General features: G+C 44.3%; 52 protein-coding genes, 1 other RNA gene and 2 pseudogenes. 12 read left to right on the top strand and 43 right to left on the bottom strand.

Translation table 11 applies throughout. From position 1 onward, the window contains the following. Nucleotides 1-315: 315 nt before the first annotated feature. The 13 genes from AACX68_RS03290 to trmJ form a co-directional block, all read right to left on the bottom strand. The gene (locus AACX68_RS03290) at nucleotides 316-5,376 is read right to left on the bottom strand and encodes an alpha-2-macroglobulin family protein (protein WP_228858376.1); all 5,061 of its coding nucleotides are present in this window, start codon (nucleotides 5,374-5,376) and stop codon (nucleotides 316-318) included. A gap of 191 nt (nucleotides 5,377-5,567) precedes the next feature. After that, a complete protein-coding gene (locus tag AACX68_RS03285) occupies nucleotides 5,568-5,996 on the bottom strand; it encodes an enhanced serine sensitivity protein SseB C-terminal domain-containing protein (protein ID WP_099121867.1) in 429 nt (142 codons plus the stop codon). A 253-nt stretch (nucleotides 5,997-6,249) separates the two neighbouring features. Then, nucleotides 6,250-6,690, bottom strand: a complete 441-nt coding sequence (locus AACX68_RS03280; RefSeq protein WP_228858375.1) for a GNAT family N-acetyltransferase — start codon at nucleotides 6,688-6,690, stop codon at nucleotides 6,250-6,252. A 21-nt stretch (nucleotides 6,691-6,711) separates the two neighbouring features. After that, a complete protein-coding gene (gene pepB, locus AACX68_RS03275; RefSeq protein WP_228858374.1) occupies nucleotides 6,712-8,037 on the bottom strand; it encodes an aminopeptidase PepB in 1,326 nt (441 codons plus the stop codon). 186 nt (nucleotides 8,038-8,223) lie between these two features. Then, nucleotides 8,224-8,418, bottom strand: coding sequence for a Fe-S cluster assembly protein IscX (iscX, locus tag AACX68_RS03270; RefSeq protein ID WP_099125477.1), 195 nt, complete (start codon nucleotides 8,416-8,418; stop codon nucleotides 8,224-8,226). Nucleotides 8,419-8,572: 154 nt separating this feature from the next. Then, nucleotides 8,573-8,908 carry an ISC system 2Fe-2S type ferredoxin gene (gene fdx, locus AACX68_RS03265; protein ID WP_099110592.1) on the bottom strand — a complete coding sequence of 112 codons (336 nt, stop codon included), beginning with the start codon at nucleotides 8,906-8,908 and terminating at the stop codon, nucleotides 8,573-8,575. 2 nt (nucleotides 8,909-8,910) lie between these two features. After that, nucleotides 8,911-10,758 carry a Fe-S protein assembly chaperone HscA gene (gene hscA, locus AACX68_RS03260; protein ID WP_228858373.1) on the bottom strand — a complete coding sequence of 616 codons (1,848 nt, stop codon included), beginning with the start codon at nucleotides 10,756-10,758 and terminating at the stop codon, nucleotides 8,911-8,913. A gap of 127 nt (nucleotides 10,759-10,885) precedes the next feature. After that, entirely contained in the window at nucleotides 10,886-11,407 is a 522-nt protein-coding gene (gene hscB, locus AACX68_RS03255) for a co-chaperone HscB (RefSeq protein ID WP_228858372.1), read from the bottom strand. Nucleotides 11,408-11,438: 31 nt separating this feature from the next. Then, a complete protein-coding gene (iscA, locus tag AACX68_RS03250) occupies nucleotides 11,439-11,762 on the bottom strand; it encodes an iron-sulfur cluster assembly protein IscA (RefSeq protein WP_099110596.1) in 324 nt (107 codons plus the stop codon). A 260-nt stretch (nucleotides 11,763-12,022) separates the two neighbouring features. Next, on the bottom strand, nucleotides 12,023-12,409 hold the full coding sequence (iscU, locus tag AACX68_RS03245) for a Fe-S cluster assembly scaffold IscU (protein ID WP_099110598.1): 387 nt from the start codon (nucleotides 12,407-12,409) through the stop codon (nucleotides 12,023-12,025). A 24-nt stretch (nucleotides 12,410-12,433) separates the two neighbouring features. Further along, nucleotides 12,434-13,648 (bottom strand): IscS subfamily cysteine desulfurase, encoded by a 1,215-nt coding sequence (locus AACX68_RS03240; protein ID WP_099110599.1) that lies wholly within the window; start codon nucleotides 13,646-13,648, stop codon nucleotides 12,434-12,436. 60 nt (nucleotides 13,649-13,708) lie between these two features. Continuing rightward, nucleotides 13,709-14,203 carry a Fe-S cluster assembly transcriptional regulator IscR gene (gene iscR / locus AACX68_RS03235; protein WP_099121872.1) on the bottom strand — a complete coding sequence of 165 codons (495 nt, stop codon included), beginning with the start codon at nucleotides 14,201-14,203 and terminating at the stop codon, nucleotides 13,709-13,711. 139 nt (nucleotides 14,204-14,342) lie between these two features. After that, nucleotides 14,343-15,104, bottom strand: a complete 762-nt coding sequence (gene trmJ, locus AACX68_RS03230) for a tRNA (cytosine(32)/uridine(32)-2'-O)-methyltransferase TrmJ (RefSeq protein ID WP_228858371.1) — start codon at nucleotides 15,102-15,104, stop codon at nucleotides 14,343-14,345. Between the two features lie 125 nt (nucleotides 15,105-15,229). On the opposite strand from trmJ, the gene suhB reads away from it, so the two are divergent. After that, complete coding sequence (suhB, locus tag AACX68_RS03225) at nucleotides 15,230-16,033, top strand: inositol-1-monophosphatase (RefSeq protein WP_228858370.1); 804 nt, start codon at nucleotides 15,230-15,232, stop codon at nucleotides 16,031-16,033. Nucleotides 16,034-16,139: 106 nt separating this feature from the next. Here the strand turns inward: suhB and AACX68_RS03220 are convergent, their stop codons facing one another. Then, nucleotides 16,140-17,366 (bottom strand): 3-phenylpropionate MFS transporter, encoded by a 1,227-nt coding sequence (locus AACX68_RS03220; protein WP_228858369.1) that lies wholly within the window; start codon nucleotides 17,364-17,366, stop codon nucleotides 16,140-16,142. A gap of 112 nt (nucleotides 17,367-17,478) precedes the next feature. Beyond that, on the bottom strand, nucleotides 17,479-18,732 hold the full coding sequence (glyA, locus tag AACX68_RS03215) for a serine hydroxymethyltransferase (protein WP_099121875.1): 1,254 nt from the start codon (nucleotides 18,730-18,732) through the stop codon (nucleotides 17,479-17,481). Nucleotides 18,733-19,019: 287 nt separating this feature from the next. On the opposite strand from glyA, the gene hmpA reads away from it, so the two are divergent. Further along, nucleotides 19,020-20,267, top strand: a complete 1,248-nt coding sequence (hmpA, locus tag AACX68_RS03210) for an NO-inducible flavohemoprotein (protein WP_255705249.1) — start codon at nucleotides 19,020-19,022, stop codon at nucleotides 20,265-20,267. Nucleotides 20,268-20,322: 55 nt separating this feature from the next. Here the strand turns inward: hmpA and glnB are convergent, their stop codons facing one another. From glnB to purL, 7 genes are all read right to left on the bottom strand, one after another. Next, nucleotides 20,323-20,661, bottom strand: a complete 339-nt coding sequence (gene glnB, locus AACX68_RS03205) for a nitrogen regulatory protein P-II (RefSeq protein WP_086956068.1) — start codon at nucleotides 20,659-20,661, stop codon at nucleotides 20,323-20,325. A 15-nt stretch (nucleotides 20,662-20,676) separates the two neighbouring features. Then, a complete protein-coding gene (locus tag AACX68_RS03200; protein WP_228858367.1) occupies nucleotides 20,677-22,299 on the bottom strand; it encodes an NAD+ synthase in 1,623 nt (540 codons plus the stop codon). A gap of 107 nt (nucleotides 22,300-22,406) precedes the next feature. After that, a complete protein-coding gene (gene glrR, locus AACX68_RS03195; RefSeq protein ID WP_099110611.1) occupies nucleotides 22,407-23,744 on the bottom strand; it encodes a two-component system response regulator GlrR in 1,338 nt (445 codons plus the stop codon). Then, a complete protein-coding gene (qseG, locus tag AACX68_RS03190; RefSeq protein WP_339389270.1) occupies nucleotides 23,741-24,604 on the bottom strand; it encodes a two-component system QseEF-associated lipoprotein QseG in 864 nt (287 codons plus the stop codon). Before qseG ends, glrR begins: the two co-directional genes overlap by 4 nt. Before the next feature lie 32 nt (nucleotides 24,605-24,636). Then, entirely contained in the window at nucleotides 24,637-26,076 is a 1,440-nt protein-coding gene (locus AACX68_RS03185; protein ID WP_228858365.1) for a sensor histidine kinase, read from the bottom strand. Nucleotides 26,077-26,825: 749 nt separating this feature from the next. Next, the gene (locus AACX68_RS03180; protein ID WP_228858364.1) at nucleotides 26,826-27,230 is read right to left on the bottom strand and encodes a RidA family protein; all 405 of its coding nucleotides are present in this window, start codon (nucleotides 27,228-27,230) and stop codon (nucleotides 26,826-26,828) included. A 170-nt stretch (nucleotides 27,231-27,400) separates the two neighbouring features. Then, a complete protein-coding gene (purL, locus tag AACX68_RS03175) occupies nucleotides 27,401-31,288 on the bottom strand; it encodes a phosphoribosylformylglycinamidine synthase (protein ID WP_228858379.1) in 3,888 nt (1,295 codons plus the stop codon). Between the two features lie 265 nt (nucleotides 31,289-31,553). On the opposite strand from purL, the gene mltF reads away from it, so the two are divergent. Further along, nucleotides 31,554-33,032, top strand: coding sequence for a membrane-bound lytic murein transglycosylase MltF (gene mltF / locus AACX68_RS03170; protein WP_228858363.1), 1,479 nt, complete (start codon nucleotides 31,554-31,556; stop codon nucleotides 33,030-33,032). 7 nt (nucleotides 33,033-33,039) lie between these two features. Here the strand turns inward: mltF and tadA are convergent, their stop codons facing one another. Both tadA and AACX68_RS03160 read right to left on the bottom strand, forming a co-directional pair. Then, nucleotides 33,040-33,546 (bottom strand): tRNA adenosine(34) deaminase TadA, encoded by a 507-nt coding sequence (tadA, locus tag AACX68_RS03165; protein WP_339389269.1) that lies wholly within the window; start codon nucleotides 33,544-33,546, stop codon nucleotides 33,040-33,042. A 47-nt stretch (nucleotides 33,547-33,593) separates the two neighbouring features. Continuing rightward, nucleotides 33,594-34,238 carry an HD domain-containing protein gene (locus AACX68_RS03160; protein WP_228858362.1) on the bottom strand — a complete coding sequence of 215 codons (645 nt, stop codon included), beginning with the start codon at nucleotides 34,236-34,238 and terminating at the stop codon, nucleotides 33,594-33,596. Nucleotides 34,239-34,440: 202 nt separating this feature from the next. Between AACX68_RS03160 and fos the strand changes: the two genes are divergently transcribed. After that, complete coding sequence (gene fos / locus AACX68_RS03155; protein WP_228858361.1) at nucleotides 34,441-34,839, top strand: fosfomycin resistance glutathione transferase; 399 nt, start codon at nucleotides 34,441-34,443, stop codon at nucleotides 34,837-34,839. 11 nt (nucleotides 34,840-34,850) lie between these two features. Here the strand turns inward: fos and AACX68_RS03150 are convergent, their stop codons facing one another. Together AACX68_RS03150 and cspE are read right to left on the bottom strand one after the other, a co-directional pair. Beyond that, nucleotides 34,851-35,753 (bottom strand): DNA-3-methyladenine glycosylase family protein, encoded by a 903-nt coding sequence (locus AACX68_RS03150; protein WP_228858360.1) that lies wholly within the window; start codon nucleotides 35,751-35,753, stop codon nucleotides 34,851-34,853. Between the two features lie 411 nt (nucleotides 35,754-36,164). Then, nucleotides 36,165-36,377 (bottom strand): transcription antiterminator/RNA stability regulator CspE, encoded by a 213-nt coding sequence (gene cspE, locus AACX68_RS03145; protein WP_099110625.1) that lies wholly within the window; start codon nucleotides 36,375-36,377, stop codon nucleotides 36,165-36,167. Nucleotides 36,378-36,652: 275 nt separating this feature from the next. Between cspE and AACX68_RS03140 the strand changes: the two genes are divergently transcribed. Next, the gene (locus AACX68_RS03140) at nucleotides 36,653-36,913 is read left to right on the top strand and encodes a YfhL family 4Fe-4S dicluster ferredoxin (protein ID WP_099121886.1); all 261 of its coding nucleotides are present in this window, start codon (nucleotides 36,653-36,655) and stop codon (nucleotides 36,911-36,913) included. A 77-nt stretch (nucleotides 36,914-36,990) separates the two neighbouring features. On the opposite strand, the pseudogene AACX68_RS03135 reads toward AACX68_RS03140, so the two are convergent. The 12 genes and pseudogenes from AACX68_RS03135 to trmN all read right to left on the bottom strand — a co-directional run bounded on the left by AACX68_RS03135 (nucleotide 36,991) and on the right by trmN (nucleotide 47,569). Further along, nucleotides 36,991-37,181 (bottom strand): annotated as a pseudogene (locus AACX68_RS03135) (hypothetical protein). 14 nt (nucleotides 37,182-37,195) lie between these two features. Next, nucleotides 37,196-37,927, bottom strand: a complete 732-nt coding sequence (gene pdxJ / locus AACX68_RS03130; RefSeq protein WP_228858359.1) for a pyridoxine 5'-phosphate synthase — start codon at nucleotides 37,925-37,927, stop codon at nucleotides 37,196-37,198. A gap of 70 nt (nucleotides 37,928-37,997) precedes the next feature. Next, a complete protein-coding gene (gene recO / locus AACX68_RS03125) occupies nucleotides 37,998-38,729 on the bottom strand; it encodes a DNA repair protein RecO (RefSeq protein WP_099110630.1) in 732 nt (243 codons plus the stop codon). 8 nt (nucleotides 38,730-38,737) lie between these two features. After that, complete coding sequence (gene era, locus AACX68_RS03120; RefSeq protein WP_099110632.1) at nucleotides 38,738-39,643, bottom strand: GTPase Era; 906 nt, start codon at nucleotides 39,641-39,643, stop codon at nucleotides 38,738-38,740. After that, nucleotides 39,640-40,320 carry a ribonuclease III gene (rnc, locus tag AACX68_RS03115; RefSeq protein WP_099110634.1) on the bottom strand — a complete coding sequence of 227 codons (681 nt, stop codon included), beginning with the start codon at nucleotides 40,318-40,320 and terminating at the stop codon, nucleotides 39,640-39,642. Before rnc ends, era begins: the two co-directional genes overlap by 4 nt. Nucleotides 40,321-40,655: 335 nt before the next feature. Further along, the gene (gene lepB / locus AACX68_RS03110) at nucleotides 40,656-41,630 is read right to left on the bottom strand and encodes a signal peptidase I (protein WP_228858358.1); all 975 of its coding nucleotides are present in this window, start codon (nucleotides 41,628-41,630) and stop codon (nucleotides 40,656-40,658) included. A gap of 24 nt (nucleotides 41,631-41,654) precedes the next feature. Then, the gene (lepA, locus tag AACX68_RS03105; protein ID WP_228858357.1) at nucleotides 41,655-43,448 is read right to left on the bottom strand and encodes a translation elongation factor 4; all 1,794 of its coding nucleotides are present in this window, start codon (nucleotides 43,446-43,448) and stop codon (nucleotides 41,655-41,657) included. A gap of 358 nt (nucleotides 43,449-43,806) precedes the next feature. Beyond that, entirely contained in the window at nucleotides 43,807-44,271 is a 465-nt protein-coding gene (rseC, locus tag AACX68_RS03100) for a SoxR-reducing system protein RseC (RefSeq protein WP_228858356.1), read from the bottom strand. After that, nucleotides 44,271-45,230, bottom strand: a complete 960-nt coding sequence (rseB, locus tag AACX68_RS03095) for a sigma-E factor regulatory protein RseB (protein WP_228858355.1) — start codon at nucleotides 45,228-45,230, stop codon at nucleotides 44,271-44,273. The genes rseC and rseB overlap by 1 nt, the downstream gene beginning before the upstream one ends. Before the next feature lie 5 nt (nucleotides 45,231-45,235). Then, nucleotides 45,236-45,892 carry an anti-sigma-E factor RseA gene (gene rseA / locus AACX68_RS03090; RefSeq protein WP_228858354.1) on the bottom strand — a complete coding sequence of 219 codons (657 nt, stop codon included), beginning with the start codon at nucleotides 45,890-45,892 and terminating at the stop codon, nucleotides 45,236-45,238. 70 nt (nucleotides 45,893-45,962) lie between these two features. Next, entirely contained in the window at nucleotides 45,963-46,538 is a 576-nt protein-coding gene (gene rpoE, locus AACX68_RS03085; RefSeq protein ID WP_099110645.1) for an RNA polymerase sigma factor RpoE, read from the bottom strand. Between the two features lie 290 nt (nucleotides 46,539-46,828). Continuing rightward, entirely contained in the window at nucleotides 46,829-47,569 is a 741-nt protein-coding gene (gene trmN, locus AACX68_RS03080) for a tRNA(1)(Val) (adenine(37)-N(6))-methyltransferase TrmN (protein WP_228858353.1), read from the bottom strand. 160 nt (nucleotides 47,570-47,729) lie between these two features. Between trmN and srmB the strand changes: the two genes are divergently transcribed. Continuing rightward, a complete protein-coding gene (gene srmB / locus AACX68_RS03075; protein WP_228858352.1) occupies nucleotides 47,730-49,070 on the top strand; it encodes an ATP-dependent RNA helicase SrmB in 1,341 nt (446 codons plus the stop codon). Nucleotides 49,071-49,154: 84 nt separating this feature from the next. Here the strand turns inward: srmB and AACX68_RS03070 are convergent, their stop codons facing one another. Continuing rightward, on the bottom strand, nucleotides 49,155-50,339 hold the full coding sequence (locus tag AACX68_RS03070; RefSeq protein ID WP_228858351.1) for an alpha/beta hydrolase: 1,185 nt from the start codon (nucleotides 50,337-50,339) through the stop codon (nucleotides 49,155-49,157). 351 nt (nucleotides 50,340-50,690) lie between these two features. Here AACX68_RS03070 and ung point away from each other — a divergent pair, with 351 nt between their 5' ends. Further along, complete coding sequence (ung, locus tag AACX68_RS03065; protein WP_228858350.1) at nucleotides 50,691-51,371, top strand: uracil-DNA glycosylase; 681 nt, start codon at nucleotides 50,691-50,693, stop codon at nucleotides 51,369-51,371. Nucleotides 51,372-51,434: 63 nt separating this feature from the next. On the opposite strand, the gene grpE is transcribed toward ung, so the two are convergent. Then, nucleotides 51,435-52,016: a nucleotide exchange factor GrpE gene (gene grpE / locus AACX68_RS03060; protein WP_228858349.1), complete on the bottom strand. Its 582-nt coding sequence runs from the start codon at nucleotides 52,014-52,016 to the stop codon at nucleotides 51,435-51,437. 124 nt (nucleotides 52,017-52,140) lie between these two features. On the opposite strand from grpE, the gene nadK reads away from it, so the two are divergent. From nadK to bamE, 3 genes are all read left to right on the top strand, one after another. Next, nucleotides 52,141-53,019, top strand: coding sequence for an NAD(+) kinase (nadK, locus tag AACX68_RS03055; protein ID WP_228858348.1), 879 nt, complete (start codon nucleotides 52,141-52,143; stop codon nucleotides 53,017-53,019). Nucleotides 53,020-53,158: 139 nt separating this feature from the next. Then, complete coding sequence (gene recN, locus AACX68_RS03050; RefSeq protein WP_228858347.1) at nucleotides 53,159-54,832, top strand: DNA repair protein RecN; 1,674 nt, start codon at nucleotides 53,159-53,161, stop codon at nucleotides 54,830-54,832. Nucleotides 54,833-54,975: 143 nt separating this feature from the next. Beyond that, complete coding sequence (bamE, locus tag AACX68_RS03045; protein WP_099111872.1) at nucleotides 54,976-55,320, top strand: outer membrane protein assembly factor BamE; 345 nt, start codon at nucleotides 54,976-54,978, stop codon at nucleotides 55,318-55,320. A gap of 63 nt (nucleotides 55,321-55,383) precedes the next feature. Here bamE and AACX68_RS03040 read toward each other — a convergent pair whose 3' ends face one another. Both AACX68_RS03040 and AACX68_RS03035 read right to left on the bottom strand, forming a co-directional pair. Further along, complete coding sequence (locus tag AACX68_RS03040; RefSeq protein ID WP_099111871.1) at nucleotides 55,384-55,677, bottom strand: RnfH family protein; 294 nt, start codon at nucleotides 55,675-55,677, stop codon at nucleotides 55,384-55,386. Next, nucleotides 55,670-56,104, bottom strand: a complete 435-nt coding sequence (locus AACX68_RS03035) for a type II toxin-antitoxin system RatA family toxin (RefSeq protein WP_228858346.1) — start codon at nucleotides 56,102-56,104, stop codon at nucleotides 55,670-55,672. The genes AACX68_RS03040 and AACX68_RS03035 overlap by 8 nt, the downstream gene beginning before the upstream one ends. A 157-nt stretch (nucleotides 56,105-56,261) precedes the next feature. On the opposite strand from AACX68_RS03035, the gene smpB reads away from it, so the two are divergent. Next, a complete protein-coding gene (gene smpB / locus AACX68_RS03030) occupies nucleotides 56,262-56,744 on the top strand; it encodes an SsrA-binding protein SmpB (protein WP_099111869.1) in 483 nt (160 codons plus the stop codon). A 50-nt stretch (nucleotides 56,745-56,794) separates the two neighbouring features. Next, nucleotides 56,795-57,158, top strand: a transfer-messenger RNA (tmRNA) gene (gene ssrA, locus AACX68_RS03025). A gap of 234 nt (nucleotides 57,159-57,392) precedes the next feature. Here the strand turns inward: ssrA and AACX68_RS03020 are convergent. Then, a pseudogene (locus AACX68_RS03020) lies at nucleotides 57,393-57,566 on the bottom strand (IS982 family transposase); the annotation flags it as partial. Nucleotides 57,567-57,671: the final 105 nt, after the last annotated feature.

Below are 57,671 nucleotides of genomic sequence, written 5' to 3'. Positions count from 1 at the left end.
ATCATTATTAAGCTTCGATAAAGCCCATCTAAGCTGTTATGTGGAGCACAAAGTAATAAATTGCTGTTCGCTATGGCTGATAGCTAAAGAACAATGTGAAAGGTCAGATATTTCACGGATTTTTAATCAATGCTGTTCTAGTGAACTATGTTTTATAAGGAATAGTTACGGGAAGGATTAAAGTAACAATAATTTTATAATAATAATCGTCAAAGCTTCATCCATGATTTTGGTCTGTAGTTACCAAACTATAGATGAAGCTTTTTCTAACTAAAATGGGCCGCTATTACCAAATATCCTATGTATTAACCACAGTTAACGGACAACTTCCAGTTTTTCGCCTGTTACACCGACGGCACGCCAGTAAGGTACGTACATGGATTCAACCTGTGGAACCGGGATTTGATAAACCCCCGGTGCAACAGCACGGGCTAAATATAACAGGGTTACTGGCTGGTAAGGCTCTACAGAAACAGCTGCAACAAAACGATCATCCCGGTATTCCATATGACGAATATTCGCTCTTTGCATTCTGTAAACCATATCCTGTAAATCTGTTGCGCTTTCACTCAGGCTGGCACTACTGTATGCCAGATTTTGGTTTTCAAGCTCCAATCCTGCGGGCAGGAGATCGACAACCAGAGCATCTGAAACAGGCTGGGTCGCACTGATTTCCAGTTTTACAATCAGCAGCTCGCCGCTGTTCAGGCGATCCGGTGTGTAAGTTTTACCCGTCAAATCAAGATAGGTACGCTTAATATTCAGTATGTTTGAATAAGGCTCTGGTTTTTTCAGAGGGTAACCCACCACATTCAGCCGTGAATACAGGGAGTTATCCCCCCGATTACTTATCTCAATGCCATTCAGAATCTGTTTTGCAGACAAGGCGTTATTCAGCGCAGTATTGCGGTTAATCGGTGGTATTTGTCGATTAATGACGGCGTTCCAGGGCTGTTCACTGGCATCAATAAAATAACGTCCGGCCAGATAAAGCGCATTACTTTCCTGTGTTGAAAAGTACTTTCGGGACGAGAGTTCATTGGATAACGCAAGCAGCTTTTCATCCCGCTCTTTCTGCAACATGTTATTTTCAGTCAACAAAGAGACAATCAATGCGTCGTCACGTATGGTGCTGCCATAATCATTCAGCCCATAACCCTGTTTACGGGATTTAGATACACCGGAGTGAATAGCTTCATTGCCACGGTTATCATCTCCCATCATTCTTAATGCTATGCCTAATTGCACCAGAGATAATCCACTATCAGCCTGATCCCGCTGCTCGTAGAGTTGTCTCAAGCTACTTAATGGCGCCTTCTGCTGGCTGGCTAACACCAGACCGGCGTAAGCCCGCACAGAAAACTGTGTTGCACTGTGCGAACCGCTATAGCGATCGTTGATGATGTTTTTATCCTGCAAGTAACGCAGTAGCCGGTTATTGGCATTTTTCAGGGCATCAACCGGAATACTGTAACCTTGCTGATTGGCACGGAACAGGAAATCTGCCGCATATGCGGTGAGCCAGAATTCTTCTTCACCATTACGATCCCAAAGAGAAAAACTGCCATCATGACGTTGCATACTCAGAAGATGCGTAACACCGGCTTCAATGGCTACACGGCGTTTTTCATCACTTTGTGTCTTAATACCCAGTTTTTTCAGTTCAGCTTCATTGGAGTAGAGCGACGGATAAAGCCCGCTGATTGTCTGTTCCAGACAGCCATATGGATAAGCATATAATTCGCGGATATAACGGGCGATTTGGAGTGGTGGCCTACTGGTCAGCAAAAGTTGGCCTTCCAGTGTTTCCGGTGCTAGACCTGTGATCGCATCCGGCGGTAACAGCCATTCTTCATCTTGACGGATAACATCCGCAAACTGTCTGGTGATAGCAGGGAATGCCGGACGAACACCAATTTTCCAACTGTTTTTGTATTGCTGTACCTCGTTGGATACCTTCAGGCCATCAACGGTCAGGAAAATTTCGCCTTGTCCAAATCCATAGTCAGCTTTAACCGGAATTTGAATCGTTACCCTTTTTCCTGTTTCCAGCGTGATGCTGTTATTCGCAGATTCCTGTAATTGTATCAGCCCGGTTGCAGCAAAATTCAGTGCCAGTTTTTGTGGTTGCTCAGTGAGATTAGTGAGATCTAATGCCAGTTGAGATTGATCACCACCAGCCATAAAGCGCGGTAATGACATCTGCGCAACCACTGGCGCGGCTACAGTAACTTTGCGTTCACTGTTTCCGAATTCGTCATCGCTCCATGCCTGCGCCATTAGCCTGAGTTCACCATTAAAGTCAGGGATCGGTAACGTAATCTCCCCTTCTCCATCAGCATTCAGGCTAATAGGCTTAGCCTGTTCCGCCAGAATATTGACTACTGTCAGCGGTTTTTTACCGCCTCTTTCCGGCTCACCCTCACCAACATCACCACCAAAGCGTAAGTTTGCCTTGCGCCCTTCACTTTCAATCAGATGTCCGTAAACATCATACTGGTCAACGCTATAACGCTTGCGCCCGAAAAATGCCTCATAGGGATCCGGTGTTTTAAAGTCAGTAATACTGAGGACACCAGAATCAACAGCAGAAAGCAGTACATAAACCTGTTTTGGCAACTCTTTGCCTTTTTGAGGTGTTACCTTAATTTTGACCGAAAGATCCTGATTCGGGCGTACTTTGTCCGGCGCGCTGAGCGTCAGATCCAGCTTACGCCCTTCATCCATCAGTGGTAAGTGTAAGACGCCGATTGCCCGTTTTGATGTTGCCTGACGGCTTTTATCTCCCGGTCGTACAACAACTGCGGTTAGATACAGATCATGACGCGCCCATAACTGATTAATCGGTACATCAATATCCAGACCTTGTGCTGGCACGTTAATTTCCTGCCACCATAACGGGCCATCACTGGATTCCAGTAATAAATATCCTTTACCTGCCTGTGGCGCAGCTATATGTAGTTTGACTTTATCTCCCGGTTTATACGCAGGTTTATCCAGTGATAATTTGACCTGATCCGGCCGGACAGCTCCTGTTCCCTCGGTATTATCCTGCCATGAATAGCCGGCCCAAAAGTTCAGACTGGTGATAAGTTGATTTTTCTGATTCACAACTTCAATACGATAAGAACCCCATTTAACCGGAAAGCTGATTTTTGCTGTACCATCTTCCACAATTTGAACAGGCTCATCTGCCATCATCAGATCTTTCTGGTCATACCCCGAATCCCAGCCACCACTGTCAGACCAGCGCCAGTAATAATCACGGCGTTCGTATATCAAGCGAGCTCTCAGGTCATTCGTGGCGTATTTTTTACCATTGGCATCCGCATAAACAACTTCAAACTCCGCCAGCGAGTTTTCATTAACGTTATAACGGGATTCATAGCGATCCGCATAATAGTCATAATTCGATTTTTTATTGAATAGCGGGCGTATACCAACCAGTTTTTCAGCAGGCCAGACTGCCTGTTCAGCATGGCGTGTTACCGGGCGTCCTCCTGCTTCAAGCAGACTGGCCTGTACAGCGATTCTTACCGGAGAAGAGACATATCTCCAGTTATCCTCACCGACAGTAATGTTAGTTTTGCCTTCACTATTCAGGACTAAATCAAACTCATCCAGCGTTCTGCTTAACTCTTCTTCTTTTGACGAACCAAATTCATACCCTGATAGCTTCGCCACTGCATCACGGGCCGGACGCATGAATAACTGGCCCTGTAGCCGATTTTCAGCTGCCGGAGCACCGTACAAATAACGACCCGTAATAGAAAAATTAACACTTTCATTTTTCTGTATTGGTTGGCTATCTGTATTTCCTTTAATTTCTAAGGCCATGCGCTCGGGCATAAAGTCTTCAACGCTGAATTTGTAATAACGAGGGGTGTTGTCTCCCAAATCCAAACGCAGTGACCACATCCCGGTTTCAGCAGACTGTGGGATTGAATAACGATATTGGTACAACCCATTTTCAGGCTGCCAGACAAAACTGCGCGCAACCTGATTATCGGCTTTTAATATATCCACTTTTACCGGCTGGGGTTTCAGTAAACGACCATCCGCATCACGCAGTAAGCCATTAACAATCAATGTTTCGCCCGGACGATAAAGATCCCGGGGGCCGAATACAAAAAACTGCCTGCTATACCCTTGCTCACCACCGATATCAAACTCAGACAGATCCAGTGCGGGGGATGACAAATCAATCATACTGACTTGCTCGCCCTGCGTTGCCAGCAACAAGGCCGCTTTGGGGCTTTTTTCCAGCGTGGCGTGGCCATTACTGTCTGTCGTGTTTTTTGCCAGAAGTTGCCCATTGATATCCAGTACACGAACCTCAACACCTTTCAGGCCGGAACCCTGCTCCAGTGATTGGGTAAAAACATCTATCTGATTCAGATAGCTATGCATTGAGACGCCAATATCACTCCGCGTAAACAGAATTGCTGGGTTAGTGTAAGCATATTTTCCGGCCTGCTGCATAACGGCCAGATAGGCACCACTCTTTTGCAACTCTTTAATATCCTGTAATGGCAATAACAGTTTTTCACGGGTATTCGGTGTCGGGTTCAAGTCAAAACGACCGGTATAGACCAAATCTGCATTTTCCAGTAATCGCTCAGAATCCCAGGAAGTTATACCTCTGAGGTATCGCCCGTGAGCGATAAACATGGGTAATGAAGCTTCTTTGATACGGAAAAAATTAACATCGACCCGATCAACATTCAGTGCCAGAACAGGTAAGCCTTCTGCTAGCTTACTGGGTAAAAGCACGCCTTTACTGGCAAAACCGACAGCAGGTTGAATTGAGGCAGTCTGGAATTTTTTTTCATAGACATTGAACAGACTGCGCCCGTTGATACCCTGTAAACCGTCATCAACAGTTAATATTAATTGGCGCTTTGGCGGCAAATGGCGGAGTCTTAGCTCCATTTGGTTATCTGATAACTCCCATGCACCATCTAATTTGCCGGATTTCACATCAACCAAATGAACTCGCTGAGCAAAATTTTGATTAGGGTTCAGAGGAACAGAGAATGTCACGACCATTGCACTGGCCCCATCCAGCTGTACTTCTGAAGCATCTAAAATAGTGACATCTTTACCCGCATATTGCTCTTCCAGTGATTGGCGTGGCAGGGATTGGGCTGCTGGAGATTGTGTTGCTGGGGTGTGAGAACTGCGACTGGCGGTATCGGTTATTTCTGAAGGGGCCGGAATTGCTGATGTTTCCGGTTTTATATTCTTTTCATTATCCTGCGATTGATCGCATCCAGATAAAATACCTAGCGCAAAGAATGCAAACAAAGTAACAACCATTGACGTGATTGTGCGTTTTTTCCTTGTTGCCCATTGCCTCAGTTGATGTTGACACATAACCATAATCCTTATTATTCATCGGCTGGCACTCATTCATTACACTATACACAATGGATTTCAAGATGCGTCGCGGCGGCAAGGGAACTCATCCCCGGGAGCATAGATAACTATGTGACTGGGGTGAGTGAGCGTAGCCAACAAAGAGGCAACTTGAAAGACGAAGTGTATATCCCTGTATTAAGTAATATTTATTGATTGAGTACAGGAATAGTCTCCCTCAGCCAACTGCCCAGTTTCCGCTGGTAGAAAGGCTGAGTATGTTGAATCAGGTAGTGGCTTATCCCGCCATCTTTTTCATCAAGCAGGCAAAAATCCACTGATTCATCTTCATTCAGGTGCTCACAAGCTACCTCTCCAGCAGTCTGGATCAGTATATTAATGTCACTGTCTGCCTGTATCCCACTCAGCTCCAGACCAATTAACAGATTAGGGTTTTCGTCCTGCTCTTTATCGTGTGCCATCACCAGAAAAGCACGGCGTACGGGTTTATGCTGCTTAAATAAATTAATCAGGGCTTCAATAAGCTGGACTGGTTGTTCTTCTAGTTGGCTGAGAGTAATACGACTTCCACTCGGAACCTCAATTTCAGTGGCAACGGCTTCGTTTGACAAGCTCATGAAAATCTCCGAACAGTATATATGTTGATACAGATGTTAAAAGCAGAGTTATACACTTCATCTTTCAAGTTGCCTCTTTGTTGGCTACGCTCACTCACCCCAGTCACATAGTTATCTATGCTCCCGGGGATGAGTTCCCTTGCCGCCGCGACGCATCTTGAAATCTATTGTGTATATACCTAATTAAAAGCGCTAAATCATAGCCTCCCCATATGAGGAGGCCAGAAAACAGGAAATCAGAAGTATTCAGATATCACAACAGCTTATACATAAATATTCTGGCGTTTCCTGCCGGTTTACAGGCAACTTCACCGAAAACCGTGTATCCGTGTTTGAGGTAAAACTCAGGTGCCTGAATGGACATCGTGTACAACGTCACAGCATGACAACCACGCTGGCGGGCTTTTTCCTCAGCTTTTCTGAGTAACACACTGCCCAGTCTCTGACTTCTGAGTTCATCAGGGAGGTAAAGATAGTTGATGAAAAGCATGCCAAGTGACGTTCGTCCGACTAAACCGCCAATCACTTCACCATCGCTATCCCGGATATAAATATCCAGAGGCTGGTTACCCTGCTCGCCCGTCTGCCTGATATTCCATTGATCGAGTAATTCACTGACCCGTTCACGCGCATGTGGATCATCTTCGTCAGAATCCGTGATGTCAAAGTCGGGTAGCACAATGTCCTGATTCATTACATTTTCCTTCCCATGTACTTATTTTGCTTTTGTCAGCAGTAAGTTGGCGATGGTACGAACACCACAACCTGTTGCACCTGCCGACCATTGTTCAACCGCAGATGAGCGATAAGTTGCTGAACAATCGATATGTACCCAGCCTTTTTTGTAATTTTCAACAAAATGAGACAGGAAAGCAGCGGCAGTACTTGCGCCAGCTGTGTGAGAAGGTGCAGCAATGTTATTCAAATCAGCAAAGTTGGATGGCAGCTGATTGCGGTGGAATTCAGCCAATGGCAGACGCCAGAATTGTTCATGCTCTGTATCCGCTGCAACCAATAAATCCGCCGCTAGTTGATCATCAAAACTGAAAACAGAGTGGTAATCGTTACCCACTGCCATTTTTGCAGCCCCAGTCAATGTCGCTGCATCAATAATCAAAGAAGCATTTTCTGCACTGGCATCAATCAAACCGTCAGCCAGTACCAGACGGCCTTCTGCATCAGTATTCATGACTTCAACGGTTTTACCGTTACGGTAACGAATAATATCACCCAGTTTGAATGCATTTCCGCTGACCATATTATCAGCAATGCACAGGAACAGTTTTACACGCTGTTTCAGGCCACGGCTGATTGCCAGTGCCAGCGCACCTGACAGAGTTGCTGAACCACCCATATCAGATTTCATGGCGCTCATCGAATTAGATGGTTTCAGGCTATATCCGCCTGAATCGAAAGTAATACCTTTTCCGACTAAGCAGGCAAATACGGGTTCATTTTTGTTTGTTGTTGGATTGAAATCCAGCTCCAGAAAAACAGGAACACGGGAAGAACCACGACCGACAGTGTGGACACCAACATAGCCCTGCTCATACAACGCATCACCTTTTATGATGCGATAACTGATAGCGTCTGGCGCTACATTGTTAATTAAATCGATAACACGCTGAGCAAGCTGCTCTGGCCCTAATTCTTCGGCAGGCAGGTTGACGGTATCACGCACCCAGTCAATGAATTTAATTCGATGTTCCAGTTCCTGCTTTTCTTCGGCATTCAGTTGCGGCCATTCAATAGTGCGCAGCCCTTTTGGTGCCCGGAAACCGAGCCAGAATGCCCAGCTTTTTTCCAGATCCCAGCCTTCACCGGCCAAAGCAACATTATAGATACCTTGCCCATTAATTTTACGTCCGGCACGCTGAATCAACGCCAGTTTACTGTTTATGTCAGAGTTCTCGCCTGACATATGGATCATCATTCCCTGATCATTTGAGCTAATTAGCGCTTTTTCACCCCAGCATGCTTTAGCTGGCTCATAAGACAGAGTTATCGGCATGATTTGCGCAGGTATAGCGTTTTTAGTCATTATCTTTCTCTCTTCTTATTTTTACTGTATTAGGATCATTATTAGAGTAATAAATGTAAAAAAACTGGCGGATGCCAGTTTTTCATTAAATACAGACTATGCCAAGTCATTGGACAAAAATTGGTGAGTTAGTACTGTTTTTCGCATTATTTGTTTGCGTAACATGACTTCTAAGATTGAGCGCTGTTATTCAAACTCATCCAACCAAACCAATAAAATGGCTTCTAATACTTTTTCGTTGGATTTTTCCGGATTATCATCAAAACCATCCAGTTCGCAAATCCATTGATGCATGTCGGTGAAACGCACTGTCTTAGGATCTAAATCCGGGAACTTATCATAAAGTGCTTCGCCAATTTCACGGCTGTCAGACCATTTCATTTTTTGTTCTCCTTATACACTTCGTCTTTCAAGTTGCCTCTTTGTTGGCTGCGCTCGCTCACCCCAGTCACATAGTTATCTATGCTCCTGGGGATTTACTCCCTTGCCGCCGCGATGCATCTTGAAATCCATTGTGTATAACTTTATTTTAAACTCAGTGCTCACGCGCGTGGTTGATCGTGTATTTAGGAATTTCAACAACCAAATCCTCATCAGCAACTTTAGCCTGACAGCTCAGGCGACTTTCCGGCTCCAGTCCCCACGCTTTATCCAGCATGTCATCTTCCAGTTCCTCACTTTCTTCCAATGAGTCAAACCCTTCTCTGACGATACAGTGACAAGTAGTACATGCGCAGGATTTTTCACAGGCATGCTCAATTTCAATACCGTTTCGCAGTGCAACATCCAGAATTGATTCGCCTTCTTTAGCGTCCAATACTGCACCTTCAGGGCAAAGTTCGTTATGAGGTAAAAATACAATTTTAGGCATAATTAAATTTCATCCACAGAATGGCCCGCCAAAGCCCGACGGATTGATGTGTCCATGCGACGCGCAGCAAATTCCTGCGTTTGCTTGTCCAATTGTTTAATTGCACTTTCAATCGCTTCAGGAGACGTTCCCTGAGCACTTTCAATTAATACTTGTACGGCAGCATCAATTGCAGCATGTTCTTCCTGACTGAGTAAATCAGCGTCTTTTTCCAGCGCACCGGTTAAGCTTTCCAGCACGCGGGCTGCTTCTACTTTTTGCTCAGCCAATTTACGCGCCTGAATATCTTCCTGCGCATTACTCATTGAATCTTTGATCATTCGGGCGATTTCTTCATCAGACAGTCCGTAAGAAGGTTTCACCTGAATAGAAGCTTCAACACCCGTCGATTTCTCCAGTGCACTGACACTCAGTAAGCCATCAGCATCAACCTGGAAAGTCACGCGGATATGCGCACCACCTGCCGGCAACGGAGGAATTCCCCGCAGCGTGAAACGAGCCAGAGAACGACAATCTGCCACCAGTTCGCGTTCACCCTGAACAACGTGGATGCTCATTGCACCCTGCCCGTCTTTGAAGGTCGTAAATTCCTGAGCTCTTGCGACAGGAATAGTGGTATTGCGCGGAATAACCTTTTCAACCAGCCCGCCCATCGTTTCAAGACCCAGTGACAGCGGAATAACATCCAGCAACAACATTTCACTGTCTGGCTTGTTACCTGCCAGAATATCCGCCTGTATTGCCGCACCAACCGCAACAACTTTGTCCGGATCGATAGAGGTCAGCGGTTCACGATCAAAAAATTCGCCTACCATGCTGCGCACCAGCGGAACTCTTGTTGAGCCTCCCACCATCACGACCTGCAAGACTTCGTCAGCAGTTACTTCAGCATCTTTCAGGGCCCGGCGACAAGACAATAAAGTACGTTTAACCAGTGTCGTAATTAATTCATTGAATTCGATGCGGGTAATATTGCCCTGCCAGTCAGCAAAATTAATTGAGACTGAATCTGCATCACTCAACGCAATTTTAGTTTGTGTCGCAACATCCAGTAACTGACGCTGTAACCCGTGGTCAGTATCGGTAATCCCGGCCTGCTCACGGATCCAGTCTGCCAGCAGATGGTCAAAGTCATCACCACCCAGTGCAGTATCACCGCCCGTTGCCAATACTTCAAAAACACCACGGCTCAAGCGAAGGATAGAAACATCAAATGTTCCGCCGCCCAGATCATAAACAGCAATCACACCTTCCTGACCCGAATCAAGCCCGTAGGCAATTGCAGCCGCAGTGGGTTCATTCAGGAGGCGAAGGACATGCAAATCCGCTAAACGAGCCGCATCTTTCGTGCCCTGACGCTGAGCGTCATCAAAATAAGCGGGAACGGTGATAACAACACCATCAAGTTTACCATCCAGTGTTTCTTCTGCCCGTTGAGCCAACGATTTCAATATGTCAGAAGAAACCTGAATAGGATCAACCAAACCTGCCGCTGTATTAATTAACGGCAACCCATTTTCACTGGCCTGAAATTGATAAGGAAGATTCGGGTAACGCTGCTGAATATCAGCCAGAGAGCGCCCCATCATACGTTTGACAGAGCTTATCGTATTAACAGGATCAAAAGCCGCCTGTTGACGGGCCTGCCAGCCGATCTGAATTTCATCTTTGCAGTATTGTACAACTGAAGGAAGCAAGTGACGGTTTTCACTATCTGCTAAGGTCTCAGCCTGACCACTACGGACTGTCGCAACCAGGGAGTGTGTTGTACCAAGATCAATCCCCGCAGCCAGACGACGCTGGTGTGGTGCGGCAGATAAACCAGGTTCACTGATTTGTAATAAAGCCATGTGTGCCCCTATAAAAACCAATTATACCCGTCTTTCAAGCTGCCTCTTTGTTATTGGCCTCGATATAACTTGAAATTTCTCGGGTATACTAAATCAGCCCCGCATTGTTCACTAAAACGCGATTCAGCTAAAAATCATCCAACAGCCGTTCTTCCAGCTGTTCGACCTGCTGTTGCAATTTATCCAGAAAGCGTAACTTACGGACAGTATCGGCTGCAATTGACCACTGTTCTGCATCCAGCTGCTGTTCCATCTGCTCACTACGAGTTTTAATCATTTTATTCAGGCGAGATGAAAAACCAGCCAATGCGGCATCCGGCTCGGCACTATGCTCAATAGTATCAAGCTCTTCACGCAACTCTAACTGTTGCATCAGGAAAGCCGTATCCTGCATCGTGTGCTGTTCACTGGATAAGTTAAACCCTTGCTGAGATAGCATATATTCTGCACGTTTCAGGGGGTGTTTCAGAGTCTGGTAACCATCATTAATGGTTGCAGCCTGTTGAAGTGCCAGCGTTTTTTCACGCTCTGGCTGGTTGGCAAAACGATCAGGATGAAACTGACGCTGTAACTCCTGATAGCGGGTCGCCAATTGTTGGCGATCGATTGCATAACGCGCAGGCAACCCGAATAAAGTAAAGTAGTCCATAAGTTACTCTTGGTTTCGCAAAATACGGGGGTTAAACGTTAAAACTTTCCCCACAGCCGCATTCGCCGGAAACATTGGGGTTGTTGAATTTAAAGCCTTCATTCAGGCCTTCTTTGACAAAATCCAACTCAGTTCCATCAAGGTAAACAATGCTTTTACCGTCAACGATAACTTTCACACCCTTATCTTCAAAAATCTGATCTTCATCATTAACTGTATCAGCAAATTCAAGTACATATGCCATACCAGAACAGCCGGAAGTTCTCACTCCCAGACGCAGACCAACACCTTTTCCACGATTATCAAGGAAAGCCAAAACACGCTGGGCTGCACTTTCTGTCAGGGAAATTGACATACAACACCTCACTTTTAAAACTATTAATTTTGAATACTATTATCTTTGAAGCTATCACCTTCAAAGCTGCCATCTTCAAAATCAGTAAAGGTGGATATCAAAACAATATCCACCAGAATTATATTTACCCGTCGTATTTCAAGTTGTCTCTTTGTTGGCTACGCTCATTCACCCCAGTCACATAGTTATCTATGCTCCTAGGGATTCATTCTCTTGCCGCCTCGATACAACTCGAAATCCATAGGGTATATTTAGAAGAATTATTTGGCCTGACGCTTGCTCTTATAATCTGCAATCGCAGCTTTAATTGCATCTTCTGCCAGAATAGAACAGTGAATTTTCACTGGTGGCAGCTCCAGTTCATCGGCAATCTCAGTGTTTTTGATTGCTTCTGCCTGATCCAGTGATTTTCCTTTCATCCACTCTGTTACCAGAGAACTGGATGCAATCGCGGAGCCGCAGCCATAAGTTTTAAAACGTGCGTCTTCGATAATACCGTCATCGCTGACTTTAATTTGCAGTCTCATGACGTCACCACAAGCCGGCGCACCTACCATTCCACTACCCACTGAAGGATCTTCACTATCAAATGACCCTACATTGCGTGGATTCTCGTAGTGATCAATTACTTTTTCGCTGTAAGCCATGTCGTTACTCCTGAAACTGTCTGATTAATGATGAGACCATTCGATGGTGCTGAGATCCACTCCCTGCTTGAACATTTCCCACAATGGAGAAAGATCACGCAGATGACCAATCGCGTTATGAATCAACTTGATTGCATAGTCTATTTCTTCTTCTGTGGTAAAACGCCCCAAAGAGAAACGAATAGAACTGTGTGCCAGCTCATCATTCATGCCCAGTGCGCGCAGAACATAGGAAGGCTCCAGGCTCGCAGAAGTACATGCTGAACCGGAAGAAACCGCTAAGTCTTTCAGTGACATCATCAATGATTCACCTTCAACATAATTGAAGCTGACATTCAGAATGTGTGGTGCACCCAGTTCCAAATCACCGTTCAGGTAAACTTCTTCAATATCTTTGATACCGTTCCATAAACGCAGACGTAAACCACGCAGACGTTCTGACTCGGCTTGCAGTTCTTCTTTTGCAATGCGGTAGGCTTCGCCCATGCCGACGATCTGGTGAACAGGCAGTGTACCGGAACGCATACCACGTTCATGACCACCGCCGTGCTGCTGTGCTTCAATACGGATACGAGGTTTGCGACGAACATACAGACCGCCGATACCCATCGGGCCATAAATTTTATGCGCCGAGAAAGACATCAGATCAACCTTCAGTTTGCTAAGGTCAATAGGCAGTTTTCCGACACTCTGAGTCGCATCAACGTGGAAAATGATGCCACGACTGCGGCACATATCACCGATAGTCACGATGTCCTGAACAATACCAATTTCGTTGTTGACGTGCATGATAGAAACCAGAATCGTATCGTCACGCATTGTGGCTTCCAGCTCTTTCAGGTCAATCATGCCGTTGCTCATTGGTGAAAGGTAAGTCACTTCAAAACCTTCACGCTCCAACTGACGACAAGTATCCAAAACAGCTTTATGTTCAGTTTTACTGGTAATAATGTGCTTGCCTTTTTTCTGATAGAATTTCGCTGCACCTTTAATACCGAGGTTATCTGACTCTGTTGCACCTGAAGTAAAGACGATTTCACGCGGGTCGGCACCGATAAGATCAGCAATCTGGTTACGCGCAATATCAACCGCTTCTTCAGCCTGCCAGCCAAAACGGTGTGACCGGGAAGCAGGGTTACCGAAAACCCCGTCCATAGTCAGATAATTCATCATCTTTTCAGCAACACGAGGGTCAACCGGCGTTGTTGCTGAATAGTCCAAATAAATGGGTAATTTCATTGCTCACATGCTCCGTAAGACACTTTTAATACATTTGTTTGCCGCTTATTTACTACTAATTTAAGCACGCAGGTTAACGTTAATCATTTCTTGAACCCGGCCATTAGCTGTACGGCGCTTATCGCTGTCTTGACGATCAGCAACGTCTAAAACTTCTTGGTTGTTCACTAATTCTTCTAAACTGATGCTGTTCAGGAAGCTCGTAATGCGCTCGCTAAGATCACGCCATAATGTATGGGTCAGACAGCGATCACCGCCCTGACAGCCTTCCCTGCCCTGACAGCGAGTTGCATCTACGGATTCATCAACAGCAGAAATTACTTCGGCAACGAAAATCTTACCGGCATCTCTGCCCAGCAGATAACCGCCACCAGGACCACGGACGCTAGAAACCAGACCATTCTTACGTAGGCGAGAAAACAACTGCTCAAGATAGGAAAGGGAAATTCCCTGACGTTCAGATATGTCAGCTAGTGGCACCGGCCCTTCTTGTGAATGCAATGCCACATCTAACATGGCAGTTACCGCATAACGTCCTTTTGATGTCAGTCTCATAACAAAAACTCCATGGTGAAATATGGGTCAAATTGTGGCATTCCTGAGCGTTTTAGTCAACTATTTAACCTAGTAATTTACTCAACTATTATTTAGTTGTCTTTCATCCTGTTACCGCTCACAAGCCGCATTTCTGATCCTATTCCCGACCAGATTCAGACGATTTATTAGCCCATTTTTCCATAGAAGTCAGAATACCACGCAGGATATTCAATTCCTGAGTTTCCGGACGGGCACGGGTATAAAGACGCCTTAATCTGTTCATTATCTGCCCAGGGTGCGCTTTGCGAATAAAGCCGGAATGACTTAATACCTGCTCAAGGTGCTGGTAAAAACGCTCCATATCTTCAACAGGCGGGTATTCCGCTTCATGCTCTGTCGCATCCGCTTTTTCCTGTTTTTCCTGAGCAGTAAGAGCAAGGTGTGCCATTCGGATTTCATAACTGACCAACTGAACAGCCATAGCCAGATTCAGCGAACCATATTCAGGATTAGTCGGAATATAAAGATGGTAGTGACACTTCTGGAGTTCTTCGTTAGTCAGCCCCACACGTTCACGACCGAACACGATAGCTACCGGTGAGTTCTGAACAGCTCTGACACAGCGTTCACCACACTCCCTCGGTTCAACCATTGGCCAGGAAAGTGTACGGGAACGGGCACTGGTCCCGATAACCAATTCACACCCGGACAGTGCTTCATCCAGCGAATCCACAATCGTTGCATTACCAATGACATCACTGGCGCCTGCGGAAAGTGCGATTGCATGAGAATCAGGCAAAACAAGCGGATTGACCAGATACAAATTGGTTAACCCCATGGTTTTCATAGCTCTGGCAGTTGAACCCATGTTGCCCGTGTGGGAAGTTTCTACCAGGATAATGCGGATGTTCTCTAACATGACGGCTTTTAATTTCAGTATAAGAGCCGAATATCTTAACACAGCATTAGTCATTTTGACGAACTACTGCTATACTGCGCGCCGATTTGTTTCCCGTTCTTTAAAATTCTGGTGGAAGATACCCCATGCATCCGATGCTAAATATCGCTATACGCGCTGCTCGTAAGGCCGGCAACCACATTGCCAAAAGCTATGAAACTCCTGATGCTGTTGAAGCAAGCCAAAAAGGCAGTAATGATTTTGTCACTAATGTTGATCGTGAAGCAGAAAGCATGATCATTGACATTATCCGCAAGTCTTACCCTAAGCACACTATTATCACTGAAGAAACCGGTGAACACTTAGGTGAAGATAGCGATATCCAATGGGTAATCGATCCACTGGATGGCACGACCAACTTTATCAAACGTCTCCCTCACTTCGCTGTTTCTATTGCTGTGCGCATCAAAGGCCGCACCGAAGTTGCTGTGGTTTACGATCCAATGCGTAATGAATTGTTCACTGCTACCCGCGGTCAGGGTGCACAGCTGAATGGCTATCGTCTGCGTGGTGCTAACGCCCGTGATCTGGATGGCACTATCATTGCTACCGGTTTCCCATTCAAAGCTAAACAACACGCTATCCCTTACATGAACGTACTGGGTAAATTATTTGAACGCTGTGCAGATTTTCGTCGCACCGGTTCCGCAGCACTGGATATGGCTTATGTTGCAGCCGGCCGTGTTGATGGTTATTTCGAAATCGGCCTGAAACCATGGGATTTCATGGGTGGTGAACTGCTGGTACGTGAATCCGGCTGTATCGTGACTGACTTCGTTGGTGGTCACAACTACATCAGTTCCGGTAATATCGTTGCAGGCAGCCCACGTATTGTTAAAGATATGCTGTCTGAAATGCGTGAAGAATTGACTGAAGCACTGAAACGTTAATTTAAAAATAATTATCTGAGCAATGTTATTTACAGGGCACCAAAACGATAGGTGCCCTTTTTACTGAGTTCTTATTAATTTATTGTTTCTTATTTATAATTTAATTTCACACCGAATGAATTTGACCTTCAGCTTTAGGCCGTAAGAAAATCGCAGGTAATGCGACCAGCGCCATTACCCAGTAAATTCCGCCTCCCATATGTTCATACAGGAAACCGCCTACTGCACTCATGACAGCGATACCGCCACCCATTGCTAACGCAGAGTAGACTGACTGTAGGCGAATAACTTCATTTTCTTTTCTGGCACCGATAAAACGCATAGCCGCTAAATGGCAAACAGTGAAAGTCCCACAATGCAGGATTTGAATAATAATCAGCACAGGTAGTTCCGTGAATGCTCCCATTAATCCCCAGCGGATCACCCCACAAATAGCGGAAAGTAGCAGAAGGCTGCGAGCACTCCAGCGACGGAATAACTGTTTGCTGAAGGTGAAAATCACAACTTCTGCTACTACACCCAGTGACCAGAGATAGCCGATAGTGGATGAAGAATAACCGGCTTTTTCCCAATAAATGGAACCAAAGCTGTAATAACCAGCATGAGCTGCCTGTAATAGCGTGACACATAATAAAAACTGCCACACTGATTTTTCGGATAATAACTTTCTGAATGATACTGTATTGGCATTTTCTACCTTGATTTTACCCGCCGGCATAATAGACGGTTTCAGCATCATCCCTGACAGCATAATGGCAACACTGATAATCAGAGAAGCAAGGATAATCTGGTGATGACCGAATAAATTGCCACCAATCCAGTCATTGAGTTTATCAAAGGAAATACTGACACTTGATCCAAACTCAATACCGGAGGAAGAGAGTAATATCCCGGTTAAAGAAGAACTGATAATAAAGGCAATCGACCCCCACACACGCACTTTGCCATAATCAAAAGTAAACTGCTTTTGCCATGTACCCGCTAAAGCATCTGATAAAGGTACTAACGGCGAAAAAAACAGGTTAAAACCTATCATTACAAGGCAAATCCATGCCCAGTGGCTGCCAAAAGAAAAACTGACCGCAAAGATCAAAGCCAGGAAAGATAATAATCTTAACGCTGTAATTAATTTGGCAGGATCTTTAACGGTAGGAGAAATAATGAGACTGCCAACAAAGCGGGAAACCAAACCAATGCCTAATATTATGCCGATCATGGAAGGAGTAATGCCTTCTCCCTGCAACCAGACTGACCAGAATGGTAAAAAGATCCCAAAAGAAAAGAAATAGGTGAAGTAGCCTAATCCCAGCCAAAATGTTGATGGAACAACCATCCTTTGCCCCCGTGTTTAATGCAAAAGTTTAATGCAAAAAAACCCGCTCAAAACTAATGAGACGGGCTTATTAACTATTTATTCAGTATTTATACTCAATAATTATTCTAAGTTATGCGTAGACCGGATATTTTGCGCAGATTGCCAATACTTTCTGTTTAACGCTTTCAATCACCGTTTCATCATTGATGTTATCCAGCACATCACATATCCAGCCAGCCAGTTCACTGGTTTCTGCTTCTTTGAAACCACGACGGGTAATTGCCGGGGTGCCAATACGAATACCAGAAGTGACAAATGGGCTGCGAGGATCATTAGGTACGCTGTTTTTATTAACGGTAATGTTGGCACGACCTAATGCTGCATCAGCTTCTTTACCCGTAATATCTTTATCCACCAGATCCAGCAGGAACAAATGGTTTTCAGTACTGCCGGAAACAATTTTGTAACCACGCTGCAAGAACACATCTACCATGACTTTCGCATTCTTAGCAACTTGTTGCTGATACGTTTTGAATTCTGGTTCCATGGCTTCTTTCAGCGCAACCGCTTTACCTGCAATAACATGCATCAACGGGCCACCCTGACCACCAGGGAAAACAGCAGAGTTCAGTTTTTTATACAGCTCTTCATCCCCACCTTTTGCCAGAATCAGACCACCGCGTGGGCCTGCCAGTGTTTTGTGGGTTGTCGTTGTCACAACGTGAGCATGAGGAACCGGGTTTGGATAAACACCCGCGGCAATCAGGCCAGCAACGTGAGCCATATCAACAAAAAGGTATGCACCGATTTCATCAGCAATTTCACGCATTTTTGCCCAGTCAACCACACCAGAGTAGGCAGAGAAGCCACCGATGATCATTTTAGGCTGATGTTTCAGTGCCTGATTACGGATATCGTCGTAATCAATTTTCCCATTTTCATCAATGCCATAGGGAACAACATTATAAAGTTTCCCAGAGAAGTTGACCGGAGAACCGTGAGTCAGGTGCCCACCGTGTGCCAGATTCATCCCTAAAACAGTGTCACCGGGTTGCAACAGCGTCATATATACCGCCATATTCGCCTGAGAACCTGAATGCGGCTGGACATTAGCATAATCTGCGCCAAACAGCTCTTTTGCTCTGTCAATTGCCAGTTGTTCAACTATATCAACGTACTCACAGCCACCATAGTAGCGTTTACCCGGATAACCTTCCGCATACTTGTTAGTCAGCTGAGAGCCTTGAGCCTGCATAACTCTTGGACTGGTGTAGTTTTCAGAAGCAATCAGTTCAATGTGTTCTTCCTGACGACGAACCTCCTGCTCCATCGCCTGCCACAGTTCGGGATCATAATTTGCAATATTCATTTCACGCTTTAGCATTTGGTTCTCCTGACTCAGCTACATCTTTAAAAAATACCCCTGAGGGCCAGAATGTGACACAGTGTAAACTCTTTTTATCAAATGAGATAGTCTTGACAGGACATTTTACGCAAACGATTGCTTCAAGACCTACCGCCCTGTAGCCCATCATGTTTTTTATCCGTCCCGGATTTATCATTGATCTTTGTGATTCCTGTCAAATATTGCTGTTTCACAAATCCTGCGATTTTGATTTAAGTCAAAATAATTTCTGCTTTTTACTTTAAGCTCTTTTCCAGAATAATAAGTTGCATTTAAAATACAACTTATTAATTGAGCATGATTTAAAAATTCAGGAGATCATGATGTTAGACAGTCAAACTATCGCAACTATAAAATCCACTATTCCGCTGATTGTTTCTACCGGGCCAAAATTAACGGCTCATTTTTATGAACGCATGTTCAGTCATAACCCTGAATTACAGAATATCTTTAACATGAGCCACCAGAGTAACGGTGATCAGCGTCAGGCTCTTTTCAATGCCCTGTGTGCTTATGCAGCTAATATCGATAACTTATCTGCTCTGTTACCGGCGGTAGAAAAGATCGCTCACAAACATGCAAGCCTGAATATTCAGCCGGAACATTACCAGATTGTGGGGACTCATCTGTTGGCAACAATTGATGAGATGTTTCATCCGACAGAAGAAGTGCTGGATGCATGGGGAAAAGCCTACGATGTATTAGCCGGTGTTTTTATCAATCGTGAAGAAGAAATTTATCAGAGTGGTGAACTTTCGACAGGAGGATGGCGTGGTCTGCGTCAGTTCCATGTCAGCCGGAAACAGCCGCAAAGCGATATTATTACCAGTTTTGAATTTGTGCCTGTCGATGGTGGTAAAGTCTCAGATTATAAACCGGGGCAATACTTGAGTATTTATCTGGAAGATCCTGCTTTTGAGCATCGTGAAATTCGTCAGTATTCATTAACTGCCGCACCGAATGGAACTCACTATCAAATCGCCATTAAGCGGGAATCTCATGGCAAGGTATCCGGCTATATGCACGATAAAGTACAGGAAGGAGATACCGTATTACTGTCCGCACCGCGAGGCGATTTCTTCCTTGATATCCAGCCTGATACCCCTGTTACGCTTATCTCTGCCGGTGTCGGCCTGACTCCGATGATGAGTATGCTGCAATATCTGCATAAACAACAGCATACTGGTAGCGTTAATTGGTTTCACGCAGCAGAACATGGTGGTTTTCATGCCTTCTCAGACAAAGTAAAAGCGATTGCCGAATCCATGCCTAATATGAATTATCAGGTCTGGTATCGCGAACCCAGAAATGAAGATAATTACGGCACAGATTACCAACAGACAGGGCTGATGGAGCTGACTTCGGTAAGAGATGAAATAAATGTAGAAGGGATGCAGTTTTATCTCTGTGGACCGGTCGCTTTCATGCAATATATCGCCGCTCAGCTTCTGAAAATGGGCATCCATGAACAACATATCCATTACGAATGTTTTGGCCCGCATAAAGTCATTTAACTCGGCACGTCATCTAGAACCCCGCCATCATGGCGGGGAATGAGACTATTAGAGATTAAATTGCTTCTTCGTCCTGTTCACCAGTACGAATACGTACAACACGAGCAACATCGAACACAAAAATCTTGCCATCACCAATCTTACCGGTTTGGGCAGTCTGCATAATAGTATCGACACAGGTATCAACAATATCATCCGGTACGATAATCTCTATTTTGACTTTGGGCAGAAAATCCACCATATATTCTGCACCACGATACAGTTCGGTATGTCCTTTCTGGCGGCCAAATCCCTTCACCTCTGTCACCGTCATACCTGTGATACCGACTTCAGCCAGAGCTTCACGCACATCATCGAGCTTGAAAGGTTTGATAATTGCATCAATCTTTTTCATGAAGTATTCCTGTTATTACCAGTTCTTACGCCCGAAACCAGACGTAATCGGATAGCGCCTGTCTTTACCAAAATCACGCTGTGTAATACGCGGGCCAATCGGAGCCTGACGACGTTTATACTCATTGATGTCCACCAACCGGATCACCTTACGGACAATCGCTTCGTCAAAACCTTCTGCTACTAAATCAGCCACAGATTTATCTTTTTCTACATATCCCTCGAGGATAGCATCCAGCATGTCATACGGTGGCAGGCTGTCCTGATCGAGCTGATCGGGAGCCAGTTCCGCAGATGGCGGACGATCGATAACACGCTGAGGAATAGCAGGAGATAATGTATTACGATATGTGGATAATGCAAATACCATTGTTTTTGGCACATCTTTCAAAGCATTGAAGCCACCAGCCATATCGCCATATAAAGTGGAATAGCCTACTGCTGATTCACTTTTGTTACTGGTCGTCAGTACCAGACGACGGCGCTTGTTTGACATTGCCATCAGAATGACAGCCCGGCAGCGAGCCTGTAAGTTTTCTTCTGTCGTGTCTTTTTCTGTACCGGCAAACATCGGCTCCAACTGAGCCATAAATGCGTCAAACATCGGTTCGATAGAGACAATATCAAATTCAACACCGAGCAATTCAGCCTGTTCTCTGGCATCATGAATACTCATTTCAGAGGTATAGCGGAATGGCATCATCACCGCCTGTACATGCTCTTTACCCAAAGCATCCACCGCAATCGCCAGTGTCAGGCCGGAATCAATTCCTCCGGATAACCCAAGCAACGCGCCTTTAAAACCATTTTTCTGCACATAATCCCGCACAGAAAGAACTAAGGCTTTATAAATTTGCCCCAGTGGCGGCAATGGAGGGATCGGGTTTGCCATCGGCTCAATTGTCATATCGCTCAAACGACACTGCTCGACCTGCTCTTCAAAAGCTGCCATGCGGTGTGTGATTTCACCATTCATATCAAAGACTTTTGAACAACCATCAAAAATCAGCTGATCCTGTCCGCCAACCTGATTCAGATAGATGATTGGCAAATGGATACGCTGGCAGTGTGATTTGATAAGCGCACTGCGGATATTTGGTTTTTCGTGATTATAAGGAGAAGCATTCATTGATAGGATAATATCGGCTCCAGCCTGTTTCAAAGCATCAACCGGAGCATCAAACCATAAGTCTTCACAAATCAACAAACCCAAGTTATAACCTTTAAAGGGTATAACACAATTTCGCTCGCCCGCATCGAAATAGCGTTCTTCATCAAAAACACCATAATTAGGCAGTTGTTGCTTGAAGTAACGCGCAACGGTTTCACCTTTCCAGAACAGCGAAAGTGCGTTGTATATTTTTCCGTCCTGTTGCCACGGATGACCAACTAAAATACCAACCTGAGAGCTTGCCTCTTGTAAGCGTACTAACTGTTCGCGGCAACGCTGATGGAAATCAGAACGGAACAGGAGATCCTCTGGGAAATAACCCGACAGTGATAACTCAGAGAACATGACGAGATCAGCGCCTTTTTCCTGCTGTTCCTGTACTGTATGCAACATACGCTCGCTGTTGCCTTCGATATCCCCTACCAGCCAGTTTAATTGGGCAAGGGCAATATTAAGAGTACGACTCATAGAATGCGGCTCTCCTGGGCCATTATTCACTTCTCTGTCTGGTTCAGACAGTTCAATACGGCTTTAAAAACGTTTCGATTATTTATGGGATTTAAATTACAGGAAGGTTATTCCTTAAAATCATTGGCATCCAGTTCATGGCGAGCCAATAATTTATAAAATTCTGTTCGGTTACGCCCTGCTACACGGGCGGCGTGAGTGACATTACCTTTAGTCATTTGTAGTAATTTACGTAAGTAATTCAGTTCAAACTGGCTACGCGCCTCGACAAATGTCGGTAATGCCGTGTTTTCACCTTCCAAGGCCTGCATGACTAAGGCATCACTGATCACCGGGGCGGTTGTCAGCGCCACGCATTGTTCAATAACATTGACCAACTGGCGAACATTCCCCGGCCAGCTTGCTGCCATCAGGCATTTCATCGCATTGGTGGAGAAACTGCGCACAAAAGGCTTATGACGTTTGGCTGATTCCCGCAGCAAATGGTTTGCCAGTAAAGGAATATCTTCGGCCCGTTCATTCAGGGTCGGGATTTTCAGGTTGACGACATTCAATCGGTAATAAAGATCTTCGCGGAATTCATTGCGTTGCATCGCCTTCGGCAAATCCCGGTGAGTTGCCGAAATAATCCTGACATCAATATCTAAATCACGATTACTTCCCAGAGGGCGGATCTTACGCTCCTGTAATACCCTCAAGAGCTTAACCTGAAGCGCTAATGGCATATCGCCGATTTCATCAAGAAACAGCGTTCCTCCCTGAGCCGCCAGAAAAAGCCCTTCCCGGCTACTGACTGCTCCGGTAAATGCGCCTTTCGCATGACCGAACAGTTCAGATTCCAGCAGTTGTTCAGGTAAGGCACCACAGTTAATGGCAATAAAGGGTTTCTTTGCCCGGGGACTTGCACGATGAATAGCCTGAGCCAGCACTTCTTTACCGGTTCCGCTGTGCCCGTTAATCAAAACGCTGACATCAGACTGCGCCACCATTTTTGCCTGTTCCAGCAAACGCAGCATCAGAGGGCTGCGGGTGACAATTTGTTCACTCCATTTACCATCTATAGCAGGTGTTGATAATTCCAGAGCATCATCAATGGCTTTATAAAGTGCATCACGATCAACAGGTTTAGTCAGAAAACTAAATACACCCTGCTGTGTTGCGGCAACAGCATCGGGAATAGAACCATGAGCAGTGAGAATAATCACCGGCATACCCGGATGCTGTTTTTGAATTTCAGCAAATAAGGCCATGCCATCCATCTCATCCATGCGTAAGTCACTGATGACTAAATCTACTTTTTCTTTTAATAGGATGCGTAGTGCTTCATGCCCGCTTTCCACTGTCGTGACACGAAATCCTTCACTGATCAGACGCATTCCCAATAATTTCAGTAAGCTAGGATCATCATCAACCAGAAGGAGATGAGCAGGATTGCGTGCGGTCATTGTACTTCAGCTCCTTTTTCTTCTGAAAAATTATCTTCTGTCTTTGTTTCTGATTTTCTTTCCGGCAGTCGTTTCGAATGGCTTTCCGGGTGGGACTCGTTGATTTTATTACCGCTTTCATCAACAGGGTATTCTGTTTCAACTGACGCCGAAGAGACATTCTGGCTTTGCTTGCGGGATGAAAGCTGGCGTTCAATATCGGTCAGGTTTTCTAACTTACGGGATATTGAATGTAATTCATATTCCAGCCGGGTTCGTGCCTCTTTCAGTCGATCAATTTTGTTCTCACTATCTGATTGTAATCGCTGATATTTTGTCTTTTGCTCTGCCAGACTAATTTTTAAATATTGTTGGTCACGCCATAGTTGTAATAATGGCTGCAACGAAGGCGGGAATTGTGTGCTATATCGATTCAGGTTTTCTATGATACTGCGCCGTTCAGCAACTGAAGGTATTGAATGGTTGATAAGAATACTCTGTTTGAAAACCTGTGACCAATCATCTGCCATGAACTGCTTGACCTTGTCACGGGCTTCCGTTGGAGACAGTTTCTCCGTGCAGTCGATCAGTCTTAGCCAATAAAGGCTATTTTCCATTGCAGCTGTTTTTGTGATATTCCATATCACATCACACCCTTTAGGGTGATAATCGATGACACGCTGCTCCGGCATAATGGCTTCAGAAATTTTTGCCAGCTCACCAGAAGCGGAATTTGAAACACACCCTGCCAGTAAATAGGGAACAAACAGTAACATCATAGTACGGAAACACCGGGACACAGCCCGTTCAGATAAATGCGGCATTACCGCTTTTTTTTTCACTGTCCGAGTCACAATATTCTGCTGCTCCGTCTTCATCATAAAGTGGTGAGTAAACCTGTTGTGCATATTATTTAATCATTCTCTGCGGTTAGCGGCAGTTCAATCCGGAAACATACATCAGCAAAGTCGGATTCTATCAGATGAAGTTCTCCCCCCATCCGTTTAATACAATCCTGCGCAATACTCAAACCAAGACCACTTCCTTTGACCGCACCTTTGCGCTGAAGTTTTCCTTGATAAAATGGTTCGAAAATCATGCTCTTCTCTAACTCAGGGATAGGTGTTCCCGTATTGGCAATATCGATCTGAATATTTTTATCCACTTGCCGACCGGAAATCCAAATGTTACCGGATTCAGCGCCATAGTGCACTGCATTGGAGTAGAGATTATCAATAACTCTCATTAATAATTTAGGTTCAGCCCAACAATCATCAGCATCCAACTGAATTTCTGTATGAATATTTTTTGTCCGCGCAGGTAATTGATGTGACAAGACAACACTGTCAATTATCTCTTTTAACGACACAACCTGTTGTTCGGCAGGGACATCAACAATTTTACGATTATATTCGAGTAATTGTTCAATAAGTTGCTGTAAATGTTTACTGCTGCTGTCCAGAATGGTGACCACTTCTTTTTGATCTGTCGTTAATGGCCCGGCAATTTCATCCGCTAATAATTCCGTCCCTTCACGCATACTGGCAAGAGGCGTTTTCAGTTCGTGGGAGATATGCCGTAAAAACTCATGGCGCTGGGATTCAAGCCAGGACAGGCGTTCACTTAGCCAAATAATCCGCAATGCCAGTGAGCGTAACTCTCTGGGGCCCTTGAAGGACTCAATCTTGTTTTCAAGTGCCTGCCCTGCACCTAACCGATTAATCATACGCTCAATGCCTTTGACCGGCCCAATAATCATTCGTGTAAACAGGGCAATTAAAAACGCACTTAACAGAAATAAGATTAAACTTTGCCAGCCAAAAAATTGCCCTTTATCCGCAATTTCTTTTTGTAATTGCTCACCGCGGATAAAGATAATATTGCGTGTTTCCTGTACTAACTGATTATTAGCGTTTGAGAATTGTTCAAGCAATTTAGCAGCCGCAGCCTCTGGTACACTGTTGCGACAAGTAATCTTATTCAGCCCAGACAGGAGCTGATTAAACTTATCCTTATACTCTTTATTGGCCAGCATCGCCATCTGATTATTCAGCATCGTTGTGTACTGCTGATATTGGCGTTGATAGAGTTTTTCCAGCCGGACATCTCCCAAAACACAATACTGGCGATAACTGCGTTCCATCTCGAGGGCGACACCAATCATAGCTTCACTGCGCCGGGCGTCAGATAAGGTTGTACGGTTAATTTCTGCCGCCTGAGTACTCAGTTGGTCTAGGCTTTGATATGCCTGATATGCCAGAACTAATAGCGGTAATAACACCAGCCAGAAAGCCATTACAACTAATTGACGCAATGATCGGGGAAATAAACGCCTTTTTTTCAGAGAAATCATCTTAAAACCTGCAATTACGTTGATGCTAACCGATATAAGGTGGTAGAAAGCCAGCCAGATGATGGATTTTATCGCCGTTTTTCAGAAAAAATAGTCTCAAATAATGGGTTATAACAAATGGGCTGGCAAGAACAAGAATAATGCAGGCGGATATATCAACACGATGGGCAAAATGAATCTGCAGTAATGACGGCGGGATAGTATTTTTTCTACTATCCCGCCAGCGAGGAACCTATAAGAATATAGGTGGTGCCTCACTCCACGTGTCGCCCGTTGCTTGATAAGGCCCGAAAGCGAATATCATAAATTGGACGGTAGGCACCTTACTTTGGCGTCATTCCGGGCTTATGTGGCATTTTTCCACCCTATTCTGTGGGCCGACATAAAAAATTGAATGAGCAACTGCCCTTCATTAAGCACATTGCGTGCCAACTTTTAAAGTTTTTATTAATTAATTGATTTTATTATATAAAAATAAAAAACACTTTAATATTTATACTTTGTTATATGTATTTTTGATGCAGGGTATGTATTTCTGTCGCTAATTTATGACACTTCATGATTTAAATTAATTTAATTAATTAAATCATAATATTAAGTGTCTCTGTTTTGAGACAGCCAAAATGGCTATTGTCTCTTTTTAGAGACACTATTTTAAAAATATTAATTTAATTAACTCATAAAACAACGTAAGTTAACCAAATAAAAACATTTACACAACATTTCGTGTGTTATGGAAAATCTTTGCATTAATCTAAAATGGCTTCAGCTTCAATTTCTATTAGCCATTCAGGTAAAGATAACCCTGTTACAATGACCCAAGAAGAAGCGGGAGGCTCTGAAGGGAAATACTGCTGTAATAAAGATGATATGACCAACTGATTTTCATGCGATTCAGCTCCCTGCTTGATATAGATACGCAACATTGTAATATCGCTTAACTCACCACCAGCTTCTCGGATCACTGAGTGCAAATTTTCTAACGCAAGTTTAGTTTGAGCAGGCAACCCTCCCGGAATCGTTTCCTCATCTTTATTAATTCCTACCTGACCAGATAAAAACAGATGTCGGATTCCTGTTTTAATCACTGCCTGACTGAAACCATATTGAACAGAATTAAATACAGTTTCAGGATTTATCGTTTTTTTAGTCATAGAGATATGCCTTGACAGTCAGAGTAAAAAATCGCAAATAAAACGATAAATCAAAAAGATAAAAACCACATGCAGAAAAAACATTATCTGTGATAACGAAATGAAAAATAAAGGCTCTGATACATATTCAGAGCCTTATGATGAAAAGTGAAAATTGGATAATTAAGTTATTAACCTAACTGCTTGCGGGCATTACGGAAGATACGCATCCACGGGCCATCTTCTCCCCACTCCTCAGGGTGCCAGGAGTTACTCACTGTACGGAATACCCTTTCAGGGTGCGGCATCATTGCAGTAACTCGTCCATTGAGGCTGGTGACAGAAGTAATCCCACCAACAGAGCCATTAGGGTTAGCAGGGTAATTTTCTGTCGGCTGACCATAGTTATCTACAAATCGCAGGGCTATTTGCTGATGTTTTTCCAGTTCAGCCAGACTTTGACTACTTCTGAATTCCACCTGACCTTCACCATGAGCCACAGCAATTGGCAGGCGAGAACCCGCCATTCCCTGTAGAAACAACGATGGACTTTCTGTCACTTCAACCAGACTAAAACGGGCTTCATAACGTTCAGAGTAATTGCGGACAAAACGAGGCCAGTATTCTGTGCCCGGGATTAATTCGTGTAGATTCGAGATCATCTGGCAGCCATTACATACCCCAAGGGATAGGGTATCCGGTCGGGAAAAGAAGTGGGCAAAATCATCACGTACCCGTGAATTAAACAGAATGGATTTAGCCCAGCCTTCACCAGCACCAAGAACATCACCATATGAGAAGCCACCACAGGCAACCAGTGTCTGGAACTGCTCCAAGGTCACTCGTCCACTCAGCAAATCGCTCATATGGACATCCACGGCTTCAAAACCAGCACGATGGAATGCTGCCGCCATTTCGACGTGGGAATTCACTCCCTGTTCACGCAACACAGCAACACGTGGGCGTACCTGTTTGGATATGTAACAGGCGGCAATGTCTTCTGCCGGATCAAAGGTTAATTTCACATTCAGGCCCGGATCACTCAAATCCTGTTTTGATTGGTGTTCCTGATCTGCACATTCGGGGTTATCACGAAGACGCTGCATCTGCCAGGTTGTTTCTGCCCACCATAAACGCAGAGTGCTCCGGTTCTGGCGATAAACTTCCATATTATTACTGGAGATGACAAAATCATCTCCCGCTTTGGCTTGACCCAAATAATGTACGCAATCGCTTAATCCATGGTCAGCCAGTAGATTTTCAACCTGTTCCCTGTCAGTTTCACGAACCTGAATCACCGCGCCTAATTCTTCACTGAATAAAGCAGCCAGAATATCTTCGTCAAAAGCACTGATATTGGCGTGCAGGCCACAGTGCCCCGCAAATGCCATTTCTGCCAGTGTTACCAGCAGGCCACCGTCAGAGCGGTCGTGATAAGCCAGCAATTTACGTTCTGCAATCAGTTGCTGAATAGCTTTAAAGAAACCTGCGAGTTGTTCAGTATTGCGAATATCCGCAGTCTTATCGCCAAGCTGGCGATAAACCTGAGCCAGTGCCGTTCCTCCTAATGCATTTTGTCCCAATCCCAGATCGATCAGAATTAATGCGTTATCATCATCCGTTGATAATTCAGGTGTCACGGTATAACGCACATCTTCTACCCGTGCAAATGCAGTGATGACTAATGAAAGCGGAGACGTCATCTCACGCTCTTCACCATCTTGTGTCCAACGGGTTTTCATCGACATAGAATCTTTGCCGACAGGGATCGTCAGGCCCAATGCCGGGCATAATTCTTCGCCAACCGCTTTCACTGCTTCATATAATCCGGCATCTTCCCCTGCGTGACCTGAAGCTGACATCCAGTTAGCAGACAGCTTCACTCGCTTCAAATCCTGTACATAAGCTGAGGCGATATTTGTCAGTGCTTCTCCGACAGCCATGCGGGCCGAAGCAACAAAGTCCAGCAGGGCAACCGGAGCACGTTCCCCCATCGACATCGCTTCACCATAATAGCTATCCAGACTCGCTGTCGTCACCGCACAATCCGCAACCGGGATCTGCCAGGGGCCGACCATCTGGTCTCTTGCTACCATACCGGTTATTGAGCGGTCACCAATGGTGATCAGGAAAGTTTTCTCTGCTACTGCGGGTAAATGCAGAACACGTTTGACTGCCTCTGCCAAATCAATTCCCTGACGCTCCAGCCCTTTTCCTTGTGCTTTCAGTGAATTTACATTTTTCAGCATCTTTGGTGTCTTACCAAGAAGCACATCCAATGGCATATCAATTGGCTGATTATCGAAATGGCGGTCATTCAACAACAGATGACGCTCTTCTGTCGCTTCACCAATCACAGCATACGGTGCTCGTTCCCGCTGGCAAATATCCTCGAACAGAGCAAGCTGTTCCGGCGCTACAGCTAAGACATAACGTTCCTGAGATTCATTGCACCATACCTGTAATGGACTCATGCCCGGTTCATCGTTGAGGATATTACGCAGTTCAAAACGGCCTCCTCGCCCGCCGTCGCTGACTAATTCCGGCATTGCATTTGACAGCCCACCAGCACCAACATCGTGGATGAACAGAATCGGGTTGTCATTGCCAAGCTGCCAGCAGCGATCAATCACCTCCTGACAACGGCGTTCCATTTCTGCGTTATCACGCTGCACGGAGGCAAAATCCAGTTCTGCATCAGACTGACCAGATGTCATTGAAGAAGCCGCTCCGCCACCAAGGCCGATATTCATGCTTGGGCCACCCAGCACAATCAGCCTGGCACCAACAGAGATCTCCCCTTTCTGGATGTGCTCTTCACGAATATTGCCGATTCCTCCGGCCAGCATAATCGGCTTATGATAACCACGCAATTCAGTACCATTATGGGATGTCACCTCTTCTTCATACGTTCTGAAATACCCTAATAACGCAGGACGGCCAAATTCATTATTAAATGCAGCGCCTCCCAAAGGGCCTTCCAGCATGATATCCAGTGCACTGACAATTCGCTCAGGTTTACCAAACTCTTCTTCCCACGGTTGTTCAAATCCGGGAATTTTCAGGTTAGAAACAGAAAAACCAACCAGCCCGGCTTTAGGTTTAGCTCCCCGGCCTGTAGCACCTTCATCACGGATTTCTCCACCCGAACCTGTCGCCGCTCCCGGCCACGGAGAAATGGCAGTTGGGTGGTTATGTGTTTCAACTTTCATCAATATATGAGCGGGTTCCTGATGATAGTCGTATACCCCATTTTCAGGATTAGGGAAAAAACGCCCTGCCTGAGAACCTTCCATAACAGCAGCGTTATCTTTATAAGCAGAAAAAACATGATCCGGCGTCTGTTCAAATGTATTTTTAATCATCTTAAACAGAGATTTTTCCTGTTCCTGACCATCAATCACCCAATCCGCATTGAAAATTTTATGGCGGCAATGTTCAGAATTTGCCTGTGCGAACATGTAGAGTTCAACATCAGTCGGGTTACGCTCTAATTTCTGGAAAGCACGCAGCAAATAGTCAATCTCATCCGCCGCCAATGCCAGCCCCAATTCAATATTGGCAGATTCCAATGCTGCACGTCCTGATTGCAGAATATCAACCTGTTTCAATGGTGCTGGCTGTTGGTGAGAAAACAGCACTTCCGCCTGCTCAAACTGAGTAAACACGCGTTCCATCATACGATCGTGCAGTAACGCCGACAGTGCCTGCCACTGCATATCATTCATTTCACCGCACTGGATATAATAGGCAATCCCTCTTTCCAGACGGGCAATCTGTTTCAGCCCACAGTTATGAACTATCTCTGTCGCTTTTGAAGACCACGGTGATATCGTACCTGGCCGGGGAGTGACTAAAAATAGTTGACCTTTGGGTTCATGTTCAGCTAAAGAAGGACCATATTTTAATAGTCTGTTTAATTTTTCCTGTTCTTCTGCCGTAAGAGGTGAATTTATTTCCGCGAAATGGACATATTCCGCATAAATTTCTGTCACGGGAAGCTGTTGAGCCTGGCACTGGGAATGGAGCTTAGTAATACGAAACGCTGATAAAGCGGGCGAGCCACGCAGAATTTCCATAGTAATAGGTTCTCTCATCTTAGAAGCAAAGCCTGACTGATGCCTTAGGGGAAACGCCGACATTATAGAGGAATGTTTTCCTCGACGAAACCGTTTGCGTGAGCGTTAATTCATCTATCAACACATACAATGGACTTTTAAAACGGCTCCAATAAAGTTGCAGGCTTCAATTTTGTTGCGCAAAATTCCTAAGTACTGGAAATTTAACCATGCTATTATCTGACATTTCATACTGAGCCTAACCGTACTGACGAGAGATAACTGTTTGAGCAATATCAAGATAAATTATTTTGTCATCGTCATTATCGCACTCCTGTCTGCCACAATTATTGGCCTCAACATCAGTTGGCCTAATAAACAGCAGGAGCAGATAAACAGGATCTTGGCGCGGGGCGAACTTAGGGTTAGTACCATCAGTTCCCCTCTGATTTCACTTAATGATAAAAATGAACCTGTAGGATTTGATTATGATTTAGCCAAACGGTTTGCCGATTATCTGGGTGTCAAGCTGAGCATTAAGTTTCGTTCTAACATTAACCAGCTTTTTGACGACTTAGATAATGACAAAGCTGATTTTTTAGCCGCAGGTCTTATCTACAATAAAGAAAGACTTAACCAGACGCGAACTGGCCCGGCCTATTACTCTGTATCTCAGCAGTTGGTTTATCGTAAAGGTACGGTACGTCCGCGCTCATTTGCAGATCTGACTGGCTCACTGGTTGTAAGCGCAGGTTCAGCCCATGTCAGTGAGCTGAAGCAATTGAAAGAAAAATCTTATCCGGATTTAAGCTGGGAAGAATCATCACATAGTAATACTCAGGAACTACTTGAGCAGGTTTCTGAGGGCAAAATTGATTATACCATCAGTGATTCCATCAGCCTTGCCCTGCAACAGCGGATCCACCCTAATCTGGCGATCGCTTTCGATGTCAGTGAAGACAAGCCGCTGACCTGGTATTTAAAACGTAATGATGACTATAGCCTCTATTCAGCAATGCTGGATTTTTTCAACATGCTGACCGAAAACGGTATAACCTCACGGCTGGAAGATAAATACTTCAGCCATATTGGTTCATTCGATTACTTCGATACTATTTCATTTATTCGTGCAATCAACAAACTACTGCCGACATATCAGCCTATTTTTGAAAAATACGCTGGTTCTCTGGACTGGCGGTTAGTTGCAGCTATCGCATGGCAGGAATCACACTGGGATCCACTGGCAACCTCCCCCACCGGAGTTCGCGGCATGATGATGCTGACCCGTCCGACAGCAGAATGGGCAGGAATCAAAGACCGTCTTGATCCGGAAGAAAGTGTAAAAGGAGGAATGGCATATTTACATTACCTGATGGAACGTTTGCCAGAGACCATTCCTGAAGATGAGAGAATTTGGTTCGCATTAGCGGCTTATAATATAGGGTATGGGCATATTCTTGATGCACGCAAATTAACAGCTATGCAAAAAGGAGATCCTAATCTCTGGATGGATGTTAAATCGCGAATACCCCTGTTAGCTCAGAAAAAATACTATGCCAATACTACATATGGCTATGCTCGGGGCTATGAAGCCTACCGCTACGTCGGAAATATTCGTCGTTATTATCAAAGTCTGGAAGGATATCTGAGAGCCAGAAACAACCGTAACAAGACAGAAACTCCAGATATGCAGGCTCAGCCGGCAACTGCCAGTAATTCTCATCCTCCAGCAGAAGCCCCCGTGTCCGCTCAGATTATGCAGTAAACGTTTATCACCCTTCCAGTTGTTGCTTTTTCAGCCGTTTTAATTCCTTATGCTGCTCCCTACGTTGTTTGAAAAATGCACTCAACATAGCGGAGCATTCCTGCTCCAGCACACCACCAGTAATTTCAATCCGATGGTTCATTCCGGGATGACGCAGAATATCGATCAAAGACCCGGCTGCTCCCGTTTTCATATCACTTGCACCGTAAACCAGCCGCTGTATACGGCTGTGGATCATCGCTCCTGCGCACATGACACATGGCTCCAGAGTGACATACAGTGTTGTCTCCAGCAGGCGATAGTTTTGTAATTGAGTGCCTCCACGCCGTAATGCAATAATTTCTGCATGGGCCGTTGGATCATGATCTGTTATGGGATGGTTATAACCTTCAGCAATAATTTTATTATCCGCTACCAGCAGTGCTCCTACAGGGATTTCCCCTTTTGCCTGTGCCTGCATGGCCAAATCCATGGCCTGACGCATCCAGTATTCATCACTATATATTTCTGTCACTACATGTTCTCTTGCTGGTTATATCCTGTTAATTATACCCTATGGATTTATTCAGCCTGAATTTCGTCAAAGAACTCATTCAGAAACTGTTCCATGCGCTTTGTTCTTTCCCGAGCCATTTGTTTGCCAGTTTCCGTTTGAAAACCCGCTTCTATCTTGAATAATTTGGTATAAAAATGGTCAACCGCATAAGCGCGATCATCATATTCACGCTGCTTTGCCAAGGGATCATAAGCATTATATAAACCTGAACGCATACGCCCTGCTGTATAAAAACAACGGGCAACACCCATCATACCTATGGAATCGAGCCGATCAGCATCCTGTACAATTTGAGCTTCCAGTGTCTCCGGAGTCAATCCCGCAGAGAAACTATGCGTCTCAATTGCATGGCCGACCGCAGCAATATCTTCTTCGCTCCAGCCAAGATCTTTTAATATCAGAGTGGCTTTTTCCGCTGCCATACGGGAGGCTAAATGCCGGTTTGGGTCATTTTTCTCAACGCTAACGCAATCATGTAATAAAACAGCTGCAAAAACTAACCTCAAATTACCACATTCAGCTTCACAGATTTTCTGGGCATTTCTCCAAACCCGGTATAAATGAGCCACATCGTGCGCACCATCATCCCCTTCTATTGCAACTGGTAAAATTTGCTGAGCTAAATCATCAAACGGTGAAAAAGATAACATTGCCAAAACCTCTTAATGGGTAAAAGGGTATCTTAACAAAAGCACTCGGAACATTTTATTAGATTTCAAAAGGAAGACACCAAGGAAAACTTGCCAGATATAATATCCTTTCCTAACATAGCGATGTAATTGCATGATCGCATAACATGATTTAATTATTTGTTTTATATCGATTATTTCAAGATAAAAATAGGCAAATTCTATGCTGACAGGGCTAAACCATCTGACACTGGCAGTCTCTCATCTCGAGCACAGTCTCGCTTTTTACATTAATCTGCTTGGATTTACCCCACATGTCCGCTGGCAAAATGGGGCTTATTTAACTCTGGGTGATCTGTGGCTCTGTCTTTCCTGTGACGAAGCAAAACCAGCACAGGATTATACGCATATCGCCTTTAATATCGAAGCTCAGCATTTTTCTGCTTTCAGAGAAAAATTGCTCAGTGCTGGAGTAAAACAATGGAAAGAGAACCGAAGTGAGGGAGATTCAGTCTACCTGTTGGATCCAGACGGTCATCAGCTTGAAATCCATGTGGGATCGCTGACAAGCCGCCTTGATGCGCTACGCATAAAGCCTTATGAAGGATTAAAGTGGTATTGAAACTTTCGTTATTAATATCCACTACTGGATTGTTGTCTCCATAAATGAGCTGCAACAAGAGCCTTCCAGGGAGAAAAACCTGCCAGCCATTTCTCTGTTTGCTCAGTATCTACCTTGCTTTCCTGTTTCAGCAAGTACTGGAGATTACGCCTCACAGCGACATCGCCATGCAAAGAGCCATTCAGATAATTTAATCCCCTTAGCAGGGTATAATTGACTGTCCAGATACCGATTCCCTTAATCGCTAAAAGATTTTTGGTAAGCCGGCTGATTTCAGCTTCATCAGTTTCAATAGACAAATCCAATTCACCAGAATCGATTAGCTGACAGACATTCAATAGCGCCTTCGCTTTACCCATAGAAAAACCACACTGATACAAATCCTGTTCTGTACACTGCATAACTTCTTTATGAGTCGGATGGCACATTAACCCTGAAGTATGTTTAATCCCAATAGATTGAATAAATCGTCGACGAATGGAAACTGCTGCACTGACACTTATCTGCTGGCCTATAATTGCCCAGCTCAATGCTTCAAAAGGCGATGCCGATTGATAAATGCGCAAACCCGCCTGCCGCATGATGAGTTCTCCAATCACTGGGTTTTCCTGATATTGTTCTTCAAATATTTCAACAGGCTGTAATAACCCAAGCATATGCGTTGCTAAAACAGACAAAGCATCTTTGGAATAAGATGCGCTGTCACCATCAATATCAAGCTGTACCTGAGCCCTATTTTTCTCCATTGAAATGGTCAGTAATGCCGGGTTTCCGTGCCAGATAATGCCTTTTTTAACCTGATCCAGCTGCACAATTTCAGAAACACACTTTTCATCCCGCTGATGAAACGCCAAAAAATCTAGCGCGAGATAATTATCTGGTAAGATAATCTCCGCAAAAAAGCTTGGTTTCATTACAAGAACTCCATCATAAATTTTCATAATAGATCGGAATGGCGCTACTGATGACCAAACAATATATCTATTGTGATATGTGTGAACTTATCAAGTCCTCAAATAATCAAGGATAAATAAGTTTTAGTAAAGATTCTGAATAGATTCTTAGGAACAATAAGGATGATGAAGCGCCATTATTTATATTTTACAGGACATGAGAGCTGACTATTGATAGCACCAATCCCTGATAATGTAAGGAATTTGCTAAATAAATGAGCAGATACAAAAAACCGTGAAGCGCATCAACGCTACACGGTTTAAAGTGAAAAACAGTTATTCATTAAACCCTGTATTTGCGGGATTTAATTATCTGGATGTATACCTATTTGAATAGGTAGCATAACTGTTTTGCAAAAAATAGATGTTGCCTTAGAGGATCACTACATTGGCAGCAGCTGGGCCTTTCATACCATTTTCAATGGTAAAAGAAACTTCTTGGCCTTCATCTAAGCTTTTGAAGCTATTACTTTGGATAGCAGAATAGTGAACAAACACATCTTTGCTGCCATCTTTTGGAGAGATAAAGCCGAAGCCTTTATCGTTGTTAAACCATTTTACTGTGCCAGTCATTGTATTAGACATACGAATTCCTTTGAATTGTTTTATTAATTGCCATGAGGCAAGATGATATTTTTGATTTGATTTATACGTACTTATGGGAACTAAATTAGAAGGAATTCGCTATGAAGGGATATCAAAGATAACGCTCACTGCTGAACTGCTTGAAACTTGCTTATCATAAATAGGTTTGTACTTCCAAACCAGTGGCGATATTATATCCACATCTTCACGGTGATAGCAAACTTTATTTTCTGTCTCACTTTAGTTTACAATAATAATTTGCGTAATATATTGAAATGGCACTACTAATTACCAAACGCTGCATCAATTGTGATATGTGTGAACCTGAATGCCCTAATCAGGCTATCACGATGGGTGCTGAAATCTATGAAATAGCTCCGGAGCGCTGTACTGAGTGCATAGGGCATTATGAAAAGCCTACCTGCCAGTCTGTATGTCCGATAACAAACACTATTATTATCGACCCCGAGTATAAAGAGACAGAAGAGCAGCTATGGGATAAATTTGTGCTCTTACATCATGCTGACAAAATCTGAGTTCAGATTATTCATGGTATTCAAAATGGCTTTTCTGCTGATACCTCGTCCACATAGAACGAGGTCATAATATTTTTCTAACTCTCCAATATCACCGTTGCACAGGCATATCGCCGTTCATCTGCCAGTGTGACATGCATAGATTTCACATTCAGTTGGCTCGATAATATTCTTGCTTCGCCATGAAGTTTTTACGTTTTGCCAGGCGTTCGCCAGAACGCCCGACAATTTCCTCTATACGGAGAATTTCAACAATATCTGTACCCAGTCAGATAATGGTCATTAACGGCGGGCTTCACGCAACAATGTTTTCATATCATAAACAGCAGCAGACAAACCACTGAATAATGCCCGCCCGATAATGGCATGGCCGATATTCAGTTCATAAATTTCCGGCAATGCTGCAATGCGCTGTACATTATGATAAGTCAGCCCGTGGCCTGCGTTGACTTTTATACCTTTAGCGGCGGCATAAGTTACAGCTTCTTTAATACGCTGAAACTCTTTTTCCTGTTGCGCATCATTTTCTGCATCAGCATACGCACCAGTATGGATTTCAATATAAGGCGCCCCCACTTCAGCCGCAGCATCAATCTGTTGATGATCTGCATCAATAAACAGGGAAACAAGAATACCTGCATCTGATAAACGCTTAACTGCTGCGCCGACATGGGCTTTCTGCCCGAAGACATCCAATCCCCCTTCTGTTGTGACTTCCTCACGTTTTTCAGGGACTAAACAACAAAAAGCAGGTTTGATTTGGCAGGCTATTTCTACCATCTCATCAGTCACAGCCATTTCCAGATTCATACGTGTCTGGATGGTTTTTGCTAATAACTGAACATCTCTGTCTGTAATGTGGCGACGATCTTCACGTAAGTGAACTGTTATCCCATCAGCACCAGCCTGTTCAGCAACAAATGCAGCCTGTACAGGATCAGGATATTGCGTTCCACGGGCATTACGTACTGTTGCAATATGGTCAATGTTGATGCCTAACAATACCTCAGCCATTTTTAGCTCCTGCAATTATATATTAGATAAAACAACGTACTCACTCTCCATTATTGAGAGCGATCCCATCTTAATTTTTTTGGTTCGTGTTACCTGTATTTCTGCGCACAAATTGATGAAATAATTCACGGCTCTTTAACGGTTTTCCCCCGAGATAAGGCTGTAAGGCAATGCGAGTAAATCGCTTGGCCGCCTTCAGTGTAGCCGGATCAGGAAATTCACGCGCAGCCAGTGCCTTTAGTTCATTGCCAGTAAAGCTGTAGTGATCAACAACCAGACTGGCAATAAATCCTTTTTCTTCTCGATAGCGGTATGTCATTGTGTCTGTGACAGGCTCACCGCTGCCCGCACAATGGAGGTAATCCACGCCATAACCCATGTTATTCAGCACCGATAGTTCAAAACGGCGCAGGGCGTATTCAGGCGTGTATTCACTTGCAGCCAACACTTGCAAGCACTGGAGGTAATCAAAGAAAAGGGCAGGATAGGCGGTTCCCTGTTCAAGAACTCTGGATAAGAGTTCATTGACATACAGGCCGCTGTATAAAACGCTACCGGTTAAAGGAAGAGCTAACGAGACGGGTTCGGCATCCCGTAATGTTTTGATTTCACCCCGCCCACTCCAGCGAACCAGTAGCGGGGTAAAAGGCTGAAGACAGCCTTTCAGATTAGAACGGCGGCTACGTGCTCCCTTTGCTAAAACACGCACTCGCCCTTCATGTTCAGTAAAAAAATCCAGTAACAAACTGGTTTCACTGTAAGGGCGCCCATGAAGCACGAAGGCTCTCTGCCAGCCGTCCACGATTAACCTTATAAATCGTCAATATAGCCAAGACTACGCAGAGCACGTTCATCATCCGCCCAGCCAGCTTTCACTTTGACCCAAAGTTCTAAATGAACTTTAACATCAAACAGCTTTTCCATATCCTGACGGGCTTCTGTTCCGATTGTTTTGATTTTGCTGCCTTTGTTACCAATGACCATTTTTTTCTGGCCATCACGCTCTACCAGAATCAGGCCGTGGATCGTATAACCTCCACGTTCATTAGTGACAAATTGTTCAATTTCAACTGTAACGGAATAAGGTAATTCTTCACCCAGAAAACGCATCAGTTTTTCACGGATAATTTCGGATGCCATGAAACGCTGTGAACGGTCAGTAATGTAATCTTCAGGGAAATGGTGTTCCGCTTCCGGCATGCGCTCACGCACAATTTTAGCGATGGTATCAACATTCGTGCCTTTTTCTGCGCTGATCGGCACAACATCGATGAAATTCATCTGCTGGCTGAGAAAACCGATATGCGGCAGTAAAATGGTTTTATCCGTGACGTTATCCACTTTATTGATAACCAGCATAACCGGGCAACGCAGGTCACGCAGTTTATTCACAACCATTTCGTCATCCGGTGTCCAGTGAGTACCTTCCACAACAAAAATGACCAGTTCCACATCACCGATTGAACTGCTTGCAGCACGGTTCATCAGGCGGTTAATTGCTCGCTTTTCTTCGATATGAAGACCCGGGGTATCAACATAAATAGTCTGATAAACCCCTTCCGTATGGATCCCCATGATACGATGGCGTGTCGTCTGAGGTTTACGGGAAGTAATGGAGACTTTTTGACCCAGTAACTGATTCAATAAAGTCGATTTACCGACGTTGGGTCGTCCGACTATTGCAACGAATCCGCAATAGTTTTTTTCTTTGCTCATTCAAGCTCCAGTTGTTTTAATGCTTGTTCCGCAGCCGCCTGTTCTGCCTTGCGACGGCTGGAACCTATTCCTCTGACAGGCTGCTCAAATCCACTGACCTGACAATGAATTGTAAATTCCTGATCGTGTGCTTCTCCACGAACCTGAACAACCAGATATGATGGCAACGGCAGATGGCGCCCTTGCAAATATTCCTGTAAACGCGTTTTGGGATCTTTTTGTTTATCACCCGGACTAATTTCATTCAGACGACTTTCGTACCAATTCAGTACAATTTGTTCAACAGTTTGAATATCGCTGTCCAAAAAAATACCGCCAATCAGGGCTTCAATGCTATCCGCTAAAATAGATTCACGGCGATGACCACCACTTTTTAACTCGCCCGGCCCTAAACGCAGACATTCACCCAGTTCAAATTCTCTGGCAAGTTCCGCCAGTGTATTACCTCGCACCAATGTGGCGCGCATCCGGCTCATATCGCCTTCGTCAACCCGGGGAAAACGGTGATAAAGCGCGTTAGCAATGACAAAGCTCAGGATTGAGTCGCCAAGAAATTCCAAACGTTCATTATGCTTACTGCTGGCACTACGGTGAGTTAACGCCTGAAGCAATAAATCATTCTGCTTAAAGGTATATCCCAGCTTACGCTGTAACCTGTTCATTATTATGGAGTTCATGTGCTACCAATTCAGTTAGAATCCGTCAAATAAAAGCACACGCAACAGACCTGTGAGGCTATACACTTCGTCTTTCAAGTTGCCTCTTTGTTGGCTGCGCTCGTTCACCCCAGTCACATAGTTATCTATGCTCATGGGGATTTACTCCCTTGCCGCCGCGACGCATCTTGAAATCCATTGTGTATACCTGATTTCTGCCTTAATGATATGCCTTACAAAACTGTTGCGTTTGCACTGGCTTCCTAAAAAGTTAATCATTTCAGGAAGCCAGTCATCTCGTTTGAGAGAATATTCTACACTGAGAGATAAATTAATGCTTCGCTAATATATAAATATTAGTGAATTCCACCTATTCGGCTGAAACGTACCCATGGCCAGTCAGGCCACTCACCTTCTTGTTTATTGAAGCTGATCCAGATAGCAGTTGCACGTCCGACCAGATTCTTCTCCGGAACAAATCCCCAGAAACGGCTATCAGAGCTATTATCACGATTATCGCCCATCATGAAATACTCTCCTTTAGGTACAACCCAGGTGCCTACTGGTTGACCTTCCTGAACAAACTCCGGCTCACGTTGTGGCGGAAGCGTTAAAATATGGTGCGAAACATCACCCAACGTTTCAACCCGCTCCCCTTGACGCAATGTGCGAGGGCCTAATGTTTGCCCAACAGGAATCTGATGCACTTCATTAGTAATCGTACCGTCTTTCTTTATCTTTTCTGAGATAGTCCAGTCACTAAGATACACATCCCCATAAGTAATTGGGAGAATGTCTTTACAGTGCTGAGCGTAACCACAGCCGGGATAAATCTGAAGCTCTTTATCCCAATAGTTGTAAACAATCTTATCCCCGGGTAAGCCAATCACCCGTTTTACAAAATCTATACTTGGGTTGACGGGATATTTGAAAACAGCAATATCACCGCGTTTAGGCTCACCGGTTTTAATCAGGGTGGTTTGTGTGATCGGATCTTTCAAACCATAGGCAAATTTTTCTACTAAAATGAAGTCCCCGATCAACAGGGTAGGCATCATTGAACCGGAAGGGATCTGGAAAGGTTCATACACAAATGAACGCAGGATCCAGACAATGGCTAACACCGGAAAAACAGATGCAAATGTCTCAGCCCATGTAGGCTTGTTTATTTCTTTAATTGCAGCTTCCTGAGATTCGTTGCCCGCTGCCTGTTTCTGAGCCTGAGCCAGTTTTCTCTTACGCTCAGGGGCGAGTTTAAAGCGATCTATACACCAGATAATCCCGGTGATTAACGTTGCAAACGTTAAGATCAAGGCAAAAGTGTTAGCCATTTAGACTCCTTACGACCTTGTTAATTAATCTTTTCCGACATGCAGAATTGCTAAGAAGGCTTCCTGAGGCAGTTCAACGTTACCAACCTGCTTCATGCGTTTTTTACCTTCTTTCTGTTTCTGCAACAGCTTTTTCTTACGGCTGACATCACCGCCATAACATTTCGCCAGTACGTTTTTACGCAACTGCTTAACAGTAGAACGAGCGATAATGTGGGTACCAATGGCTGCCTGAATGGCAATATCAAATTGCTGGCGAGGGATTAATTCCTTCATTTTTTCCACCAGCTCTCGACCACGGTATTGCGAGTTATCACGGTGAGTGATCAACGCCAGAGCATCGACACGCTCACCGTTAATCAACACATCCACACGTACCATGTCAGAATGTTGGAAACGAACAAAATTATAGTCCAGCGACGCATAACCACGTGAGGTTGATTTCAGGCGGTCAAAGAAATCCAGCACTACTTCAGCCATTGGGATTTCGTATGTCAGCGCAACCTGATTACCGTGATAAACCATATTGGTCTGAACACCACGTTTTTCTATACAGAGTGTAATGACATTACCGAGATATTCCTGTGGCAACAGCATGTGACATTCTGCAATAGGTTCACGCAGTTCTTTAATATTGTTTAATGGCGGTAACTTGGATGGGCTATCCACATAAATGATTTCATCACTGGTGGTCTCAACTTCATAAACAACCGTTGGTGCAGTGGTGATCAAATCCAGATTATATTCACGCTCCAGACGCTCCTGAATGATCTCCATGTGCAGCAAGCCGAGGAAACCGCAACGGAAGCCAAAGCCCAAAGCAGTAGAGCTTTCTGGTTCATAGAACAAAGAGGCATCGTTCAGGCTCAGTTTGCCCAAAGCATCACGGAATGCTTCATAGTCGTCAGAGCTGACAGGGAACAATCCCGCATAAACCTGAGGTTTGACCTTTTTGAAACCCGGTAATGCTTTTTCTGCCGGATGACGCGCTGTGGTTAACGTATCGCCGACAGGTGCACCAAGGATATCTTTGATCGCACAGACCAACCAGCCCACTTCGCCGCAATTTAATACGTCACGGTCAATGCGCTTCGGTGTGAAAATACCTAAACGATCAGCGTTATATACCTGACCTGTGCTCATCACTTTGATTTTGTCGCCTTTACGCAGCGTACCATTCTTAACACGTACAAGTGAGACAACACCCAGATAATTATCGAACCATGAGTCGATAATCAATGCCTGTAATGGTGCTTCAGGATCACCTTCCGGTGCTGGAATTTCCCTCACCAGACGCTCAATGACATCCTGTACGCCCACACCGGTTTTTGCAGAACAACGAACGGCATCTGTTGCATCAATGCCGACGATATCTTCAATTTCTTCTGCTACGCGCTCTGGCTCTGCGGCTGGCAGGTCTATCTTGTTCAGAACCGGAACAACTTCCAGATCCATGTCAAGCGCGGTATAGCAGTTAGCCAGCGTCTGAGCTTCAACGCCCTGCCCTGCATCCACAACCAGCAGAGCACCTTCACAGGCAGCCAAAGAGCGGGAAACTTCATAGGAGAAGTCAACATGCCCCGGCGTGTCGATAAAGTTTAATTGATAAACGTTTCCGTCATGTGCCTTATAATCAAGGGTCACACTCTGCGCCTTAATAGTGATACCACGCTCACGTTCAAGATCCATTGAATCCAGTACTTGCGCTGCCATTTCGCGGTCTGACAACCCACCACAGATTTGAATAATCCGGTCAGATAGCGTGGACTTACCATGGTCAATGTGGGCGATAATGGAGAAATTTCTTATTTGCTTCATTATTAAATCTTTTTTGCCTTAATATTTCTGAATCATTCGCCTATGGACACACTGATGGACATAAAGCGACGTTTATTAGATACGGGTTTGGCCACTGGCCTGAAAAGCCGTATTCTACATGTCAACACAGTGAAAACCTAGTCATGCCTACGGTTTTCAACCTATACCCTTCATCTTTCAAGCCGCCTCTTTGTTGGCTACGCTCATTCACCCCAGTCACATAATTGTCTATGCTTCTGGGGATTCATTCTCTTGCTGCCGCGATGCAACTTGAAATCTATTGGGTATAACCCATACAGTATGACCAGAAAGTGAAAATATTCGTAATAAATCGTGAAAGCGATTATGGTAAAACAGATTATTCCTGATGTAGAACCTTAATCGTATCGGGAGGTAAACCAATTTGTAACACAACGGGTTGGTATGCCTGCTGATTATCCCAATATGCAGCAATTTTACGGGCAAAAGCAAAACCGGCCAGACCACCAGCAATACCACCTACACATACCCATAACTGCTCAGCAGTCCAGTATTGACTGAGCAACCCGCCTAAAAACAGACCTAATAGTGGGGTTAAATAAACTAGCATAGCGGAACGTAATAAACTACTTTCCTGAATACCAACTTCGACTTTTTGCCCCGGTTGAAGTGGTTGAGCAATCTCCAACTCCAGTTGGTGGATATTTTCCGGCCCCAATTTTTCCAGCAAATACGACCCACAGGCTGTTTTTGCCTGACAGCTGCCACACCCCGAAGAGGAGCCGTAACGCAATACCGCCCGGCCTTGCTGCCAACGGACAACCGTTGCCCATTCTTTAACCATCAGTTATCCCCCGTAAATGTGACACTTCCGGCAATCTGTTTAATTGTGGCGAAGGGTAATTCGCCAATAACAGAAATGCTGTGCCTGCCATTCGACACAGTATAAACTGTTCGTCGCCCCTGTCGATACAGTGGCTCATCAGCGGCTTTTGCGCCAGTATTTACCACATTTACAGAAAAACTGAATACCCCATCACTGTACATAATGGATTCCAATAATTCTGTCTTTGATAACCGACTCCGATTACGGGAAACTTCCCGAAAGCCTTCAGGCAGCTTACTAACCTTCCAGTTAAATGCCACTTTTTCAGTTTTTGGAATAACTAACATCGGTGGCAATTTCAAATCCACAATGGCGTTCAATTCCTGCTTGATATCGTCATTTACCCTTGAGGATATAACACGGAACTGTTCAACAACCACCATTTTTTCCTGATCAAATAACTCAATCAGCAAAGGCAGATAACTTTTCTTGTCTATCAATAAATTATAATTATAACGATCGTTATCTTTGGATGTTATACGCACGAAATAGACAGGACGATCGCCAACGTGAGTCGAGCCTGCATCAATGAAATTATAGAATTTCTGTATCTGAGAAAAATCAGCAAAAATGATCGGAGGCAGGTAGTCTACAATATGATCACCACGCAGGCTGAATGAATCCAAGCCTGATTCGTAATAGCTTATCTGATCACCACGCTGAATAATCTCACGGCGCGTGTTATCCATTTGAATAAGTTGTGCGATGGGCTGATTATCAATAATAACGTGACGATAACGCAGAGGAATAATAAACTGTTGGCTCAGGTTAATAAAAGCAAGTTCATAAGGCAAGGCCTGTACGGAATGCCCCATACCCTGTAACAAAGCCTCGGTGCTATTTTTTTGCTGAACCGAGGCTTTTGATAAATTCAGGAAGCTCCCGAATAATAAAATGAAAAAAACAGTATATTTCATTTTTATTACTTATTTGAGATTACAGGTCTTTGTTGTTCTCCCGAATGTATTGCGTTAACCTCTGGCAACCCTTGTTCATTTTCTGCATTAATACGCCGGAAAAGTTCGTACTGCTGCAACATTGCATCAATACGCTTATTACTTTCCCGTACCTGCGTACTCAAGTCGCCACCAAAAGCATCATGTTCAGCGGGAACCGATAACCCAACAGGTGAAGCAGAACCCATAACCGGTAATGTATTGAAGACCGGGTTATCAAGCTGAGAATCAGTGTCAGACCCATTATATTGCTGAACACCGATGATAACTGCCATTGACACACAAGCCGCAACACCAACCTGAGTTATCTGACTAGCCCAGGGCCGGGTCACTAACGGGCGGAGTTTATGCCAGAACGGCAATTTCTGCCACGTATCAGGTTTTGGCTGAGATTCCGGAATAGCTGCTGGATTGATATGGACAGGTTCTTTTTCAAGCGCCTGTGCCACTTGACTAGCGATATCCAAATGTAACACCTCACCTACATCACCACGTAATGTATCCCGGATGAGGTGATATCTTTCCCACTGTTTCTGCATTTCAGCATCTTCAGAGATTAAACGAACGATTTCACTATCAAGAGCTTCTCCATCCATTAACGCGGAAAGTTTCTCTCTTTGCATGCCAGTACCCTTCAATATTATTTTGTTCCACTACTACTGTTTCCACTGCTGCTGGTGCTTCCACTACTGCTTACTGCTGGATCAGGGGTTGAACTTTATTGTCGATGGCTTCCCTTGCACGAAAGATTCGCGAACGAACAGTACCCACAGGACAATCCATAATGACGGCTATTTCCTCATAGCTCAGGCCATCAAGTTCCCGAAGCGTAATGGCTATCCGCAAATCTTCTGGCAGTGATTCAATGGTACGAAATACCACTTTCTTTAATTCTTCTGACAACATTAAGTTCTCAGGGTTCGAAATTTCTTTTAATGAACTTGACGTATCGTAATTTTCTGCATCATTAGCATCCAAATCATTGGATGGTGGACGACGCCCCTGAGCTACCAAATAATTTTTCGCAGTATTAACGGCAATACGGTACAACCACGTATAAAAAGCACTATCACCCCGAAAAGAAGACAGTGCCCGATAAGTTTTAATAAATACCTCTTGTGCAACATCAGGAACATCGCCTTGAGGTACGTAACGGGCAATTAAGCTTGCCACTTTGTGCTGGTATCTGATTACCAGCAAATTAAACGCTTTTTGGTCGCCTTTTTGTACTCGCTCGACCAGCATTTGATCCGTTAACTGCTCGCTCATCCGAGGCTCACTCTCCTGAGGTAAAACTCCACATTTACACTTACATTACACCAGTCATGACACTTTGCTACTCGAACAAGCATCACCTTTGAGTGTTCATTACATGTGAAGTTCAACTTTGATTGTAATTTTGTGTTACAACCACCGATTATTCTGCATTGCACTTTTTATTTATAGTACAAATCATAGCCTCTATTCAGTGGCTCACTCGATTTTAGATTATGAAAAACAGAAAGATTTATCCCAATCTTTCGTAAAAAAATTTAAGGTTTTTATGAACGATAACCCTATCAATAATAAAGATAAAAATCTTTCACTAACTGCTGAAACTCGTTTGAATATGTGCCATCAGCAGCACGGATCATCAGTTCACTAACCTGTATTTCCTGCCTCTGCCGGGATAATCCCAACAATAAACGATGTAACGGCTTATCCAGCCTATCACGAATATTGAGTCTATATTGGGGAAACCAACCACATTCTATCGCCATTTTTTCGAAGATCTCGCCAATCCCATAAGGAAGCACCACACAAAATAACCCGTCCGGGGTAATCAATTGTTCAACACAGTCCAATAACCCTTGATGAGTCAGTGCTTCGGTATAACGCGCCTGATTACGCGCCTCATTACGACAGGCAACGGCAGGTTCGAAATAGGGAGGATTACTCACAATCAAGTCATACCGTATTTCGCTTCTCACAGCGAAATCATGAATATCCTGCCGGTATACCCTGATGCGTTCAGGCCACGGGGATTGATCGATATTTTCAATAGCCTGCATTGCTGCATCTTCGTCCAGCTCCACGGCATCAATAACTGTATCGTTTCCGGATCTCTGGGCTATCATCAGTGCAATCAGTCCACTACCACTCCCGATATCCAGACAGTTTTTTCTATTATCTACCGGTGCCCATGTCCCCAATAACACGCCATCAGTCCCGACTTTCATGGCACATTTATCATGCCCGACAAAAAATTGTTTGAATGTGAAACCACCGCGACGCAAAGCAGGTTTGTGTATTAACGTCATGAATTATATCTGTTGAAAACCAAAGTTCTTCATAGCATAAATCTTATGACCCGAGGATAAAAGCCACACGCACACCTGATACTTTTAACACTGGTGCATGTTATAGGGTGAAGAATGAGCCTAACCTGTTTATAATCATCGGCCCAAACAGAGGTATATGATGACTGCGACAAACTTTTCCGACTTCGAACTTGATGAATGCCTGCTTGATGCGTTAAATGATAAAGGCTATGAACGCCCGACCGCAATTCAGGCGGCAGCCATTCCTGCGGCCATGGACGGGCGGGATGTATTAGGTTCCGCACCAACGGGGACAGGCAAAACAGCTGCCTACCTGCTACCGGCTATACAGCATTTGCTGGATTTCCCACGTAAGAAATCAGGGCCACCACGTATTTTGATTTTAACACCAACCCGTGAACTGGCGATGCAGGTTGCAGAGCAGGCCAGAGAGATGGCTGCACATACTCATCTGGATATTGCCACGATTACTGGTGGTGTAGCCTACATGAATCATGCAGAAGTGTTCAGTGAGAATCAGGACATTGTCGTCGCAACTACAGGGCGTCTGCTGCAATATATCAAAGAAGAAAACTTTGACTGCCGCGCAGTAGAAACCCTCATCCTTGATGAAGCCGATCGCATGTTGGATATGGGTTTTGCCAATGATGTTGAGACGATTGCCGGAGAAACCCGCTGGCGTAAACAAACCATGCTATTTTCCGCAACGCTTGAAGGCGAAAGTATCCGTGATTTTGCGGTACGCCTGCTGACAGATCCTGTTGAGATCGATGCAGAACCTTCCCGTCGTGAGCGTAAGAAAATCCAGCAATTTTATTATCGTGCTGATAATCTGGCACACAAAACAGCCTTGTTATGCCATTTGCTGAAGCAAGAAGACGTTACAAAATCGATTGTTTTTGTACGTAAACGGGAGCGTGTTCGCGAATTGGTTGAATGGCTGCATCAGGCAGGTATTCAGTCCAGTTTCCTTGAAGGCGAAATGGTACAGGCTAAACGAACAGACGCTGTGAAGCGCCTGAATGATGGCCGAGTAAAGGTACTGGTTGCAACCGATGTTGCTTCCCGTGGGCTGGATATCGAAAATATCAGCCACGTTTTTAACTTTGATTTGCCACGCACAGCAGATGTTTACCTGCACAGGATTGGCCGGACTGCCCGCGCTGGCCGCAAAGGAACTGCAATTGCGCTGATTGAGTCCCATGACCATCCATTACTTGGAAAAATCAGTCGCTATCTTCAGGAACCACTGAAAGTGCGGGTTGTTGACGAACTTCGTCCACAAACCAAAGCACCAAGTGAGAATAAAAGCTATAAGCCATCCAAAAAAGTGCTGGCAAAGCGTAAAGAAAAGAAAAAAACAGAAGAATCGAAGAAGAATCGGGTGAAAGTGCGTCACCGTGACAGCAAAAACATCGGAAAGCGCCGCGCTCCTTCAGGAAACCCTAAACCAGAATTGCCAGAATCTACTGACAATTAACCTATCCTGTTATAAGCGGGCTATTTGCCCGCTTGTTATCGATATTGTTCTCAACGCATTAATTCTTAATTAAAAGACAAACAATTAAGCTGAATAATATTTTACCAATCTTTCCTTACTTAATTGCGGCTGTAAATTAGTATGCTGATAGGATTGGCTGAATAAAACACCCAGTTCATCATCACTCATATCTACCGCCCATGTTTGCAGTGATGATACTTTATTTGAAGCGATAATATTATCGTGGATATCGTTACCCGCAGCAGCCATTATCACACTTTCTTTCCCATATTCTTTATTATCTTCTTTCCCTTGCCAGGGCCTATGAATAACCATTAATTCCTGCACAGCTTCCAAAAAATGAGCCTTGAATGAATGTAACGCATAGCTATAGCGCACAATCGAATCGATGAAATTTTCCGGCTTGTATTCATATTCAAGAAGAATCTGGCTTCCCATCGGCTGAGGAATTGGTAATGCTTTTTGCAGATTATCTAACCAGTCATGTTCAACAATATAATTCCGGATTAATCCCTGCTCTGCCATTTCACGACCAGCTCCCGGTGACCATCCCATCCGTTTCAGTGTCCAGTCTGAAACACCGGCAGAATTAAAAGTAACCGCAGGCTTTCCTGTTGTCAGAGCAGCCATTGATGCCAGCCCTCCTCCCATTGAGTGCCCGGTAAAAATAACATTCTCACCAAATGCTTTTAATGCTGATTTTGCCAGATCTACCGCCTGATTATATTGTGCTTCATTGTATCCAAGCCCCTGACGAATACTCGCCATAAAATCCTTTATTTCGTTTGAGCCGGTAAATGACACAATATATAACCCCTTATTTCGATAAACCCCAGCCTGAAACCCTGTAGAACTATCATCCAAAGTATCAGGGTCAATACCCGCTTTAATTAGCTCTTCATCTGACATGCGTACATAGTCACCAATGCCAAAACTATTTCGGCGATAAACATCACGGGTGACCTGAGCCAGTGCATAATCAATAGATTTTGAATGTTTTCCTGCAATATCATTAGCTTTTAATTCAGGTGTATCCATAACTCGGTTTTGAGAAGCCATTATCAATGATTGATAGAGCGAATCAGCTTGTTTAGTATTTTCTGAACGGGAAGTTATTGCGGGAGAAAGTTGTTTATTTTTATCCAGAAATGTACTGCCAGCAGAGGTTGACTGAAGAGTTGCCTGATTTCGCTGTAAAGGGATAGCCCCTAACTTACTCAATAAACTGATATTTGTCGCCAAAGTCATAATATACTCCTACCGATTTAAGTTAGACATAACAGACTGACCTAAATCATCTATCGGCAGAATGATTAACATTTTTATATCAAATTTAATTTTTATTTAACAATCGAGCGTATTAACTTTTATATAATTAATGCATTTCAATTTGCATCAAAGTAGTAAGGAAGCACCTTCTGAAGCATACACAACTATAGTAGTTAGATGTGGATAAAGTGAGTCAATGCAGCAAACGAGAAGACTATTTAAAAGAGAGAGAGAGGTATAGGAACTTATTAGATGAAAGCTTTCCCTATGCTAAGGGAATCGGTAAGCTTAACCCTATCTGGTAATCTTTTATTTAAAACGGAACCCGCTATGTCCGCTCCCCTTACATGGCATGATGTCATCGGCAATGAAAAAGCACAGCCTTACTTTACTGATACATTGACGTATGTCGCCAACGAACGTAAAGCAGGTAAAACCATTTATCCGCCACAACAGGATGTTTTCAACGCTTTCCGCTATACCGAACTGGCTGATGTGAAAGTCGTGATCCTGGGACAAGACCCTTATCACGGCCCGAATCAGGCTCATGGCCTGGCTTTTTCAGTACAGCCGGGCATTCCCGCTCCACCTTCACTCGTTAATATGTACAAAGAACTGGAATCTGATATTGCAGGATTTCAGCGTCCCAATCACGGCTGCCTGCTTAGCTGGGCAAAACAAGGGGTTTTATTACTGAATACAGTGTTAACGGTTGAACGGGGTCATGCTCACTCTCATGCAAATCTGGGCTGGGAGACTTTCACAGATAAGGTCATTGCAGCGATCAATGAACACCGAAGTGGTGTTATTTTCCTGCTTTGGGGTGCTCATGCTCAGAAAAAAGGCCGTATTATTGATACCCAGCGCCATCATGTCCTGAAAGCGCCACATCCTTCTCCTTTATCAGCTCATCGCGGTTTTCTGGGGTGCAAGCACTTCTCGCAAGCTAATCACCTCCTTGAAGCCCAAGGATTGGCATCAATTGACTGGAACCCGGTACTTCCTGAATAATTATTTTATACCTACAAAAATGCCGCCTAAAACGGCGGCATTAAATAATGGAAACTGTATTTCTTATTTAGAAACAGCAACCATTGCAGGACGCAGCAGACGTCCATTCAGAGTATAACCTTTCTGCATAACCAACATTACATGATTTGGTTCATGCTGATCAGACTCCATCATAGTCATCGCCTGATGCACTTCCGGATTGAAAGGAACATTGATATCACCAACAACTTCAATACCAAATTTACCCACTGCATCAATAAATGATTTCAGGGTTAATTCAATACCTTCAATCATTGGAACCAAAGTCTCATTGGTCCGATCTGCTGCTTCCAGAGCACGTTCCAGATTATCAATTACTGGCAGAAGCTCATTAGAAAATCTTTCCAGTGCAAATTTATGTGCTTTTTCCACATCCTGCTCAGCGCGACGACGAATGTTGTCTACTTCAGCACGAGCACGCAGAATCGCATCACGTTCACGAGACTGAGCCTGTTTCAGCTCTTCTTCCAACTCGGCAACACGCGGGTCAACAATGCTTTCAGTCTCTGGCGTGTCTGCCTTTTCTGCATCCATTTGTTGCTCAAATACATTTTCTGTATTTTCTGAGACTTGCTCGTCAGGTACTTTTTGGTCTTTACTACTCATGAATATCTCCGCGTATTTTGTATTATATTCGCAACTCTCGCTTATTATGGGGATCAAAACGAGGGATTCAAGGGAACACATCATATTGTGAGGGCAAAACCATATGCTGCAGGAAATAACAGCAATGAATAATGAATTCAAATGCATCGGTATTGTCGGGCGTCCACGTCACCCTGAAGCACTGGCTACTCATGAAATGCTTTATCACTGGCTGGTATCTAAAGGTTATTGCGTCATTGTGGACAGACAAGTTGCAAAAGATATTAATTTAAAAGACGCTCAAACCGGAGGGTTAACTGAAATCGGCAAAACCGCCGATTTAGTGATCGTAGTTGGCGGTGACGGTAACATGCTGGGAGCCGCCAGAGTACTATCCCGTTATGATATTAAAGTTATTGGCATTAACCGCGGTAATTTAGGCTTTCTGACGGATTTAGATCCGGATAACGCCCTGCAACAGCTTTCTGAAGTTCTCAATGGAGAATATCGGGATGAAAAACGATTTCTACTGGAAGCACAGGTCACAAAAAAAGGCCAGAAACCGCGACGCAGTACAGCACTGAATGAAGTTGTCCTACATCCGGGCAAAGTCGCCCATATGATCGATTTTGAGGTTTATATTGATGAGCGTTTTGCCTTTTCGCAGCGTTCGGATGGCCTCATTATAGCGACCCCGACAGGCTCTACTGCCTATTCGCTGTCAGCCGGCGGGCCAATACTGACACCGAATCTGAATGCGATTGTATTAGTACCGATGTTTCCACATACACTCTCTGCCCGTCCTCTTGTGGTCAGCAGCGAAAGTAGCATTCGTCTAAAATTTTCCCAAAACAGCAATGATTACGAAGTCAGTTGTGACAGCCAAATTGTACTACCGATTCAGGATGGTGAAGAAGTTATCATTAAGCGTAGTGAATATAACCTCCATTTAATCCATCCGAAAGATTACAATTATTTCAATACACTGAGTACCAAGTTAGGCTGGTCAAAAAAAATGTTCTAAAAAAAAGATGTCCCCCTACTTTACTGTATAAAAAACCAGTTTATACTGTGCAAAAGAACAGACATGTTTTTATGCACAGGAACATGGACTTATATACAGAAACATAGTTTTAAGTATAGAAAAAGGTAGGAGAGGCACGATGTTAGCTCAATTGACCATCAGTAATTTTGCCATTGTTCGCGAACTTGAAATCGATTTTCGCTCAGGAATGACGACCATTACCGGAGAAACCGGAGCGGGTAAATCAATCGCAATTGATGCGCTGGGTTTATGTCTCGGTAATCGTGGAGAAGCGAATATGGTTCGAGCTGGTGCTCCCCGTACTGACATATGTGCCCGGTTTTCGCTGGCAGATACACCTTCTGCCCGTAAATGGCTAGAAACACACCAGCTCGATGGCAGTTTTGATGATGATAATGAGTGCCTGCTACGGCGTACTATTACCGCAGACGGGCGCTCCCGTGGTTTTATCAATGGTACCGCCGTCCCTCTTTCTCAGCTGCGTGAATTGGGTTCACATCTGATTCAGATCCATGGTCAACATGCCCATCAGCTGCTTTTAGAAAACCGCCATCAAAGACACTTGCTGGATACTTACGCCGGTGAATTCACACTAAAAAATGAAATGAAGCAGGCATATCAGCAATGGAGGCAAAGCTGTCAGGATCTTGCCCAATTCCAGCAGCAGGCTCTTGAGCGCCGTTCACGGCAACAGCTACTGGAATACCACCTGAAAGAACTGAATGAATTGGCACCTCAGGCTGGCGAATATCAGGAACAGGATAGCGAATATAAACGTCTGGCAAACTGCGGTCAGTTTTTGTCTGGCAGTCAGGATATCCTTCAGGTTTTAAGTGACAATGATGAACAAAATATCGTTAGCCTGCTAAATTACGCACGGAATGAACTGACCGAACTTGCCAGCATGGATCATAAACTCAGCGGGTTACTGAATATGCTGGAAGAAGCCTCTATTCAAATCAGTGAAGTGAGTGATGAGCTACGTCATTATAGCGATCAACTGGAATTAGACCCTAATCGCCTGTTTGAGCTGGAACAAAAAATCTCACAGCAAATCAGTATCGCCCGTAAACATTATGTTTCTCCCGAAGAGCTACCCGCCTTACATCAACAACTGTTGGAAGAACAGCACCAGCTTTCACAGCAGGAAGATGATTGTGCTCACCTCAGTGAACTCGTCAGCGTACACTATCAACAAGCGCTCAGCGTTGCTGAAAAGCTCCACCAAATTCGCCAGCAATACGCCCTCGAATTAAGTCAGCTTATCACTAACAGCATGCATCAACTTTCTATGCCTCATGGCCGATTCACCATTGATGTTATTTTCGAGCCTGAGCATTTAAATCTTGATGGCGCCAGTAAGGTAGAATTTAATGTCACAACTAACCCCGGGCAGCCTCACCAATCACTGGCAAAAGTGGCTTCAGGTGGTGAGCTTTCCCGCATTGCTCTTGCTATTCAGGTGATAACTGCCAAAAAAATGGAAACGCCTGCACTAATCTTTGACGAAGTTGATGTTGGTATCAGTGGCCCGACAGCAATGATCGTGGGGAGGCTTCTCCGGGAATTGGGCGAATCAACGCAGGTTATGTGTGTTACGCATTTACCGCAGGTTGCAGGATGTGGTCATCAGCATTTTTACGTCAGTAAACAGACTGATGGAGAAGAAACAGAAACCCAAATGCAGCTGTTAGATAGAAAAGCTCGGTTGCAGGAGCTTGCCCGACTTCTCGCAGGCAGTGAAGTGACAAAAAATACGCTGGCTAACGCAAAGGAACTCTTAGCCGCATAACTTACTACAACTTTTTTGTATAATTGAAGTCATATATCTTACCGATTTCAAAATTAAAGCTATAGGCAAATAGCATAGAGGTTTTCAAACTCTATAATGTTTATTATCATCGACAGCCTAACTCCTAAAGGAATGTGATTACTATGCGCTGTAAATTGTTGACTGCCGCAACTATATCTCTAGTTATGCTGACTGCGGGTTGCTCTATGTTTGAGCGAGTTATTTATCGTCCTGATATAAATCAGGGGAATTACCTGACACCGGATGCAGTATCAAAAATCCATAAAGGGATGACTCAACAGCAGGTTACTTACACTTTGGGAACACCTATGCTGACAGACCCATTTGGTAGCCAGACATGGTATTATATATTCCGTCAGCAACCCGGGCACGAGAAAGTAAAACAAGAAACACTGACACTCACATTTGATAGTAATGGTGTTTTAACCGATATCAAAAATGAGAAATCTTTGCCGAAAAATGGGTAAGGTTCGAGATTTTATTTACTCGCCAGTGAATTAATTTCTGGCGAGTAAATATCAAGCAGATATCTACTGAGTACTATTTTTTGCACGTTCTGCGCGTTTACGACGCATTTCTTTCGGATCAGCAATAAGAGGACGGTAAATTTCAACACGATCCCCTTCTTCCAAAGTATCTGCCAATTTAGCCGGACGGCTATAAATGCCGATTTTATTCTTAGCCAAATCAATGTCGCTACGTAACTCTAAAAGCCCCGATGCCATAATTGCCTGTTCGACAGTGGCTCCCTGAGGCAATTTAACATTACGCAGATATTGCCGTTCTGGTAAAGCATAAATGACTTCAATATTGATTTCAGACACTATAAACCTCTCGCGCACGTTGGGTAAAAGCATGAACCATATTACCGGCCAGTTCCTTAAATACTTTACCAAAAGCGAGCTCAATCAACTTATTAGTGAATTCAAAATCGAGATGTAATTCAACCTTACAGGCATCTTCGCTAAGTGGAATGAAGTGCCATCCACCCATGAGTTTGCGGAAGGGGCCATCAACCAATTGCATACTGATGCTTTGGTTGTCAGATAACGTATTCCGCGTTATAAACGTCTTACTGATCCCAGCTTTGGAGACATCAACAGAAGCCGTCATTTCATTACCATGACTACTTATAACGCGGCTGCCGACACATCCCGGCAAAAAATCCGGGTAAGATTTCACATCATTGACCAATTTATACATTTGTTCCACGCTGTATGGAACTAACGCAGAGCGATTAATCTGTGGCATATCATTTCCTGTAAAACATAACAGCGCCGAATAATATCACTTTAATGTGGTTAAATAAAAACCTGATGATCTTTAGCGCAATAAATGTGCAGTTATCACTAAATATCATACAGAAGAGATTTCTTTCATTAGCGCTTACAGTATAATACAACGCATTATGACAAAGAAAAAAGCACACAAACCCGGTTCGGCAACAATTGCCATGAATAAGCGAGCTCGCCACGAATTCTTTATTGAAGAAGAATTCGAAGCTGGCTTATCGCTACAAGGTTGGGAAGTCAAATCACTGCGCGCTGGCAAGGCAAACATCAGTGAAAGTTACGTTTTGCTTAAAAATGGTGATGCTTATCTTTTTGGTGCCACAATTACACCATTAAATGTCGCCTCTTCCCATGTGGTCTGTGATCCTACACGGTCACGTAAACTGTTACTTAACAAACGCGAACTTGATTCCCTATACGGCCGCATCAATCGTGAAGGTTATACTATCGTCGCCCTTTCCCTTTATTGGAAAAACGCTTGGTGTAAAATCAAAATCGGCGTTGCCAAAGGTAAAAAAGCGCACGATAAACGTTCAGATATTAAAGAACGTGAGTGGAAATTAGACAAAGCGCGAATTATGAAGAATGCTGGGCGTTAATCACTAGCATTACTGCTCAATATTCTGATATACTTGCTTTTAACATACTTGGGGCTGATTCTGGATTCGACGGGATTCGCGAAACCCAAGGTGCATGCCGAGGGGCGGTTGGCCTCGTAAAAAGCCGCAAAACAATAGTCGCAAACGACGAAAACTACGCACTGGCAGCTTAATAACCTGCGCAGAGCCCTCTCTCCCTAGCCTCCGCTCTTAGGACGGGGATCAAGAGAGGTCAAACCCAAAAGAGATCGCGTGGATGCCTTGCCTGGGGTTGAAGCGTTAAACCTAATCAGGCTAGTTTGTTAGTGGCGTGTCTGTCCGCAGCTGGCAAGCGAATGTAAAGATTAGACTAAGCATGTAGTACCGAGGATGTAGGAATTTCGGACGCGGGTTCAACTCCCGCCAGCTCCACCAAATTTGTATTCGGAAATCATCGGAATACACCGAAAGTAAAAGAAAAAGCCCTAAATCATAATGAGTTAGGGCTTTTTTATTGCCCGTTAGTATTCGTTTAGTATCGTTATAACTCGATAGTTTTGGTAGTATGTTTGGTAGTAAGTCGGCTACACTACAAAAACACTTACTACCAAAACGTAAATACCCAAGTGTCCAAGAGAAACTCATATATATAGTTAACCCCAATTCCGCTTAAGCTATTGCTGAAATATCTTCTTCTGAGTAGAAAATTTTCAGTGATGGCTTTTTCTCTTTAAGGCAGTAAGCAACCAATCCCGTTAAAATCGTTAACAAAAAACCGGTTATACTTCGGTGACGAGAATGTTCTAATTGAGAGCCGTTTTTTAATTGTCCATTAATCGGTTGAGTAGGCCGCGGGAACTGCCCCCGCAGCCTCTCGCAGAACGGTACGTGAGCCTCTCGACTCATACCGCTCCCATCAGGCAAACACACCTGTCATTCCTGCCCGCC

This window comes from Xenorhabdus sp. PB61.4 (assembly GCF_963894935.1).
In the GTDB taxonomy this organism is placed as follows: domain Bacteria; phylum Pseudomonadota; class Gammaproteobacteria; order Enterobacterales; family Enterobacteriaceae; genus Xenorhabdus; species Xenorhabdus stockiae.
Note: the sequence above shows the minus strand (reverse complement) of the source record. Positions and strands in the feature narration are given on the sequence as shown.

Coding starts and splice junctions, on each gene's coding strand:
- nadK (WP_228858348.1), top strand. CDS start 52,141: ATGAATAATGAATTCAAATGCATCGGTATTGTCGGGCGTCCACGTCAC.
- fos (WP_228858361.1), top strand. CDS start 34,441: ATGCTGACAGGGCTAAACCATCTGACACTGGCAGTCTCTCATCTCGAG.
- AACX68_RS03150 (WP_228858360.1), bottom strand. CDS start 35,753: ATGAAACCAAGCTTTTTTGCGGAGATTATCTTACCAGATAATTATCTC.
- rseC (WP_228858356.1), bottom strand. CDS start 44,271: ATGGTTAAAGAATGGGCAACGGTTGTCCGTTGGCAGCAAGGCCGGGCG.
- pdxJ (WP_228858359.1), bottom strand. CDS start 37,927: ATGGCTGAGGTATTGTTAGGCATCAACATTGACCATATTGCAACAGTA.
- srmB (WP_228858352.1), top strand. CDS start 47,730: ATGACTGCGACAAACTTTTCCGACTTCGAACTTGATGAATGCCTGCTT.
- trmN (WP_228858353.1), bottom strand. CDS start 47,569: ATGACGTTAATACACAAACCTGCTTTGCGTCGCGGTGGTTTCACATTC.
- cspE (WP_099110625.1), bottom strand. CDS start 36,377: ATGTCTAATACAATGACTGGCACAGTAAAATGGTTTAACAACGATAAA.
- AACX68_RS03240 (WP_099110599.1), bottom strand. CDS start 13,648: ATGAAATTACCCATTTATTTGGACTATTCAGCAACAACGCCGGTTGAC.
- iscR (WP_099121872.1), bottom strand. CDS start 14,203: ATGAGACTGACATCAAAAGGACGTTATGCGGTAACTGCCATGTTAGAT.
- glnB (WP_086956068.1), bottom strand. CDS start 20,661: ATGAAAAAGATTGATGCAATTATCAAACCTTTCAAGCTCGATGATGTG.
- bamE (WP_099111872.1), top strand. CDS start 54,976: ATGCGCTGTAAATTGTTGACTGCCGCAACTATATCTCTAGTTATGCTG.
- AACX68_RS03290 (WP_228858376.1), bottom strand. CDS start 5,376: ATGTGTCAACATCAACTGAGGCAATGGGCAACAAGGAAAAAACGCACA.
- grpE (WP_228858349.1), bottom strand. CDS start 52,016: ATGAGTAGTAAAGACCAAAAAGTACCTGACGAGCAAGTCTCAGAAAAT.
- rnc (WP_099110634.1), bottom strand. CDS start 40,320: ATGAACTCCATAATAATGAACAGGTTACAGCGTAAGCTGGGATATACC.
- smpB (WP_099111869.1), top strand. CDS start 56,262: ATGACAAAGAAAAAAGCACACAAACCCGGTTCGGCAACAATTGCCATG.
- AACX68_RS03160 (WP_228858362.1), bottom strand. CDS start 34,238: ATGTTATCTTTTTCACCGTTTGATGATTTAGCTCAGCAAATTTTACCA.
- AACX68_RS03180 (WP_228858364.1), bottom strand. CDS start 27,230: ATGACTAAAAAAACGATAAATCCTGAAACTGTATTTAATTCTGTTCAA.
- lepB (WP_228858358.1), bottom strand. CDS start 41,630: ATGGCTAACACTTTTGCCTTGATCTTAACGTTTGCAACGTTAATCACC.
- qseG (WP_339389270.1), bottom strand. CDS start 24,604: ATGATGAAGACGGAGCAGCAGAATATTGTGACTCGGACAGTGAAAAAA.
- purL (WP_228858379.1), bottom strand. CDS start 31,288: ATGGAAATTCTGCGTGGCTCGCCCGCTTTATCAGCGTTTCGTATTACT.
- AACX68_RS03035 (WP_228858346.1), bottom strand. CDS start 56,104: ATGCCACAGATTAATCGCTCTGCGTTAGTTCCATACAGCGTGGAACAA.
- glrR (WP_099110611.1), bottom strand. CDS start 23,744: ATGACCGCACGCAATCCTGCTCATCTCCTTCTGGTTGATGATGATCCT.
- AACX68_RS03185 (WP_228858365.1), bottom strand. CDS start 26,076: ATGATTTCTCTGAAAAAAAGGCGTTTATTTCCCCGATCATTGCGTCAA.
- recN (WP_228858347.1), top strand. CDS start 53,159: ATGTTAGCTCAATTGACCATCAGTAATTTTGCCATTGTTCGCGAACTT.
- lepA (WP_228858357.1), bottom strand. CDS start 43,448: ATGAAGCAAATAAGAAATTTCTCCATTATCGCCCACATTGACCATGGT.
- fdx (WP_099110592.1), bottom strand. CDS start 8,908: ATGCCTAAAATTGTATTTTTACCTCATAACGAACTTTGCCCTGAAGGT.
- AACX68_RS03285 (WP_099121867.1), bottom strand. CDS start 5,996: ATGAGCTTGTCAAACGAAGCCGTTGCCACTGAAATTGAGGTTCCGAGT.
- hscB (WP_228858372.1), bottom strand. CDS start 11,407: ATGGACTACTTTACTTTATTCGGGTTGCCTGCGCGTTATGCAATCGAT.
- AACX68_RS03220 (WP_228858369.1), bottom strand. CDS start 17,366: ATGGTTGTTCCATCAACATTTTGGCTGGGATTAGGCTACTTCACCTAT.
- pepB (WP_228858374.1), bottom strand. CDS start 8,037: ATGACTAAAAACGCTATACCTGCGCAAATCATGCCGATAACTCTGTCT.
- AACX68_RS03200 (WP_228858367.1), bottom strand. CDS start 22,299: ATGAGTCGTACTCTTAATATTGCCCTTGCCCAATTAAACTGGCTGGTA.
- hscA (WP_228858373.1), bottom strand. CDS start 10,758: ATGGCTTTATTACAAATCAGTGAACCTGGTTTATCTGCCGCACCACAC.
- trmJ (WP_228858371.1), bottom strand. CDS start 15,104: ATGTTAGAGAACATCCGCATTATCCTGGTAGAAACTTCCCACACGGGC.
- ung (WP_228858350.1), top strand. CDS start 50,691: ATGTCCGCTCCCCTTACATGGCATGATGTCATCGGCAATGAAAAAGCA.
- glyA (WP_099121875.1), bottom strand. CDS start 18,732: ATGCTAAAGCGTGAAATGAATATTGCAAATTATGATCCCGAACTGTGG.
- AACX68_RS03070 (WP_228858351.1), bottom strand. CDS start 50,339: ATGACTTTGGCGACAAATATCAGTTTATTGAGTAAGTTAGGGGCTATC.
- iscU (WP_099110598.1), bottom strand. CDS start 12,409: ATGGCTTACAGCGAAAAAGTAATTGATCACTACGAGAATCCACGCAAT.
- rseB (WP_228858355.1), bottom strand. CDS start 45,230: ATGAAATATACTGTTTTTTTCATTTTATTATTCGGGAGCTTCCTGAAT.
- AACX68_RS03140 (WP_099121886.1), top strand. CDS start 36,653: ATGGCACTACTAATTACCAAACGCTGCATCAATTGTGATATGTGTGAA.
- suhB (WP_228858370.1), top strand. CDS start 15,230: ATGCATCCGATGCTAAATATCGCTATACGCGCTGCTCGTAAGGCCGGC.
- iscX (WP_099125477.1), bottom strand. CDS start 8,418: ATGAAATGGTCTGACAGCCGTGAAATTGGCGAAGCACTTTATGATAAG.
- rseA (WP_228858354.1), bottom strand. CDS start 45,892: ATGCAAAGAGAGAAACTTTCCGCGTTAATGGATGGAGAAGCTCTTGAT.
- era (WP_099110632.1), bottom strand. CDS start 39,643: ATGAGCAAAGAAAAAAACTATTGCGGATTCGTTGCAATAGTCGGACGA.
- AACX68_RS03280 (WP_228858375.1), bottom strand. CDS start 6,690: ATGAATCAGGACATTGTGCTACCCGACTTTGACATCACGGATTCTGAC.
- iscA (WP_099110596.1), bottom strand. CDS start 11,762: ATGTCAATTTCCCTGACAGAAAGTGCAGCCCAGCGTGTTTTGGCTTTC.
- rpoE (WP_099110645.1), bottom strand. CDS start 46,538: ATGAGCGAGCAGTTAACGGATCAAATGCTGGTCGAGCGAGTACAAAAA.